The sequence below is a fragment of the Actinomadura sp. 9N215 genome (assembly GCF_044326345.1).
Classification (GTDB): domain Bacteria; phylum Actinomycetota; class Actinomycetes; order Streptosporangiales; family Streptosporangiaceae; genus Spirillospora.
Genome location: NZ_JBIRBA010000030.1, coordinates 1 through 57,192, shown reverse-complemented (window position 1 = coordinate 57,192; position 57,192 = coordinate 1). Strand labels below are relative to the sequence as shown.

At 73.1% G+C, this 57,192-nt stretch carries 51 protein-coding genes (1 of these 51 only partly in view); 27 read left to right on the top strand and 24 right to left on the bottom strand.

The window, feature by feature from the left end; all coding sequences use genetic code 11:
- A protein-coding gene (locus ACH34T_RS36305; RefSeq protein WP_396025508.1) for an AAA family ATPase crosses the window boundary here: on the bottom strand, positions 1-3,515 show its 5' portion. 190 nt of this gene lie to the left of the window's left edge; only the first 3,515 of its 3,705 coding nucleotides appear in the window; it begins with the start codon at positions 3,513-3,515; its stop codon lies off the left edge, out of view.
- A gap of 197 nt (positions 3,516-3,712) precedes the next feature.
- On the opposite strand from ACH34T_RS36305, the gene ACH34T_RS36300 reads away from it, so the two are divergent.
- Positions 3,713-4,048 carry an STAS domain-containing protein gene (locus tag ACH34T_RS36300; protein WP_396025507.1) on the top strand — a complete coding sequence of 112 codons (336 nt, stop codon included), beginning with the start codon at positions 3,713-3,715 and terminating at the stop codon, positions 4,046-4,048.
- 28 nt (positions 4,049-4,076) lie between these two features.
- Here ACH34T_RS36300 and ACH34T_RS36295 read toward each other — a convergent pair whose 3' ends face one another.
- The 5 genes from ACH34T_RS36295 to ACH34T_RS36275 all read right to left on the bottom strand — a co-directional run bounded on the left by ACH34T_RS36295 (position 4,077) and on the right by ACH34T_RS36275 (position 9,963).
- On the bottom strand, positions 4,077-4,850 hold the full coding sequence (locus ACH34T_RS36295) for an SGNH/GDSL hydrolase family protein (protein ID WP_396025506.1): 774 nt from the start codon (positions 4,848-4,850) through the stop codon (positions 4,077-4,079).
- A gap of 165 nt (positions 4,851-5,015) precedes the next feature.
- Positions 5,016-5,645, bottom strand: a complete 630-nt coding sequence (locus tag ACH34T_RS36290) for a GTP-binding protein (RefSeq protein WP_396025555.1) — start codon at positions 5,643-5,645, stop codon at positions 5,016-5,018.
- 40 nt (positions 5,646-5,685) lie between these two features.
- Positions 5,686-6,153, bottom strand: a complete 468-nt coding sequence (locus ACH34T_RS36285; RefSeq protein ID WP_396025505.1) for a DUF742 domain-containing protein — start codon at positions 6,151-6,153, stop codon at positions 5,686-5,688.
- Between the two features lie 28 nt (positions 6,154-6,181).
- The gene (locus tag ACH34T_RS36280; RefSeq protein ID WP_396025504.1) at positions 6,182-6,634 is read right to left on the bottom strand and encodes a roadblock/LC7 domain-containing protein; all 453 of its coding nucleotides are present in this window, start codon (positions 6,632-6,634) and stop codon (positions 6,182-6,184) included.
- Entirely contained in the window at positions 6,631-9,963 is a 3,333-nt protein-coding gene (locus ACH34T_RS36275) for a nitrate- and nitrite sensing domain-containing protein (RefSeq protein ID WP_396025503.1), read from the bottom strand. The genes ACH34T_RS36280 and ACH34T_RS36275 overlap by 4 nt, the downstream gene beginning before the upstream one ends.
- A 753-nt stretch (positions 9,964-10,716) precedes the next feature.
- Here ACH34T_RS36275 and ACH34T_RS36270 point away from each other — a divergent pair.
- The 8 genes from ACH34T_RS36270 to ACH34T_RS36235 all read left to right on the top strand — a co-directional run bounded on the left by ACH34T_RS36270 (position 10,717) and on the right by ACH34T_RS36235 (position 18,299).
- Positions 10,717-11,706: an ABC transporter substrate-binding protein gene (locus ACH34T_RS36270; RefSeq protein ID WP_396025502.1), complete on the top strand. Its 990-nt coding sequence runs from the start codon at positions 10,717-10,719 to the stop codon at positions 11,704-11,706.
- Positions 11,707-11,814: 108 nt separating this feature from the next.
- Positions 11,815-12,555, top strand: a complete 741-nt coding sequence (locus tag ACH34T_RS36265) for an ABC transporter permease (protein ID WP_396025501.1) — start codon at positions 11,815-11,817, stop codon at positions 12,553-12,555.
- Positions 12,552-13,397, top strand: a complete 846-nt coding sequence (locus ACH34T_RS36260) for an ABC transporter permease (protein WP_396025500.1) — start codon at positions 12,552-12,554, stop codon at positions 13,395-13,397. The genes ACH34T_RS36265 and ACH34T_RS36260 overlap by 4 nt, the downstream gene beginning before the upstream one ends.
- Before the next feature lie 126 nt (positions 13,398-13,523).
- Positions 13,524-14,507, top strand: coding sequence for an ABC transporter substrate-binding protein (locus ACH34T_RS36255; RefSeq protein WP_396025499.1), 984 nt, complete (start codon positions 13,524-13,526; stop codon positions 14,505-14,507).
- 50 nt (positions 14,508-14,557) lie between these two features.
- Positions 14,558-15,334: an ABC transporter permease gene (locus ACH34T_RS36250; RefSeq protein ID WP_396025498.1), complete on the top strand. Its 777-nt coding sequence runs from the start codon at positions 14,558-14,560 to the stop codon at positions 15,332-15,334.
- Entirely contained in the window at positions 15,331-16,146 is an 816-nt protein-coding gene (locus tag ACH34T_RS36245) for an ABC transporter permease (protein WP_396025497.1), read from the top strand. The genes ACH34T_RS36250 and ACH34T_RS36245 overlap by 4 nt, the downstream gene beginning before the upstream one ends.
- A gap of 28 nt (positions 16,147-16,174) precedes the next feature.
- The gene (locus ACH34T_RS36240; RefSeq protein ID WP_396025496.1) at positions 16,175-17,020 is read left to right on the top strand and encodes an ABC transporter ATP-binding protein; all 846 of its coding nucleotides are present in this window, start codon (positions 16,175-16,177) and stop codon (positions 17,018-17,020) included.
- Between the two features lie 13 nt (positions 17,021-17,033).
- Positions 17,034-18,299, top strand: a complete 1,266-nt coding sequence (locus ACH34T_RS36235) for a flavin-dependent oxidoreductase (protein ID WP_396025495.1) — start codon at positions 17,034-17,036, stop codon at positions 18,297-18,299.
- 1 nt (position 18,300) lies between these two features.
- Here the strand turns inward: ACH34T_RS36235 and ACH34T_RS36230 are convergent, their stop codons facing one another.
- The gene (locus tag ACH34T_RS36230; RefSeq protein ID WP_396025494.1) at positions 18,301-18,909 is read right to left on the bottom strand and encodes a TetR/AcrR family transcriptional regulator; all 609 of its coding nucleotides are present in this window, start codon (positions 18,907-18,909) and stop codon (positions 18,301-18,303) included.
- Between the two features lie 117 nt (positions 18,910-19,026).
- Between ACH34T_RS36230 and ACH34T_RS36225 the strand changes: the two genes are divergently transcribed.
- Genes ACH34T_RS36225 through ACH34T_RS36215 form a run of 3 tightly spaced genes read left to right on the top strand, consistent with a single transcriptional unit; the run spans position 19,027 to position 21,165 of the window.
- Positions 19,027-20,412, top strand: a complete 1,386-nt coding sequence (locus ACH34T_RS36225; protein ID WP_396025493.1) for an MFS transporter — start codon at positions 19,027-19,029, stop codon at positions 20,410-20,412.
- 11 nt (positions 20,413-20,423) lie between these two features.
- Entirely contained in the window at positions 20,424-20,612 is a 189-nt protein-coding gene (locus ACH34T_RS36220; protein WP_396025492.1) for a hypothetical protein, read from the top strand.
- A gap of 10 nt (positions 20,613-20,622) precedes the next feature.
- Positions 20,623-21,165, top strand: a complete 543-nt coding sequence (locus tag ACH34T_RS36215) for an SGNH/GDSL hydrolase family protein (protein ID WP_396025491.1) — start codon at positions 20,623-20,625, stop codon at positions 21,163-21,165.
- Here ACH34T_RS36215 and ACH34T_RS36210 read toward each other — a convergent pair.
- From ACH34T_RS36210 to ACH34T_RS36190, 5 genes are all read right to left on the bottom strand, one after another.
- The gene (locus ACH34T_RS36210) at positions 21,147-22,886 is read right to left on the bottom strand and encodes a bifunctional 3'-5' exonuclease/DNA polymerase (RefSeq protein ID WP_396025490.1); all 1,740 of its coding nucleotides are present in this window, start codon (positions 22,884-22,886) and stop codon (positions 21,147-21,149) included. The genes ACH34T_RS36215 and ACH34T_RS36210 overlap by 19 nt on opposite strands.
- Positions 22,887-23,368: 482 nt before the next feature.
- Positions 23,369-23,881 carry a DUF4234 domain-containing protein gene (locus ACH34T_RS36205; protein ID WP_396025489.1) on the bottom strand — a complete coding sequence of 171 codons (513 nt, stop codon included), beginning with the start codon at positions 23,879-23,881 and terminating at the stop codon, positions 23,369-23,371.
- A gap of 162 nt (positions 23,882-24,043) precedes the next feature.
- Positions 24,044-25,564 (bottom strand): metallophosphoesterase family protein, encoded by a 1,521-nt coding sequence (locus tag ACH34T_RS36200; protein WP_396025488.1) that lies wholly within the window; start codon positions 25,562-25,564, stop codon positions 24,044-24,046.
- A 457-nt stretch (positions 25,565-26,021) separates the two neighbouring features.
- Positions 26,022-26,924, bottom strand: a complete 903-nt coding sequence (locus ACH34T_RS36195; protein WP_396025487.1) for a diacylglycerol/lipid kinase family protein — start codon at positions 26,922-26,924, stop codon at positions 26,022-26,024.
- 4 nt (positions 26,925-26,928) lie between these two features.
- Entirely contained in the window at positions 26,929-28,530 is a 1,602-nt protein-coding gene (locus ACH34T_RS36190; protein ID WP_396025554.1) for an FAD-binding oxidoreductase, read from the bottom strand.
- A gap of 59 nt (positions 28,531-28,589) precedes the next feature.
- Between ACH34T_RS36190 and ACH34T_RS36185 the strand changes: the two genes are divergently transcribed.
- From ACH34T_RS36185 to ACH34T_RS36170, 4 genes are all read left to right on the top strand, one after another.
- The gene (locus tag ACH34T_RS36185) at positions 28,590-29,198 is read left to right on the top strand and encodes a TetR/AcrR family transcriptional regulator (RefSeq protein WP_396025486.1); all 609 of its coding nucleotides are present in this window, start codon (positions 28,590-28,592) and stop codon (positions 29,196-29,198) included.
- Entirely contained in the window at positions 29,195-30,748 is a 1,554-nt protein-coding gene (locus tag ACH34T_RS36180; protein WP_396025485.1) for a glycerol-3-phosphate dehydrogenase/oxidase, read from the top strand. Before ACH34T_RS36185 ends, ACH34T_RS36180 begins: the two co-directional genes overlap by 4 nt.
- Before the next feature lie 315 nt (positions 30,749-31,063).
- Positions 31,064-31,978 carry a sucrase ferredoxin gene (locus tag ACH34T_RS36175; RefSeq protein ID WP_396025484.1) on the top strand — a complete coding sequence of 305 codons (915 nt, stop codon included), beginning with the start codon at positions 31,064-31,066 and terminating at the stop codon, positions 31,976-31,978.
- Positions 31,979-32,161: 183 nt separating this feature from the next.
- Positions 32,162-32,458 carry a WhiB family transcriptional regulator gene (locus ACH34T_RS36170; RefSeq protein ID WP_021600082.1) on the top strand — a complete coding sequence of 99 codons (297 nt, stop codon included), beginning with the start codon at positions 32,162-32,164 and terminating at the stop codon, positions 32,456-32,458.
- A 373-nt stretch (positions 32,459-32,831) separates the two neighbouring features.
- On the opposite strand, the gene ACH34T_RS36165 is transcribed toward ACH34T_RS36170, so the two are convergent.
- The 3 genes from ACH34T_RS36165 to ACH34T_RS36155 all read right to left on the bottom strand — a co-directional run bounded on the left by ACH34T_RS36165 (position 32,832) and on the right by ACH34T_RS36155 (position 35,896).
- Positions 32,832-33,542, bottom strand: coding sequence for a phosphoribosyltransferase (locus ACH34T_RS36165; protein ID WP_396025483.1), 711 nt, complete (start codon positions 33,540-33,542; stop codon positions 32,832-32,834).
- A gap of 107 nt (positions 33,543-33,649) precedes the next feature.
- On the bottom strand, positions 33,650-34,672 hold the full coding sequence (locus tag ACH34T_RS36160) for a phosphotriesterase (RefSeq protein ID WP_396025482.1): 1,023 nt from the start codon (positions 34,670-34,672) through the stop codon (positions 33,650-33,652).
- A gap of 39 nt (positions 34,673-34,711) precedes the next feature.
- Complete coding sequence (locus ACH34T_RS36155) at positions 34,712-35,896, bottom strand: YihY/virulence factor BrkB family protein (RefSeq protein ID WP_396025481.1); 1,185 nt, start codon at positions 35,894-35,896, stop codon at positions 34,712-34,714.
- 742 nt (positions 35,897-36,638) lie between these two features.
- On the opposite strand from ACH34T_RS36155, the gene ACH34T_RS36150 reads away from it, so the two are divergent.
- From ACH34T_RS36150 to ACH34T_RS36135, 4 genes are read left to right on the top strand one after another with little or no spacing between them, the layout of a single operon-like run.
- Positions 36,639-38,306, top strand: coding sequence for a nitrite/sulfite reductase (locus tag ACH34T_RS36150; protein ID WP_396025480.1), 1,668 nt, complete (start codon positions 36,639-36,641; stop codon positions 38,304-38,306).
- Positions 38,303-38,482, top strand: coding sequence for an Insertion element protein (locus tag ACH34T_RS36145; RefSeq protein ID WP_396025479.1), 180 nt, complete (start codon positions 38,303-38,305; stop codon positions 38,480-38,482). Before ACH34T_RS36150 ends, ACH34T_RS36145 begins: the two co-directional genes overlap by 4 nt.
- Positions 38,479-39,189: a phosphoadenylyl-sulfate reductase gene (locus tag ACH34T_RS36140; protein WP_396025478.1), complete on the top strand. Its 711-nt coding sequence runs from the start codon at positions 38,479-38,481 to the stop codon at positions 39,187-39,189. Before ACH34T_RS36145 ends, ACH34T_RS36140 begins: the two co-directional genes overlap by 4 nt.
- Positions 39,171-39,968 carry a sirohydrochlorin chelatase gene (locus tag ACH34T_RS36135; RefSeq protein WP_396025477.1) on the top strand — a complete coding sequence of 266 codons (798 nt, stop codon included), beginning with the start codon at positions 39,171-39,173 and terminating at the stop codon, positions 39,966-39,968. Before ACH34T_RS36140 ends, ACH34T_RS36135 begins: the two co-directional genes overlap by 19 nt.
- Before the next feature lie 18 nt (positions 39,969-39,986).
- Here ACH34T_RS36135 and ACH34T_RS36130 read toward each other — a convergent pair whose 3' ends face one another.
- The gene (locus tag ACH34T_RS36130) at positions 39,987-40,715 is read right to left on the bottom strand and encodes a DUF1707 domain-containing protein (RefSeq protein WP_396025476.1); all 729 of its coding nucleotides are present in this window, start codon (positions 40,713-40,715) and stop codon (positions 39,987-39,989) included.
- A gap of 198 nt (positions 40,716-40,913) precedes the next feature.
- Here ACH34T_RS36130 and ACH34T_RS36125 point away from each other — a divergent pair, with 198 nt between their 5' ends.
- Positions 40,914-42,539: an acyl-CoA dehydrogenase family protein gene (locus ACH34T_RS36125; protein WP_396025475.1), complete on the top strand. Its 1,626-nt coding sequence runs from the start codon at positions 40,914-40,916 to the stop codon at positions 42,537-42,539.
- Positions 42,540-42,571: 32 nt separating this feature from the next.
- On the opposite strand, the gene ACH34T_RS36120 is transcribed toward ACH34T_RS36125, so the two are convergent.
- From ACH34T_RS36120 to ACH34T_RS36095, 6 genes are all read right to left on the bottom strand, one after another.
- A complete protein-coding gene (locus ACH34T_RS36120; protein WP_396025474.1) occupies positions 42,572-44,113 on the bottom strand; it encodes a tryptophan halogenase family protein in 1,542 nt (513 codons plus the stop codon).
- 371 nt (positions 44,114-44,484) lie between these two features.
- A complete protein-coding gene (locus tag ACH34T_RS36115; protein WP_396025473.1) occupies positions 44,485-45,441 on the bottom strand; it encodes an ABC transporter permease in 957 nt (318 codons plus the stop codon).
- Between the two features lie 71 nt (positions 45,442-45,512).
- Positions 45,513-46,997 carry a sugar ABC transporter ATP-binding protein gene (locus tag ACH34T_RS36110; protein WP_396025472.1) on the bottom strand — a complete coding sequence of 495 codons (1,485 nt, stop codon included), beginning with the start codon at positions 46,995-46,997 and terminating at the stop codon, positions 45,513-45,515.
- A gap of 4 nt (positions 46,998-47,001) precedes the next feature.
- Entirely contained in the window at positions 47,002-48,003 is a 1,002-nt protein-coding gene (locus ACH34T_RS36105) for a sugar ABC transporter substrate-binding protein (protein ID WP_396025471.1), read from the bottom strand.
- Positions 48,000-48,800: an SAM-dependent methyltransferase gene (locus ACH34T_RS36100; protein ID WP_396025470.1), complete on the bottom strand. Its 801-nt coding sequence runs from the start codon at positions 48,798-48,800 to the stop codon at positions 48,000-48,002. Before ACH34T_RS36100 ends, ACH34T_RS36105 begins: the two co-directional genes overlap by 4 nt.
- A gap of 130 nt (positions 48,801-48,930) precedes the next feature.
- Complete coding sequence (locus ACH34T_RS36095) at positions 48,931-49,725, bottom strand: SAM-dependent methyltransferase (protein WP_396025469.1); 795 nt, start codon at positions 49,723-49,725, stop codon at positions 48,931-48,933.
- A 227-nt stretch (positions 49,726-49,952) separates the two neighbouring features.
- On the opposite strand from ACH34T_RS36095, the gene ACH34T_RS36090 reads away from it, so the two are divergent.
- The 4 genes from ACH34T_RS36090 (at position 49,953) to glgX (ending at position 53,850) form a co-directional block, all read left to right on the top strand.
- Positions 49,953-50,420, top strand: coding sequence for a hypothetical protein (locus tag ACH34T_RS36090; protein ID WP_396025468.1), 468 nt, complete (start codon positions 49,953-49,955; stop codon positions 50,418-50,420).
- 53 nt (positions 50,421-50,473) lie between these two features.
- Positions 50,474-51,019, top strand: a complete 546-nt coding sequence (locus ACH34T_RS36085; protein WP_396025467.1) for a DUF4262 domain-containing protein — start codon at positions 50,474-50,476, stop codon at positions 51,017-51,019.
- 43 nt (positions 51,020-51,062) lie between these two features.
- Positions 51,063-51,635 (top strand): GNAT family N-acetyltransferase, encoded by a 573-nt coding sequence (locus ACH34T_RS36080; RefSeq protein WP_396025466.1) that lies wholly within the window; start codon positions 51,063-51,065, stop codon positions 51,633-51,635.
- An 82-nt stretch (positions 51,636-51,717) separates the two neighbouring features.
- Positions 51,718-53,850 (top strand): glycogen debranching protein GlgX, encoded by a 2,133-nt coding sequence (gene glgX / locus ACH34T_RS36075; RefSeq protein WP_396025465.1) that lies wholly within the window; start codon positions 51,718-51,720, stop codon positions 53,848-53,850.
- On the opposite strand, the gene ACH34T_RS36070 is transcribed toward glgX, so the two are convergent.
- On the bottom strand, positions 53,847-54,248 hold the full coding sequence (locus ACH34T_RS36070; RefSeq protein WP_396025464.1) for a hypothetical protein: 402 nt from the start codon (positions 54,246-54,248) through the stop codon (positions 53,847-53,849). The two genes, glgX and ACH34T_RS36070, sit on opposite strands and share 4 nt — an antisense overlap.
- A gap of 146 nt (positions 54,249-54,394) precedes the next feature.
- Between ACH34T_RS36070 and ACH34T_RS36065 the strand changes: the two genes are divergently transcribed.
- Positions 54,395-55,138 (top strand): pyrimidine reductase family protein, encoded by a 744-nt coding sequence (locus tag ACH34T_RS36065; protein WP_396025463.1) that lies wholly within the window; start codon positions 54,395-54,397, stop codon positions 55,136-55,138.
- Positions 55,139-55,153: 15 nt separating this feature from the next.
- Here ACH34T_RS36065 and ACH34T_RS36060 read toward each other — a convergent pair whose 3' ends face one another.
- Positions 55,154-55,855 carry a dihydrofolate reductase family protein gene (locus ACH34T_RS36060; protein WP_396025462.1) on the bottom strand — a complete coding sequence of 234 codons (702 nt, stop codon included), beginning with the start codon at positions 55,853-55,855 and terminating at the stop codon, positions 55,154-55,156.
- Positions 55,856-55,931: 76 nt separating this feature from the next.
- Here ACH34T_RS36060 and ACH34T_RS36055 point away from each other — a divergent pair, with 76 nt between their 5' ends.
- On the top strand, positions 55,932-57,023 hold the full coding sequence (locus tag ACH34T_RS36055) for an ATP-dependent DNA ligase (protein WP_396025461.1): 1,092 nt from the start codon (positions 55,932-55,934) through the stop codon (positions 57,021-57,023).
- Positions 57,024-57,192: the final 169 nt, after the last annotated feature.

Here is a 57,192-nt window from a genome sequence, read left to right as displayed (position 1 = left end):
CGGGCGTTGCCGAATGAGGCGTCCCGTGGATGGGCGGCGACGACGTGGCGCAGGCCGTCCAGGACGCCGGGCGCGAGCGCGAACCCGGCCTCCGCCGCCATGAACTCGAAGATCGTGACGAGCTCGTCGGCGGAGTAGTCGGGGAAGCGCAGCACCTTCGGGAACCGGGACTTCAGGCCCGGGTTGGCGTCCAGGAACCGCTCCATCTCGGCGTCGTAGCCGGCGACGATGACGACCAGGTCGCCGCGGTGCTCCTCCATCAGCCGCAGCAGCTCGGCGATGGCCTCGTGGCCGAAGTCGCGGCGGTCGCCGCTCGCGGACGTCAGCGCGTACGCCTCGTCCACGAACAGCACGCCGCCGAGCGCGCGCTCGACCGCGCCGCGCACCCGCGGCGCGGTCTGCCCGATGAACTCGGCGACGAGGTCGGCGCGGGTGACCTCCACCAGGTGCCCGGACGACAGCAGCCCGAGCCGCGCGTACACGGCGGCGATCAACCGCGCGATCGTCGTCTTGGCGGTGCCGGGGTTGCCCATGAACACCATGTGCCGCGACGGCGTGGCCGGGGCGAGCTTGGCGTCGCGCCGCAGCTGCTCGGCGCGGACCTCGGCGACCAGCCCGGCCACCTCCCGCTTGATGTCGGCCAGCCCGATCAGCCGCTCGATCTCGGCGAGCGGCTCGCCCGGGACGTCGTCGCGGCCGCGGCTGAGCGTGTCCGGGACGTCTTCCAGGAGGATCTCGTCCAGCGACTCGGTCTCGTCGACGATGCCGTCGGCCAGCACGCGGCGGCCCTGCATCGCCACCGCCCGGTCCAGCAGGTTGATCATGGCGCGGGCGTTGCCGAACCCGCGCTCGCGGGGCGCGGACTCCACCAGCTCGCCGACCTTGTCCAGCACGCCGGGCGCCAGCTCGAAGCCCGCGTCGGCGGCCTTGGCCGCGAACACCTCGACCAGCTCGCCGACGGCCAGGTCGGGGAACAGGACGGTGCGCGGGAAGTACGCGGCCAGGTCGGGATGCGACTTCAGCAGCCCGTTCAGCTCCGCCTCCGGCCCGGTCAGCACGACGACGAGGTCCTCGCTGTGCGCCTGGACACCGGTGAGCAGCACGTCCAGCACCTCGCGGCCGCGGGCGGCGTCCGTCGCGGCCGACACCAGCGCGTGCGCGTCGCGGACGACCAGCACCCCGCCGTGCGCCTGCTCCACCGCCCGCCGCACCCGCAGCACGCTCTCGCTCGCGTACTCCCCCAGCAGGTCGGCCCGCTCCACCTCGACCAGATGCCCGGACGACAGCACCCCGAGGTCGGCGTAGATCCGGCCGAGGATGCCCGCGACCTTGCTCTTGCCCGTGCCGGGGTTCCCGGTGAACACCAGGTGCCTGGGCCGCGTCCGCGCCGTCATCCCCGCCTCGCGGCGCAGGCGCGCGGCCTTGGCCTCGGCGACCAGCGCGTCCACCTCCCGCTTGGCGGGCTCGATCCCGGCGCAGGCGGCCAGCTCGGCGAGCGGGTCGGCGTCGGCGGAGCGGCCGGGGATGAGGCGCTGCGGCAGGTCGGCCGCCGTGATCTCCGGCGGGCCCGCGGGCGGCGCGTCGTCGTCCGGGGCGTTCTCGTCCGGCTTCGTTTCGTCCGCCGCCTTCTCGTCCTCGTCCGCGGCGCGCCGGACGGCGGCGGCGACGGCCTGCCCGGCCATGTGCTCCACCAGCCGCGCGCCGCGCAGGTTCAGCAGCGGCGGGGTGCGGCGCAGCATGCCGCCCGCCGTCGCGGCCACGTCCGGGGCCACGCGCGATCCGCGGCGGGCGACGGCCAGGGTGAACAGGTCGGCGAAGTCCTCCTCGCCGAAGTCGCGGGTGCGGGCCACGTCGAACGCCCGGACGAGCGCCGGGTTGGCGTCGAACAGCCGCCGGTCGCCGCCGGGACGGCACAGCGCGACGACGTTGAGGGACGGCGACCGCGCCATCAGCCGCCGCAACTCCTCCACCGCCGCGGCGCCGCACCGCTCGTGCGCGGCGAGCTTCTCCAGATCGTCCAGGACGAGGAGCATCCGCGCGTCCAGGCAGTCGCGGACGCGGGTCTGCAACCACAGCACCGCGTCGCTCACCCCCAGCGACGCGAACACCTGGTCGGAGATCCACAGCGCCTCGCGGACCGCGCCCGCCTCGGCGAGCCGCCGCTCGACGGCCTCGGCGGCGGTGCCCTTCCCGGTGCCCTCGGGGCCGGCGATCAGCAGCCGGACCGGACGCTCGCCCGCGAGCCGCGCCGCGACCGCGTCCTGGAGCGCGCGGGACAGCTCCGGCTGCCCGACGAGCGCGTCCGCGACGTCCTCGCCGCGGCCGGACCGGTCGGGGCGCGGCCGCCCGCCCTCGCCGCGGCCGGACCGGTCGGGGCGCGGCCGCCCGCCCTCGCCCTCCTTCCGCTCGCCGGCGGCGCCGAGCGCCTCGCCGAGCGGGTTGAAGACCCGCCGCATCGTGAACAGCCGCCGCAGGTCGGCCTGGAACAGCCGGACGGGCACCCGGCAGCGCGGGCTGACCGGCGCGTCCGGCAGGCCCTGGACCGCGCCGGTGATGCGGACGGCCATGTCCAGCCAGGCGCGCGACGCCTCGGCCTCCCCCGCGACCAGGCCGCGGGCCAGCCACGAGCGCACGTCGTGCTGCCACCCCTCCGAGGAGAACCCGTCGCGCGCGGCGCGCAGCCGCTCCTCCACGTTCTCGTAGCGGGCCGTGCCGAGCACCACCGCCAGCTCGGCGGGCACGACCTGCGCCTCGGCCGCCAGCAGCAGCTTCGCCAGCGCGTCGTCGGGCTCGTCGCCGTCGGAGATCGTCCCGGTGAGGTGCGCGTGCGCGGCGTCGAGCCCGGCGCACGCCCATCCGAGGTACGCGACCGGCCCGGCCAGCTCGGGCAGGACGGCCAGTTCCTCGTCGGTCAGCTGCTCGGCCCACACGTCGTCCAGCCGGGCGTTGGGGACGATCATGTCCGCCTCGCGCAGCTCGGGGTCGGCGGCCCGCCGGTCGAACAGATCCGCCAGCGCCCGCCTGCGGCGCTCCACCGGCTCCAGGCCCTCGAAGACCTCCAGGCCCGCCCGCGCCAGCTCGAACATCACCGTGCGCCGCTCGCGGTCGTTCCCGGCGGGCTCGGGCAGCCACAGGCCCGGCGGACGCCACCGTCCACCCTGGGTGAACCACGCCGTCGGTTCGCGCACCGCCGACTCCGGCGTCGCCAGGAACGCCGACAGCAGCTCGTAGTCGACGTCTCCGCGCGACCCGCCGCGGACCGCCGACGCGCCGAGCAGGAACGTCAGCAGCGACCACTGCTCGGCCCCGGCGGCGCTGGTGTCCTTCCCGTAGAAGTCGCTGAGCTGCCGCGTCAGCACCACGGCCCGCGGATCCCGGTTGTACTCCAGCGCGCGTTCGCGCATCTCCTCGTACAGGCCGTCGGGCACCCGCCAGGGCCCGTACGCGTAAACGTCGAGGACGGGCTCCTCGGTGAGCAGCACTTCGAGATGGTCCGGCAACCGGGGGGAACTCACCTGGGGTCCTTCTCCTACACAGCGGGTGGGGGGTCGGACAGCACCCTACGGCCAGGCACCACCGCGCACACCCCTGTCGCGCGGCGGGTTGGCAGGCGGGCCCGTCCTCGGCAATAGTTGTCGGACGGAAAGCATCCACCGCACGGACGGGCGGATGCGCGTCGACAGGAGGGGAACCCCCCGTGCCGCCTTTGGAAGTGACCATACGGCCACACGGCGGGCGCGCCGTCGTGCGGCTCCGCGGCGAGCTCGACATCGCCTCCGCGGAGGACCTGCGCAGGCACCTGAACGACGCCCGCCGCGAGCACGGCGAGCACATCGTGCTCGACCTCGCCGACCTGGAGTTCATGGACTCCGGCGGCCTCTCGGTCATCGTCGCCTGCTTCAAGGCCACGTCGGCCGCGGGCGGGAGCCTCGTCCTCGCGGCGCCGCGGTCCATCGTCCGGCGGGCGCTGGAGATCACCGGCCTGCACCGCCGCATCCCCGTCGTGGACACGCTGGACGACGCCCTCGGCGAACCCGACCCCGCCTGAGGCGCCCAGCCGCCCAGCCCCTGAGGGCCTAGAGCGGGAGCGGGGTGGGGCGCTTCGGGCCGCGGCCGTCGCCGGACGAGCGGCCGGTCGCGCGGCGGCCGATCCAGGGCAGCAGGTAGGTGCGGGCCCAGCGGACGTCCTCGCGGCGCATCGTGAGCCAGTCGGCGCGGTCAAGCGGCGGCCAGGGCTCGCGCCAGTCGTCCTTGACGGGGACGCCGATGACGTCGGCGACGAACAGCGCCATCCGGCGGTGGCCCTCGGGCGACAGGTGCAGGCGGTCCTCGTACCAGGCGCGCGGGTCGTGGAACACGCGCAGGGGCCACAGGTCGACGACGGTGCAGCCGCGCCGGTCGGCGATGGCGCGCAGGTGCATGTTGTAGGTGGCGGCCTTGCCCCGGATGCGTCCGCCAGTGCGCAGCCCGCGGGTGTCGAACCCGGTGAAGACGACGACGCGGGCGCCGGTCGCGCGGAGCCGCCGGACGGCGTCGTCGAACACGACCGCGAGCGCGTCCGGGTCGGCCCCCGGACGGATCATGTCGTTCCCGCCGCCGCAGAACGTGACGAGGTCGGGCGCGAGCTCCACGGCGCGCGGGACCTGGTCGTCGACGATCTGCCGGACGAGCTTGCCGCGGACGGCGAGGTTGGCGTAGCGCAGGCCCGGGCTCCCGTCGGCGAGGTGCTCGGCGAGCCGGTCCGCCCAGCCGCGGAAGCGGTCCACCTCCCCGGGGTAGGGGTCGTTCAGGCCCTCGGTGAAGCTGTCGCCGATGGCCACGTACGTCTGGATCCGCTCCATTTCGCTCATCGCAACCCCCATCACCGGTTCATGGACGATCACGTAAAAATGATGCATCGTGCACATCGTCTACGCGACCGTAGGCAGCCCGGATTTGGGGAACGCGACGTCCGCGGACGCGGGCGCGGGCGCGCCGGGTCCGGGACCATGCCGGGCCCGGGCCGGGGGGACGCGTCAGGTCCAGCTGGGGGACGTGGTGCCCGGCTGCACGCCTGGCCCGGCGGCCTGCGGCGGGACGGACGGCGCCGCCGCCCCCGCGGGCGCCGTCGAGTGCACCGTCATCGCGTGCTGGACCAGCGTGATCAGCACCTGCTTGGTGGACTCGCGGCTCCGCGCGTCGCACTGCGCGATCGGCACGTGCGCGCTGATCGACAGGGCCTCGCGGATGTCCTCCACGGCGTACTGGAACTCGCCGTGGAACCCGTTGACGCCCACGACGAACGGCAGGCCGAGCTCCTCGAAGTAGTCCACGGCGGCGAAGCAGTCCTCAAGCCGGCGGGTGTCGACCAGCACGACGGCGCCGATCGCGCCGCGGACGAGGTCGTCCCACATGAACCAGAACCGGTGCTGCCCCGGTGTGCCGAAGAGGTAGAGGATCAGCTCGCTGTCGAGCGACACGCGGCCGAAGTCCATCGCGACCGTGGTGGTCGTCTTGTCGGGCACGGCCGACAGGTCGTCCACGTCGGCGCTGGCCGCGGTCATCACCGCCTCGGTGGTGAGCGGCATGATCTCCGAGACCGAGCCGACGAAGGTGGTCTTGCCGACGCCGAAGCCGCCGCCGACGACGATCTTGACCGAGGTCAGCTCGGCCTCTCCGCCGTGCGACCCCGGGGCCGGAACCTGGTCAGAGCTTCCGAAGGCCACTGAGCACCCTTTCTAGCAAGCGGAGGTCCGGCTGTCCGCCGGTGGTGGTGGCGGGCTGCGACTGGTGGAGCCGCAACAGTCCTTCGACGGCCATGTCGGCGACGAGCACCCGCGCGACCCCGAGCGGCAGGCGCAGCAGGGCCGAGACCTCGGCCACCGAGCGCGCGGACCGGCACAGGTCCATGATCGCCCGGTACTCCGGGGTCAGCGCGGCGACGTCCCTGGGCGGGTACGGCGCCGCGGTGACCAGCGCCTCGATGGCCAGGTCGTACCGCGGCTTCGTCCGTCCCCCGGTCACGGCGTAAGGACGCACCAGCGAGCTGGAGTCGCCCTCCTCTCCCTCGGGGGGCCGTCCCTGCGCCGGCGTCCGCCCCTCGGCGCGGACGGGCTCACCCGGCCAGCGCCCCGGCATTCCGGGGCCGCCTCCGTAGGGACTGCCTCGATCCATGTCGCCGACCTCCGTCAGTCAGTCACGATCAAAAACGGGCGGGCCCGGCGCCCATCTCGGTCACGGACGGCCCCGAGTGCGGCGGCTGCTGCCCCTCCTGGGCGCGCAGCGCGGGCGTCAGCACCCGGCCCACCCGCTCCACCAGCAGCGTCATCTCGTACGCGACGAGACCGAGGTCGCAGTCGGGCGCGGCGAGCACCGCGAACACCGACCCGTTCGTGATCGACATGACGAACAGCAGACCGCGGTCCATCTCGACGACGGTCTGGTTCACCCCGCCGGCGTCGAAGATCTTCGCCGCGCCCTGGGTCAGGCTCATCAGCCCGGAGGCGATCGCCGACAGCTGGTCCGCCCGCTCGGGCGGGAAGCCCGACGAGTACGCCATCGGCAATCCGTCCGAGGAGACCACGACGGCGTGCGCGACCTTCGCGACACGGTCCGCGAAGTTCGTCACCAACCAGTTGAGATCCTGCCCGCTCACCGGGTGCCTCCTGTCTCGCCGTCGCCCTCTGCGTACGGCGCCTCACCTGACGTGCCCTCGCCGCGAACCTCGTGGCGTCCCCGATGGACGCCGCGCTGGAGGCTCGCGAAGCGATTCCGTACGACGTCGGCCGCCGGGCCCTGTCCCTGCCGGCCGTGCACAGCCTGCCCGTCCGCGGGCCCTACCGGCAATGGCCCGTTCTGGGGCCCGTTCTGCGGCCCGGCCGGCGCCGGACTCGCGGGCGCCTGCTCGGCTCCGGCCGGGGCCGCCGCGCGGCCGACCGCTCCCGGCACGCGGTTCTTGCCGGGCACCCGCTTGGGCAGCCCGACGCTGGTGCGGGACGCCGCGACGGGCTCCCGGGCGGCCTCGGCGGCGCGGAAGCCGGCGTCCGCCGGGGACTCCCAGCCCCGCACGGGGTCCTCGCCGGTGTCGCCGGCGGACCTGCGCTGGAACCACTCCGACTGCATCGCGTCGAAGATCGGCGAGCGCTCCGGGAGCCGCGGCGGCGCGGCCGGCTCGGGCGGCTGGGGAGGCGGCTCGTGCCGGCCGGCGGCCGGCTCCGGGACGGCGCCCTCGGGCGAGCGCGCCGGCGTGGGGATCGTGCGGTCGGGTTCGCGCGTGGCGGGCTCCGTCCAACGGGCCTCTGGCTGCGAGGCGTCGGCGTACGGGTCGGGCTGCGCCTGGCCGGTGTCCCCGCCGACCTGGCCGAGCGGCCCGGTCTCCCACGGGATCTGCCGGGAGGCGCTGGATTCCGGCAGCATCGGCTGGGCCTCGGGAACGACGGACTGCGGGCCGGTCCGCCAGGACTCCTGGCGGTGGACGCCGTTGCCGGCCGGTCCCCGCCGGTCGTCCGCCTGCCGCTCGCTCCGCGGCTGGAACAGGCCGTTGGGACCGTCGTCGGACGGGCGTCTCGGGAGCTGCGCGCCGGGCTGGCGGACGGGCAGCTCGCCGGGGCGTCGCGGCGGCCGCTGGTCATCGGCCGGGCCCTGCTCGCCGTACGGAGACTGCTCGCCGCCGTACGGACCTTGCTCGCCGTACGGAGACGGCTCACCGTAGGGACCCTGTTCGCCGTACGGGCTCTGCTCGCCGTACGGGACCGGGGGCTGCGGGCCGGTGGGGAACGACGGGTGCTGCCCTGAGCCGCCCGCCGGGATCGGACCGGTCTCGTTCATGGCCGGCTGGGGCCCGGTGACGCCGCGGACGGGCCGCAGCGGCCCGGTGCCGCCGACCATCGGGTGCGAGCCGGTGCCGCCGGCCACCGGCGTGGCGGGCAGCTCGGCCGGGCCGTGGCCGTCCTGCCGGAACGCGCCGCCCGTGCCGAGGGCGGGCGGCTCGGGCGTGGTGGTGAGCGCGGCGAGCTGGCCGTGGGCGTCCGTCTCGCGGGGGCCGAGGCCGCGGCTGCCGACCCCGCCGGCGGCCGCGGCGGGGGTGATCACCGCGTCGGGCAGCACCACGAACGCGGTGAGCCCGCCGCCCTGCGCGGCCCGCAGCTCCACGCGGACGCCGTGCCGGACGGCGAGGCGGCCGACCACGAACAGGCCCATGCGGCGGGCCGCGGAGAAGTCGATGACGGGCGGGTTCGCGAGCCGCCAGTTGGCCTGCTCCAGGTCGTCGGGCGACATCCCGACGCCGTTGTCGGTGATCTGCAGCATGGCGCCGCCGCCGCTGAGCAGCTGCCCGGAGACGGTCACCTTGGTGTGCTCGGACGAGAACACCGTCGCGTTCTCGACCAGCTCGGCCAGCAGGTGGACGAGGTCGTTGACGACGGGCCCGGCGACCGTCATGTCGCCCTGCACCCGCAGCGCGACCCGCTCGTACTGCTCGACCTCCGACAGCGAGGCGCGGATGACGTCGATCAGCGGGACGGGCCGGTTCCACCGGCGCACCTGCTCCTGGCCGCCGAGGACGAGGAGGTTCTCGCAGTTGCGGCGCATGCGGGTGGCGAGGTGGTCCAGGCGGAAGAGGTTGCCGAGCTGCTCCTCGTCCCGCTCGCTCTGCTCCAGCGTCTCGATCAGGCGCAGCTGCCGCTCGATCAGGGACTGGCTGCGGCGGGAGAGGTTGACGAACATCGCGTTGATGTTGCCGCGCAGGACGGCCTCGTCGGCGGCCAGCCGGACCGCCTCCCGGTGGACCTCGTCGAAGGCCCGCGCGACCTGCCCGATCTCGTCGGTGGACTCGACGTCGATCGGTTCCACCTCGATGCCGCCGGCCGCGGCCTCGGGATCCCGGAGCCGGTCGACCAGACCGGGCAGCCGGGTGCTGGCCACGTCGAGAGCGCCGGACTGCAGCCGGTGCAGCGGCCGCACCAGCGACCGGGCCATCACGACCGTGATCAGCATGACGAGGGCCAGCAGCACGGCGATGATGATCGAGTCGATGATCGCCGAGGTGCGGGCGTCGGACCGCCGGGCGGCGCTGACGTCGAGGATGTCCTGGGTCAGGTACAGCTCGGAGAGCCGCATCTTGTTCACCATGTCGGACATGGCGTTCTTGATCGCGTCGGCCTTGATCGCGCTGGGCGAGCGGGGGTCGGTGAGCGCGCGCGGCAGCCGCCCGCCGGTCGCGGCGATGGCCGTGATCACCCGCTGCCGCAGTTCCAGCGCCTGGTCGACCTGGCCGCCGACCACGGTGTCCTCGAACAGCTGGGACTGCTCCAGGGTCACCGAGTTGCGGAAGGTCGCGAGCTCGCTGTCCTCCTGCGCGCGCGCGGCGTTGAGCGCGCTCGTCTCGTCGGGCTTCAGGCCCTGGTTCCGGGCGCCGAGGAGGAGCAGCGCGCGCTCGCGGGAGACCGCCTCCTTGGCGCGGGTGAGCGCGCCGAGCGCCCGGCTGGTCTGGGCGAGGCGGGAGTCGACGACGTTCGAGGAGATGTTGTCGAGGACGGCGATCAGGTCTTCGATGGTCTGGGTGTACTTCTGCAGGACGACGGTGGCCGGCACCCTGCCGCCGATGACGAGCGCGCGCAGCGCCTTGACGGCGTCCAGGCGGTTCAGGACCGCGCGCGCGCCACGCACGGCCTCGGTGCCGTAGGACGAGTCGATGACGACCGCGGTGTCGCGCACCAGCTGCATCTGGGAGTCGGTGCTGAACTGCGAGGACTGCACTCCCGGGAGGAGGACTTCGGAGCGTCCCGCCGCGCTGTACTCGACGGCGAGGTCGCGCTCGGAGGTGAACTCCTGGACGAACTGCGTGATGCCGGCGCCCAGCTCCGCCATGCGCTCCACGCGCTGGTACGTCCCGGCCTCGTCCACGGAGCTGTTGATGCGCACCCCGGCGAGCACCACGGCGGCGACCGTCGGAACCAGGATGAGGACGATGAGCCGCTGCGGCACGCGCCAGTTCCGCAGGCTCAGTCTGCTGCCCGCACGTCTCGAACGGTCCGACTGCACCTCGACGTTGCCGGGTCGAGGACGGTCGCGACCTTCGTCGCTAGGTTGCATCCGCCGTTAACACCCTCTCCACACGATGTCGCACGCTCCGTGGCCTCACCGGCGCAAAGGGTTAAAGCGACATCACCTCCACCCTCGGCGCACGACATTGCAGCACATCCACGGATAGGCCGCAAAGGACCCTAGGCCACTCGATATACACCAATGCCGCGATAGTGACTTCATGCCCGTATGTCCGATTTATCGAGCACGGACGGTCACTCACCGCACACGGACACTCCGTGGTCGTTCGGGTGCAAACGGTGATATAACGCTGTCCGCCTCATCGTCCGGCCGGCGGACCGTCGTCCGGCGAGCGCGCAACCGCCACGGCAGGGCACGATTGATCACTCTCCGATTCGGGTCGCCGATGGGCAGTCACTGTAGCCCGTCGGCCCCCGCCTCGGACATACCGGGAATACGTCCCGTTGGCCGGACGGCAACCCCGCGTCCCGCCTCCCGACATGCCAGGACACAAGAAAGTCACGCAATTCGGAGCGAAACCACTCAAGGCGCCGGTTCGCGATAATCTCCGGGCACCCGGTCGAGCCGGCGGCGGTGGCCAGCGCCGTCCCCGGCCCACACGTCGTCCCCCTGGCCCACACGTCCCGAACCCAAGCCCTGCGCCTCGAACTCCCCGCAGGTTAAGGAGAGCCCATGCGGCAACCACTGCGCCTACCGGCGCTCCTCAGCGCTCTCGCCCTGGCCGCCGCCGCGGTCGCGGGCTGCAGCGACTCGGGTGGGTCCTCCTCGGGCGGCAAAGGCCTCGAGACGGACACCATGACGGTCGCCGCGCTTCCCCTGGCCGACAACGTCGCCGTCTACCTCGCGCAGAAGGAGGGGTTCTTCAAGGCCGAGGGGCTCAACGTCAAGATCAAGCCGGTCCAGCAGAGCACCCAGGCCATCCCCGCGCTCGTCAAGGGCGACGTGAACGCGATCGCGGGCGCCAACTACGTGTCCTTCCTGCAGGCCAACGACAGGGGCACGGTCAAGCTGAGCATCCTCGCCGAGGGCGCCTCGCTGACCTCGCACATGATGGACGTGCTCGTCATGCCCGACTCCCCGATCAACACCCCCAAGGAGCTGGAGGGCAAGAAGGTCGCGGTCAACATCCTGAACAACGTCCAGACGCTGACGCTGAACGCGATCCTCAAGGCCAACAACGTCGACGCGTCCAAGGTCGACTACGTCCAGGTGCCCTTCCCGCAGATGGCGGCGGCGCTGGAGCGGAACCAGGTCGACGCGATCCATCTCGTCGAGCCGTTCGCGTCCGACACGCAGAAGAAGCTCGGGGCCCGGGTGGCCGTCGACGGCGGCGCCCAGCCGGTGACGAACCTGCCGATCGCCGGCTTCGTCAGCACGCGGGACTTCGTGCAGAAGAACCCGAAGACCGCCGCGGCGTTCCAGCGGGCCATCTTCGCCGCCCAGAAGCTGGCGAGCACCGACCGCGAGCCCGTCGAGCAGGTCCTGCCCACCTACACCAAGATCGACGCGAAGGTCGCCGCGGTGATCACGCTGCCGGGCTACCCCAGCACGCTGACCACCAACCGCATGCAGCGCGTCGTGGACCTCATGACCGTGGCCGGCATGCTCAAGAACAAGCCCGACCTGAAGACGGTCCTGTTCCAGGCGCGGCCCGCGTCCTGACGGCGGGGCGAAGGCCCCGCGTGGAGGCACGGACACCTCATGGGCGACCGGACGACGCAGCCGCGAGGCCTCTCGCGCCCTGGAAGGTGGGCGCGGGGGGCGGCCGGGGTGGCGGCCCTGTTCCTGGCGAGCGAGCTCCTGGGCAGGGCCGGCATCGTGGACCGCTCCTACCTGCCGCCGGCGTCCAGCGTCACCGCGCGCGCCTTCGAGCTGCTCGGCGACCCCGAGTTCCTGTTCAACGTGCGCGTCACGCTCACCGCGTGGGCGCTCGGCCTCGCCATCGCCGTCGCGATCTCGGTCCCGCTCGGGCTGCTGCTCGGCAGCGTCCCGGCGGTGAACACCGCGGTCCGGGCCATCGTGGAGTTCCTGCGGCCGATCCCGTCGGTCGCGCTGATCCCGCTGGCGGGGCTGCTGCTCGGCTCGGGCCTCGCGATGGAGGTGCCGCTCATCGTGTACGCCTCCAGCTGGCCCATCCTGTTCAACACCATGTACGGGCTGCACGACGTCGACCCCACCGCCAAGGACACGCTGCGCGCGTTCGGCTTCGGCCGGGCGCAGGTCCTGCTGCGGGTCTCGCTGCCGAGCGCCGCGCCCTTCATCGCGACCGGGGTGCGCCTCGCCGCGTCGATCGCCCTCATCCTGGCCGTCGGCACCGAGATCCTGTCCGGGTTCGGCGACGGGCTCGGCATGTTCATCGCCCAGGCCGGCACGGTCCCTGACGGGACGCTCGACGTCCTCGCCGGCACCGTGTGGGCGGGCTGTATCGGGCTGGTCGTCGACACCGTCCTGGTGCAGGCCGAGAACCGCGCGTTCCGGTGGCGCCGGGCGTTGAGCGGCGGCGCGTCGTGACGGCGACCGCCCTGGGCGCGCGGGCCGCCCGCTCAGGCGGCCTCGCCGGACGCCTCGTCGGCGGGCTCCTGCACCGCTGGCTCCCGCTGGCGATCCTCATCGGATGCTGGGAGGCGGCCACGCGCGTCGCCGAGAGCCCGTTCTTCCCGCCGCCGTCCGAGATCGCGACGCGGATGCGGGACCTGTGGTTCTCCGGCCCCGCGAGCCGGCTGTTCCTCAGCGGGGAGGCGGGCGACTCCATCGCGCCGAGCCTCGGCCGGATGGCGTTCGCGCTGCTGCTGTCGGTCGTGGCGGGCGTCGTCCTCGGGATCGCGCTCGGACGCTCCGAGCGGGTGCTGGCCTACCTGGAACCGCTCCTGCAGTTCGCGCGGGTGATCCCGCCGCCCACGATGGTGCCGGTCTTCATCGTGCTGTTCGAGCTCGGCACGCAGATGCAGGTCGCGTCGATCGTGTTCGGCGCGGTGTGGCCCATCCTGCTCAACACCGCGGACGGGGTGCGCGGCGTGGACGCCACCCAGCTGGACACGGCGAACGTGTTCCGGCTCTCCGCCGCCGAGCGGATCCGGTTCGTGATCGTCCCGGCCGCGCTGCCGAAGATCTTCGCGGGGCTGCGGCTCGCGCTGTCGCTGTCGCTGATCCTGATGGTGTTCTCCGAGCTGCTGCCCGGCACGTCCGACGGGCTCGGGTTCCAGCTGACCTTCGCGCAGAGCTCGTCCGACGTGCCCACGATCTGGGCGGTGATCGTGCTGCTCGGCGTCCTCGGCTACCTGTTCAACACGATGCTCCTCGCGGTGGAGCGCCGGGTCCTCGGCTGGCACCGCGGGGCGCGGAAGGGATCGTGAACGCGGCGTGGAGGCGAGGCGAGGACGGCGTGAAGGCGGCGTGAAGGCGCCCGTGCGCACGCATTGCGCTCCGCCTCCCGCTCGTCGAAAATCAGCTGACGGTCTTCCCGACTGGCTGGAGCGCTCATGACTGCTTCCCACCGCCGCAGGGCCGGCGCCGTCGCGGCCGCCGTCGCGGTCACGCTCTCCGCGGGCGCCTGCGGCGGCTCCGAGGGCGGCGCGTCGGCCGGCGGGCTGGAGAAGCCCGAGATCATTCTCGGCACGATGACGATCGCCGACAGCGCGCCCGTCCAGCTCGCGCTCTCCAAGGGCCTCTTCAAGGCCGAGGGCCTGACGGTCAGGACGCAGGTCATCCAGGGCGGGGCCGCCGGCATCCCGCTGCTGCGCAGCGGCCGGCTCGACGTCAGCTTCGGCAACTACGTCTCGCTGTTCATCGCGGGAGTCAAGGACCCGCGCTTCAAGCCGAAGATCGTCGCCGAGGGCTTCAACAGCGCGGCGAAGACCCACACCGTGATGGTGCGCGGCGACTCCCCCTACCGGACGATCAAGGACCTGGCCGGGAAGAAGATCGCCGTCAACACCAAGCACAACATCAGCACGATGCTGGTGCGGTCCGCCGCCAAGGCCCAGGGCGTCGACTTCGACGACGACAAGGGCTTCGTCGAGGTGCCGCCGCCCGCCATGGAGCAGGCCTTGAAGTCCAGGAGCGTCGAGGCCGTCATGGCCATCGAGCCGTTCGGCACCCAGATGACGCGGTCGATGGGCGCCCGCATGGTCGCCGACCTGTCCAGCGGCCAGACCGCGAGCCTCCCGATCGCCGGGTACGCCGCCACCGAGAAGTTCGCGAAGGACAACCCGAAGACGGTCGCCGCGTTCCAGCGCGCGCTGGTGAAGGCGCAGGGCATGTGCGCCGACCGCAAGGTCGTCCAGGACGTCCTGCCGACCTACGCCAAGGGGATCGACGCCAAGGTCGCCGCCGGCATGAGCTTCGGCACGTACCCGACCTCGCTGGACGCCGCCCACCTGCAACGCGTCGCGGACCTGATGCGGCAGTTCGGCTACCTGGACAAGCCCGTCGACGTCAAGAACTTCGTCGCGACGCCTTCATGAGGTACCGCCGCTTCATGAGGTACCGCCGCTTCATGAGGGACCGCCGCTCCATGAGGTACCGCCGTGCCGTCCTCGGCGCCCTCGGGATCGCCGGGGTGACGGCCGTCCTGGAGATCGTGAGCCGCGCCGGGCTCGTCGACAACACCGCCCTGCCCCCGATGTCGGACGTGCTGTGGGAGGCCGCGAAGCTGGGCGTGGACGGGGAGTTCCTCGTCGACGTCGGGGCGACGCTCAAGGCGTGGTCCGGCGGGCTCGCGCTGGCGGTGCTGGTCGCGGTCCCGCTGGGGGTGCTGCTCGGGTCCGTCCCGTTCCTCGGCACCGCCGCCCGCGCGCTGGTCGAGCTGCTCCGGCCGATCCCGTCGGTCGCGCTGATCCCGCTCGCGATCATCCTGTTCGCCGAGCCGACGCGGATGAAGATGTCGCTGATCTTCTACGCCTGCCTATGGCCGATCCTCGTCAACACCCTGTACGCGCTCCGCGACGTCGACCCGGTGGCCAAGGACAGCCTGCGCGGCTTCGGGTTCGGGACGCCGTCGGTGCTGTGGCACGTCTCGCTGCCGAGCGCCGCGCCGTTCATCGCCACCGGGGTCCGGATCGCCGCGTCCATCGCCCTCGTCGTGGTGATCAGCACCGAGCTGTACGCGGGCGGGGTCGACGGCGTCGGGATCTACCTCAGCGAGACCCAGACGGCGGGCGGCCGGACCGACCTGCTGCTGGCGGGCGCCGTCTGGAGCGGGGTCCTCGGGCTGACCGCCGCCGCCGGCCTCCGCAAGCTGGAGCGGATCGCGTTCCGCTGGCACACCGCCCGGGTGGAGGGCCTCGCATGAGCGGACCGGGCCGGGGGGCGTGGGCGGCGCGCGGGTTCGCCGAGCGCGCCTGGCTGGTCGCGGTCGTGGCCGTGCTGTGGGAACTCGTCACCCGCGCGGTCGACGACGTCTACTACCCGCCGCCGACGACCATCGCGAAGGCGCTGCACGAGATGTGGTTCTCCGGCCCGGCGTCCCAGGCCTTCCTCACGGGCGAGGCGGTCGACGACTTCTCCACCAGCCTGGCGCACCTGTTCATCGGATGGGCCGCGGCGGGCGTCGCCGGGGTGGCGGTGGGCACGGCGATCGGACGGTCCCGGATCCTGTACGAGCTGCTGAACCCGGTCCTGGAGTTCCTGCGCGCGGTGCCGCCGCCGACGCTGGTGCCGTTCTTCATCATCGTGTTCCACCTCGGCGCCACCATGCAGGTCGTGACGATCGCGTTCGGCGTGGTGTGGCCCGTGGTGCTCAACACCTGCGACGGCGTCCGCGCCGTGGACGCCCTGCAGCTGGACACGGCCCGCGTGTTCGGCATCGGCCGGGCCCGCCGCCTCGCGGTCGTCGTCCTCCCGGCGGCGGCGCCGAAGATCTTCGCGGGGCTGCGGGTGGCGCTGTCGCTGGCGCTGATACTCATGGTCATCTCCGAGCTGTTCGGCAGCACCGTCGGCATCGGGTCGCGCCTTGTGGGCGCCCAGCGCGCGTTCGAGCCGGACCCGATGTGGGCCGCGATCGTGATGCTCGGCGTCCTCGGCCTGCTGTTCAACGCCGTCTTCCTGGTCCTCGAACGCCGCCTGCTGTCCTGGCACACGGGCGCGCAGCGGCTCGCGGAGTGACGATGCCCCCCACGAGAAGGCGAAAGCGATGCTCCAGATAACCGGTCTCACGCACTCCTACGCAGGCGACCACGGGGTCCTCGGCGGGATCGACCTCGACGTCCCGGACGGCCAGCTGGTCAGCATCGTCGGGCCGTCCGGATGCGGCAAGTCCACGCTGCTGCGCTGCATCGCCGGGCTGATCCGCCCGACCGGCGGGAAGCTCACCCTGGACGGCGCGCCGATCGACGGCGTGCCGGACGACCTCGCCGTGGTGTTCCAGGACTACAGCCGGTCGCTGTTCCCGTGGCTGACCGTCCGCGACAACGTGGCGCTGCCGCTGCGCAGGCGCGGGAAGGCCCGTCCGGAGCGGCGGGCGGCTGCGCAGGAGGCGCTGGAGTCGGTGGGCCTGCCGGACGCGGGCCGCAAGTACCCGTGGCAGCTGTCGGGCGGCATGCAGCAGCGCGTGTCGATCGCGCGGGCGCTGGCGTACCGGCCGTCGCTGATGCTGATGGACGAGCCGTTCGGGTCCGTGGACGCCCAGACCCGGGAGGACCTGGAAGACCTCCTCCTGCAGGTGCACCGGACGCAGAAGATGACGATCCTGCTGGTCACGCACGACATCGACGAGAGTGTCTACGTCGGCGACCGGGTGGTCGTGCTGCACCGCTCGCCCGCCCGCGTCCACGCGGACCTGCCCGTCGAGCTGCCCGCGTCCCGCGACCAGATCGAGACGCGGGGGCTGCCGGAGTTCGTCCGGCTGCGGGCCGAGGTCGGACGGCTCGTCCGCGGCGGCACGACGGCCCCTGATCCCGCGGCCCCCGGCCCGGCCGCCTCCGAACCGGCGAACGCTGATCCGGCGGGTCCCGGTGCGGCGTCCGCGCCGGGGAAATAGCCAGGGTCGATCGATGCGCGTACTCGTCGTGGGGGCCGGGATCGGGGGGCTCACCGCCGCGTTGAGCCTGCACGAGGCCGGGATCGACACGCTCGTCGTCGACGCCGCCGCACGGCTGCGGCCGCTCGGCGTCGGGATCAACCTGCTGCCGCACGCCGTCCGCGAACTCACCGAGCTGGGGCTCGGCGGCGAGCTGGCGGAGCTCGGCGTCCCGACCGGCGAGATGGTGCACTTCGACCGGCACGGCGGCCGGATCTGGGGCGAGCCGCGGGGCCGCGCGCTCGGCTACGACTGGCCGCAGTACTCGATCCACCGCGGCGACCTGCAGATGGCGCTGGCCGACGCCGTCCTGGCGCGGCTCGGTGACGGTGCCCTCCGCACCGGCACGGTCTTCGAGGGCTTCGAGCAGGACGGGACGCGGGTGCGCGCCCGGCTGCTCGACCGGGCGTCCGGCACGGCCGGCACGGTCGCGGCCGACGTGCTGGTCGGCGCGGACGGCCTGCACTCCGCCGTCCGCGCGCAGCTGCACCCGGACGAGCCGCCGCCGCTGTGGAACGGCATCAGGATGTGGCGCGGCGTGGCCGAGGGCGACCCGTTCCTGTCCGGGCGGACGCTGGCCGTCGCGGGGAGCAACGCCGCGGCCAAGATGGTCGTCTACCCGATCTCCATCCAGGCCGAGCGGCGCGGACGGGCCCTGCTGAACTGGGTCGCGGAGGTGCGGCTCCCGGACGGCGAGCTAGACACGACCGCCGACTGGAACCGCAGGGGGCGGCTGGAGGACGTCCTCCCCCACTTCGCGGACTGGACGTTCGACTGGCTCGACGTCCCGGCGATGCTGGCGCGGTCGCCGGAGATCCTGGAGTACCCGATGGTCGACCGGGACCCGCTCGGCCGCTGGACGTCCGGCCGCGTGACGCTGCTCGGCGACGCCGCCCACCCGATGTACCCGATCGGCTCCAACGGCGGCTCGCAGGCGATCCTGGACGCGCGCGTCCTGGCGCACGAGCTGGCCCGCGCCGCCGGCCCCGCCGAGGGGTTGGCCGGCTACGAGCGGGCGCGCCGCGAGACGGTCAACGCGATCGTGCTGGCCTGCCGCGACATGCCCGCCGACCGGATCCTGCACGCCGTCAGCGAGCGCGCCCCGCACGGCTTCAAGGCCATCGAGGACGTCCTGACCGCCGAGGAGCTGGAGACCATCACGGGCGCCTACCGCCGGACGTCGTTCGACGACGTCGAAGCGCTCAACACGCGCCCGTCGTACTCGGCGTCCAGGGGCTGACTCAGGTCGTCACCGCGGCGAGGCGCGTGTCGACGGCGTGGGCGGCGCGGTCGTAGAGGGACGGGTCGTCGTGCAGGAGGGAGTAGACGGCTCCGGTGCGGCAGAGGGCGTCCAGCTCGAAGGCGAGCTGGGCGACGTCGGCGGACGCGTCGATCTCCCCGAGGTCGCGGGCCTCGCGGATGCAGCGCTCGAAGAAGGCGCGCCAGTCGCGCTGCGAGGACGCGATCGCGTCGCGGACCCGGCCGGGCCTGGCGTCGAACTCGGCCATCGTGGTGTCGAAGAAGCAGCCGCCGGGGAACACGGGTTCGCGCTGGTAGCGGCGCCACGCGTCCAGGAGCGTCCGGACGCGGCGCAGGCCCTCGGGGGCGGCGAGGGCGGGCTTGATCACGTGCTCGCGGAACACCTCGACGGCCCGGCGGACGGTCGCGAGCTGCAGCTCCTCCTTGGACCCGAAGTGCGTGAACACGCCGCTCTTGCTGATCTGGAGCTCCGTCGCGAGCCGGCCGATCGAGAGCCCCTCCAGGCCCTCCGCCGAGGCGATGTCGGCGGCCCGGTCGAGGATCGTCCGGCGTGTCTGCTCGCCCTTGAGGAGCCGTCCGTCGGTGCTCACGCGGCCTAATCTGCACGACCGTTCGTGCAAAGTCAATGCCGCCACCCCCTTGACGGGAGGGGCCCCTCCCGGCAGAAGATTGTACGACCGTTCGTTTATTTTTCGAGAGGGCATCCCATGTCCGTTGAGACCGCAGCGGCGCCGGACGCCGCGTCCCGCGCACGGCGGGACGTGCCCTGGCTCGCCGCCGGGGCCACGTTCCTGGCCATGCTCGACGCCACCGTCGCCAACCTGGCCGTCCCCGACCTGCACGCCGACTTCCCGAGCGCCTCGCTGTCCGGGCTGACCTGGGTGATCACGCTGTACGCGGTGCTGTTCGCCGCGCTGCTCGCGCCCGCCGGACGGCTCGCCGACCTGATCGGCCGCCGGACGCTCTACCTCTGGGGCGTCGGGCTGTTCACGCTGGCGTCGCTGGCCTGCGCGCTCGCGCCGAACGTGCCCGTCCTGCTGGCGACGCGCGCGTTCCAGGGCGCCGCCGCGGCCGCGATGATCCCCGCGTCGCTGGCGCTGCTGCTGCGCGACACGCCACCCGAGCGGCGCGCGGGCGCCATCGGGCTGTGGAGCGCGGCGGGCGCCTTCGCCGCCGCGATCGGCCCCAGCCTCGGCGGCGTCCTGGTCGACCAGTTCGGCTGGCGGTCGCTGTTCGTCATCAACGTGCCCGTCGGCCTGGCGCTGGTGCTCGCCGGGCTGCGCCTCCCCCGCACCGAGCACGGCAAGGGACGGCTCCCCGACCTGATCGGGACGGTCCTGCTCGGCGGCGGCGTCGGCGCGGTCGCGCTCGGCGTCACCCAGACCCAGGACTGGGCCTGGACGGACGCCCGCATCCTCGCCCTCCTGCTCGGCGGCGCCGTCCTGGTCGCCCTCGCGCTGTGGCGGTCGGCGCGGCACCCCGTTCCCGCGCTGGAGATCTCGTTGTGGCGCAGCCGCCAGTTCGCCGTCGCCAACGCCGCCTCGTTCCTGTACGGGACGGCCCTCTATACATGGCTGCTGGTCGGCGTGCTCTACCTCACCGCCCAGTGGGACTACTCGATCCTGAAGGCGGGCTTCGCGTCCACGCCCGGCGCGTTCACCGCCACCGCCGCCGCGGTCCTCATGGGCCGGCTCACGAGCCGGATCGGCGTCCGTCCCGCGGTGACCGGAGGCGCGCTGATCATGGTCGCGGCGGGGCTCTGGGCGGTCGCGTCGATGCCGTCCGACCCGCACTTCGTCACCTTCTGGCTCCCGATCGGCCTGCTCGTCGGCACCGGGATGGGGATGGTCACGACCGGCACCGCGTCCGCCGCCGCGCTGGCCGTGAATCCGCTGCGGTTCGCCGGGGCGACCGGCCTCAACACGACCGCGCGGCAGCTCGGCGGCGCGTTCGGCATCGCCGTCCTCGCCGCGCTGCTGCCCGCCGGAGCGGTCCACGACGACTACACCGACGTCTACCTGTTCTGCACGTTCGCGGCCGGGGGCGCTGCGCTCGCCGGGCTGCTGCTGACCGTCCGGCCCGCCACGGCCTGAGAGGAGAGAACATGACCGAGACGACCCTTTCCGAATGGACGGACCCGGCCGTCCTGCCGGCCGCCGACGCCGCCGCGCTGCTCTCCGGCGCGTCCTGGACGAGGATGGTCACGATCGGCGACAGCGTCGCCGAGGGCGTCCGCGAACCCGTCCCCGGCTACCGCGACCTGTCGTTGAGCCGAGCGGAGCTCGTCCATTGAATGGTGGTGGGTGGGGGCTGGAGGACGGTGGGCGGACCAGATCGAGGAGGCGCTCGGCGAGGTCACGCCCGGCTTCACCGCCCTCAACCTGGGCCGCCGCGACCTCGTCGCCGCGCAGGTCGCGGCGGAGCAGCTCGAACCCGCGCTCGCGTTCGGCCCCGACCTCGCGTTCGTCGCCGCCGGCGGCAACGACATGCTCCGCCCCCACTTCGACGAGGACGAGGTCCGCCGCGAACTGACCGCGATGGTGTCGGCCTTCCGGACCGCCGGGGCGGACGTGGTGACGATCGGCCTCCTCGACATCACGGTCGCCGGACTCGGCCCCACCCGCTACCGGGAGGTCATGTCGGCCCGGACGCGGCGCCTGAACGAGCTGGCCGCCGAGGTCGCGGCCGCCCACGGCGCCTGCCACGCCGCCAACCCCTACGACCATCCCGTCTCCGCCGACCCCGGCATCTACAGCGCCGACCGGCTGCACCTCAACGCGCGCGGGCACGCCTTCGCCGCGGCCAACACCGTCCGCGCGATGGCCGGCTACTTCGCGTCGGCGTAGCGGTCCACCACCGAGATCTCCATCGGGAACACGACCGGGGTGTCGCCGAAGAGCAGCCGCCGCGCCTCGTCCGCCGAGGCGTGGACGGCCGCGACGACGTCCCCCGCCAGCTCCGCGGGCGTGTGCACGATGACCTCGTCATGCTGAAAGAACACCAGCCGCGGGCCGCCGAGCGTGGCTCGCCGATCGGACGGTGGTGGGTGCGGGCTGGAGGACGGCCCGAGCGTGGTGAGGCGGCGGCGCAGCGACCCGAGCAGCGCCAGCGCCCAGTCGGCGGCGGTGGCCTGGACGACGAAGTTGCGCGTGAACCGGCCCCGGCTCCGCAGCGCCTGCCCCGCCGCGCCCATCCGCGCGTCCGCTGAGGCGTCGTCGTCACCGGCCGACGTCAGCTCCCGCCACCCGGCGGACGGCGGCGGGCACGTCCGGCCCAGCCGGGACCGGACGAGCCGTCCGCTCTCCCCCGCCCGCGCCGCCGCCTCCACGTACTCGAACGCGGCGGGGAACCGGCTCTTCAGGACGCCGAGGAGCTGCACCGCCTCACCCGTCCCGCCGCCGTACATGGCGGACAGCAGCGCGAGCTTCGCCTTGTCCCGCGCGCTCATCCCCTCCCCGTCCCCGTCGTGGAAGACGTCGGAGAGGGCCGCGTAGAGATCGCCGTGCGCGGCGGCGTCGGTGAACGCCCGGTCGCCCGCCAGCGCCGCGAGGACGCGCGGTTCGAGCTGGGCGGCGTCGGCGACGACCAGCGACCAGCCGGGATCCGCGACGACGGCCTTCCGCAGGACGCGCGGGATCTGCAGCGCGCCCCCGCCGCTCGTCGCCCACCGTCCGGACACCACGCCGCCGACCACGTACTCGGGACGGAACCGTCCGCCGCTCACCCAGGTGTCAAGCCACGTCCAGCCGTGCGCCGTGTGGAGACGCGACAGCTCCTTGTACTCCAGCAGCAGCGGCACGGCCGGATGGTCGAGCCGCTTGAGCACGTGCGCGCGCGTCGACGCGATCGGCAACCCCGCCGCCGCGAACGCCTTGAGGATCTGCGCCGGCGAATCAGGATTCACATGCACACGCTGGCCGAATGCCGTGCTGATTCGGTCGGCGAGGTCCTGCAGCTTGCGGGGCCTGAGCCCGCCGGACGGGCGCGGCCCCAGCAGGTCGGTGAGCAGCGCGTCGTGCTCGTCCGCCGACCAGGGCAGGCCGTCGTGCCCCATCTCGGCCGCCACGAGCGCGCCCGCCGACTCGGCCGCCGCGAGCAGCGCGAACCCGTCCAGCCCGGCGATGGCGCGCTGCTGCACCGCATGCACGGCGACCACGTGCTCGATGTCGTCGCCGGAGGCCTCCTGTTCGCGGTCGTCGTCGAACAGCGAAGCCTGCGCCGACTCCTCCTGCGGCCGCCGGTCGGGAGGCACCGGCTCACCGCGCGACCGCGCCCACGCCGCCCGGACGGACCGCGGCTCCCCGTACCGCCCCGCGTGCCCGAGCAGGAGACTCTCGACCAGCTCCAGGTCATGGCAGCGCCCCACCCGCACGCCCGCTTCGATCAGCCGCGGATAGAGCCGCGCCGTGGACGCCCACACCCACCTCGGCGCGTCCGCCCGCTCCCGCTCGGCGACGGCCGCCACCAGATCCAGCACGCGCTGGACGGGCCCCGCGATAGAGCCGTCCTCGCCAAGAACGCGCAGCGCTCCCCCGCCCCGCACGCCGACGGCCACCGCGATCCTCACGCGCCAATTCTGACCCCACCCACCGACAACGCGCCCAAACCCAACCCCAGCAGGCCGAACCGCAACCGCCGGTCACGGGCAGGCACGCGAAGCAAGCGCCACCGAGCACAGCCGACAACGGGCTCAAACCCCAACCCCGCCAGGTCGAACCACAGCCGCCAGTCACGGGCAGGCACGCGGAGCAAGCTCTGCGAGCGCAGCCGACAACGGGCTCGAACCTCAACCCCGGCAGGTTGAACCGCAGCCGCCGGTTACGGGCAGGGACGCGGAGCGAGCGCCAGCGAGCGCAGCGGGCATGCCCGGCGCGCCGCGTCCCCGCAGCGCAGGGAGCGCCAGCGACCGGAGCGAGGAGACCCGTGCCGCGCAGCCGGGGGGTATGGGGGGTCGCCCCCCCAATAAACAGCGATACCCCTCCGCGACGGGTGCGCGCGGAGGGGTTCGCGGTGGGCTTCAGGGAGCCAGGGCCGTAGCTCCTGGAGTGATCAGGCGACCAGGGAGACCTGCTGGCCCGCGGGGGTCTCGCCGTAGCGGTCGACGACCTTGTTCAGCTGGATCTGGTAGTAGAGGACGCCGAAGCCGAAGATGCCGAGCAGGAAGCCCAGGCCGCCGCTGCAGCTGGGCTGGAGGCCGGCGGCGCGCTGGGCCTGGGCGATGCGGCCGGCGAGCTTCACCCACATGACCAGCGGCCAGATGCCGAGGGTGATCGCGCCGAAGAGCATGGACAGCAGCGCGTTCGTGGCGGCGTTGTCGATGCGGCGGTCGTACTCGTGCAGCTCGTTGTGGACCTTGAAGAACCACACGAGGCCGTAGATGCCGAAGGTGATGATCGGCAGGCCGAGCCAGGCGGCGGCCGGGTTGCGGCGTTTCATGTTGACGCCGGCGCCCCGCGCGACGGGGCCCTGCTGCGGTTGCTGAGCGGGCGCGTAGCCGCCCTGGTAAGCCTGCTGCTGCGGCTGAGGCTGTTGGTGCGGCTGGCCCTGCTGGGGGTAGCTCATTTGAGTCTCGCTCCTGAAGGACGCGGTCGTTCTCTCCGGCCGACCGTCCGTTACCGTTCACCCGTTTGGTGAGCCAAGACTGTAACGGCATTCGCGCACGTCGCGCGCGAGGATCGCCGACTTTCTCCACATTACTGGCGGATTCTCTAAAGAAGGGGTGGATCAGCGCAATGCGATGGTCACCTCGTCCTCGCAGGGCGGCGCCGTCTCGTGGTCGCCGCAGCCGGTCGCGGCGTAGCAGCGGATCCGCAGGTGCGACTCGGTGACGTCCAGGCGCAGGAAGCTCTTGAAGAACGGCGGGTCGTCCCAGTCGGCCAGTTCCGAGCGGAAGCGCTGCGGCACCTTGCGCACGGGGAACCGCAGGAACCGGGAACGGCGCCGGCCGTCGCGCGGGACGCCCAGGAGCGAGGCGACGAACCGGACGCGGCGGGAAAGCGCGGGGTCCTCGTAGCCGCGGCCCGCCTTGATCCCGAGCCGGTGCTCGACGGCGGCCGTGGCCTCCTGCGGGGTGAGCTCGAAGAGCTTGGGGAGGTGCAGCCACCGGCCGTACAGCTTGCTGTAGCGGGAGAGGGAGTCGCCGCGCAGCGGGTAGCAGCGGAACTCGCCCTCGTCCACGACGCGCGTTCTCGGGATGGTGTGGGTCCCGTGCATGAACGCGCCCCCGCCGCCGGACACGATGTACTCGATCTTCCGTCCGGCCTCGGTCGTCAGCGGGTAGCGCTGGTAGTTGTGGATATCGCCGCCGATGGCCGCGACGTAGTGGTGCGCCGGGTCCTGGACGATCTCGTCGACCGTCCCGCCGCCCTCGATCCGGCCCGGACGGTGATCATCGTCCACATAGAGGGGCTTTCCGGTCACGAGCAGCTTGGGTTTCGGTCCCGCGGAGACCTCGCGGAGCCAGCGGCCCTGAGCGCGGTCGAGGACGCCCGTGATCCCGGTGTCGACGGCGATGACGCGCAGCGACGGCGTGTCGATCGCCCAGTACGGCCCCGGCTGGAGGGACTGCTGGCCCGGCGCGCCCCGGTACCGGCCGCGGGCCTCGGCGAGCGCGTCCCCGTCGACGTCCCCGGAGTGGCGCCAGAGCATGCGCGGAAGGAACGAGAGCACGCCGCGCCAGGGCGGCGGCGAGCAGTCGGTGTCCAGGCCGCAGAAGACGTGGAGGAAGCCGCGCAGCCCGTCGTACCAGTCGTGGTTGCCCGGCACGGCGTAGATGGGGCCCGGGTAGTCCTTGTAGGGACGGAAGAACTTGTCCTGGTACTGGGCCGCGTCCCCGGCCGGGTAGATGACGTCGCTGGCGATGATCATGAAGTCGGTGTCGCCGGCGGCGTGCAGCAGCGGCGGCACCACCGCGTACTGCGACCGGTCGCCCTCGCCGGTGTCGCCGAGCAGGACGAACGAGAACTCCGGCTCGGCGCGATGGACGGTGAACGCCGCCGGCGTCCCGCGCTCGCGCAGGGCGTCGACGCAGCGGCGGCGGATCGCGTTCGACGGGTCGCCGAACCAGCGCGCGAGCACGTCGTTGCGGGACCGCCAGAGCACCCTCGGACGGCGCCAGGAGAAGTCGGCGACGCGCTCGGGCAGCAGATCCTTGAACGTCCCGGGTTTCCCGCACACCCACCCGGCGCCCGCCTCGGAGCGGCGCGAGTTCTCGGGACCGGGATCGGGCGATTCCTCGGCAGACACAGAGCGCCTCCGGCAGCGTGTGAGGGGGTCCTCACAGACTGTCCGGACGCGATTCCGGCCGTCAAGCGACTTGCCGTGACCCGGCGAGGCCGTTCCTGGACGCGCGCCCCCCTCCTGGGGCGGAGGTCTTGAGCGTGGTGGACACCGGCGCCACCCCCAGAGACGCCGGCGCCACCACGTCGCGGGCGTCCGCGGTCATCATGAGTCCCCCCAGAACGGCGATCAGTCGCCTTCCCATGATGTCTCCACAGACGGCCCCAAGGTCCCTTAGCGGGACGTAAGTGACGCTACCCGAGGGGCCGTAATGCAGACGTAAATCGACCCAAACTTCGGACCAAGTCCGGGGGATCTGTGTAAGGCCGCCCGGTCAAGGCCGCTGGTCAGGACCACCGGCCTGACCGGCCGCTCCGCACGCCCTCTGGCCTGGCCCCTCCGCGCTGCCGGTCTGGGCCGCAGGTCAGGGGGCCAGGACGCGCAGAGCGCCCGGCAGCACGCGGGCCGTGACCGGGAGCACGCCGGGCAGCTCGCCGTCCGCGCCGTACGGGAGCGTCCTGCCGGGCGGGCCCGCCAGCTCGATCCGCACCTCCTCGCCCCGCATGACCTCCACCTCGGGACGCCGCACGTGCGTGCCGTCCTCCAGCTCGCGCATGACGGCGAAGAACAGCCGCTTGGGCGCCGTCCGGATGAGGATCACGTCGAGCAGGCCGTCGTCCACGCGGGCGTCCGGGGCGATGTGCTTGCCGAACCCGTAGTAGCCGGAGTTGGCGGCGACGACGGTGTAGCCCTGCCGCTCGCGCGTCTCGCCGTCCACGGTGATCAGGTAGTCGGCGGCCCGCCACGAGACGATCGCGCGCAGGGCGCCGAAGTAGTAGGCGGCCGAGCCGCGGAGCAGCCGCGTCTTGTTGGCGTTGTCGTTGGCGACCGCGTCCACGCCCGCGTAGACGCTGCCGAGGACGGCCGTGCCGTTGGCGTCGATGGCGTCCACGGCGCGCGGCTCCCCCTCCAGCAGCAGCTTCGCCAGCTCCTCCGGGTCGGACGGGACGCCGAGCTGCCGCGCGAAGTCGTTGCCCCGCCCGGCCGGGACGATGCCGAACAGCGCGTCCGTCCCGGCTCCCATCTCGGCCAGGGCGCCGCCGACGCAGCCCGCCATGCCGTCGCCGCCGACGCCGAGCACCGTCCGTCCGGTCCCCGCGGCGGCGCGGGCGAGGTCGGCGGCGTGCTCCAGGCCCCGGCTGTACTCGACGTCGAGTTCGGCGCCCGCCTCGCGGAGCAGCCGACCCAGCGGCATGAGGCAGGAGGCGGACGCGGACCCGCCCGCCGCCGGGTTGACGATGGCGGTGAACGCGCGTGCCTCGGCCATGCGGCTACTCCTCCGTGTTCGGCGGGCTTGCGAGGCCCGGGATCAGGACGCCCGGGTTCAGGATCCCGGACGGGTCGACCCGGTCCTTGACGGCGCGGAGCACCGCCGCGCCCAGCGGCCCGATCTCCCGCGCGTACCAGTCGCGATGGTCGGTGCCCACCCCGTGATGATGGCTGATCGTGCCGCCCGCGTCGACGATCGCCTCGCAGGCCGCGCGCTTGGCCCGCGCCCAGTGCCCGACCGGGTCCTCGCCCTGCGCGGACACGACGGTGAAGTACAGGGACGCGCCCGACGGGTAGACGTGCGAGATGTGGCACATCACCAGCGGCGGCGTCCCCTCGCCGGAGAGGGCGCCGGTCAGCGCGCCGCGGACGGCGTCGTACAGGGCGGGGACGTCCGTCCAGAACGCGGCGGTCTCCAGCGTCTCGGCGAACGCGCCGGCGTCCAGCAGCGAGTCGCGCAGGTAGGGGGCGTCGAAGCGGCCGCGCTCCCATTTCTCGCCGGGCCCGGCGCCGAGCGGCTCACCGCCCGCGGCGCGCAGCACGTCCGCCGCCAGGGCCCGCCGCTCCGCGACCCGCTCCGCCGCGCCCTCGAAGCCGAGCACGGCCAGGCATCCGGCAGCAGCCAGCCTTTCGATGGCGGACGGGTCGGCCAGCCCGACCATGGTCTCGGTCTCGTCGGAGAGCCGCAGCACGGCGGGCAGCGGGCCGTCCTGGGCGAGCCGCCGGACCGCGGCGGCGCCCTCCCCGAACGACGCGAACCGCCAGCCCTCGTACGCCTTCGCCTCCGGGACGGGACAGATCCGGACGGTCACCGACGTGATCACCCCGAACGCGCCCTCCGAGCCGAGGACGAGCTGCCGCAGATCGGGCCCGGCGGCGGACTTCGGCGCCCGGCCGAGCTCCAGCGTCCCCTCCGGCGTCGCGACGGTCAGCGCGACCACCATGTCGTCGAACCGCCCGTACCCGGCGGACGCCTGCCCGCTGGACCGTGCCGCCGCGAACCCGCCGATCGACGCCCACTCGTACGACTGCGGGAAGTGCCCGAGCGTGTACCCGCGCTCGGTCAGCGCCGCCTCGGCCGCGGGCGCGAGCAGGCCGGGTTGCAGGACGGCCGTCCGCGACACCTCGTCGACCGACACGACCGCGTCCATGCGGCGCAGGTCGAGCGCGACGAACGCGCCGACCCCGCTGGGCGCGAGGCCGCCTACGACGGAGGTGCCGCCGCCGAACGGGACGACCGCGATCCGCCGCCCGGCGCAGGCCCGCAGCACCGCGAGGACCTCGTCGTGCGTGCCGGGCAGGACGACCGCGTCCGGCGCGTCGGAGGTCTCGCCGGCGCGGATGCGCAGCAGGTCCGTCGTGGACTTGCCGCGCGTGTGCCGGACGCGCGACTCGGCGTCGGCGCGGACGTGGCCGTCGCCGACGATCCGGGCGAGCGCGGTCAGGTCGTCCGCCGCCAGCCGGGGCTCGGGTACCTCGACGTCGGCCAGCGCGAGCGGCGGCGCCCCGGCGGGCCGGACGCCGAGCAGGTCGCGCAGCAGCGCCACCACCGGCTCCGGCAGCGGCGCGGCCCGGCCGGGGTCGCCCCAGCCGCTCCACAGCATGTCCCGGGTCCGCACCCCGCGCCTCCCCCGTCGTCGGATCTGTGCTTACACTGTGACACATGACGTCGAATCGTCACAACAACCAGGCCGGGCGGACCGCCGACGACACGGTGCTGGACGCCGCCCGCGCGTGCGTGCTGGCCGTCGGGGTGCGCCGGACGACGCTCACCGACATCGCGCGCCGCGCCGGCGTGTCGCGGATGACGCTGTACCGACGCTGGCCGGACGTCCGCACGATCGTCGCCGACCTGATGACCCGCGAATGGGTCGGGCTGAGCGACTCGCTGCAGCCGCCCGAGGACGGTCGCGCCGTCCGGCCCAGGTTCGTGGAAGGCCTGGTCTCCGGCGTGCGCGCGTTCCGCGACCACCCGCTGCTCCGCAAGATCATCGAGGTGGACCCGGAGCTGATCCTGCCCTACGTGCTGGACCGCTGCGGCGCCAGCCAGCTCGTGTTCCTGGAGCGCTTCCAGGAGGCGCTCAGGGCGGGCCACGCCGACGGGACGATCCGCCCCGGCCATCCGGAGCGGCAGGCGCGGGCGGTGCTGCTGGTCGTCCAGTCCTACGTGCTGTCGGCGCCGACCATGATCGACGACGCCGACGCCGACCTCGATTCCGACGCCTTCGACGCCGACCTGCACCACATCCTGGAAAGGATGCTCGCGCCGTGAAATCTCCGGAACCCGACCCGCGGACGTCGCTCGACGCCGCCCGCAGGGAACGCGAACTCGCCGCGCTGCCCCGCGAGGTGGTGGACGTCCTGGTCGTCGGCCTCGGCGCGACCGGGGCGGGCGCCGCGCTGGACGCCGCGTCCCGCGGCCTGTCCGTCGCCGTGATCGACGCCCACGACCTGGCGTTCGGCACCTCCCGGTGGAGCTCCAAGCTGATCCACGGCGGGCTGCGGTACCTCGCGGCCGGGCAGCTGGACGTCGCGCACGAGAGCGCCGTCGAGCGGGGCGTGCTGATGCGGCGCACGGCGCCGCACCTCGTCCGGGCGCTCCCGTTCGTGACGCCGCTGACGCCGCTGATGCCGCGCACCCGGGCCTTCGCCACCCTGGCCGCGTACCACGCGGGGGACGCGCTGCGGCTCGCCGCCCGCACCCCGCGCTCGGTGCTGCCGGGACCGCGCCGCCTGTCGGCGGTCGAGACGCTGCGGCTCGCGCCCGCGCTGCGCCCGTACGGGCTGCGCGGCGGCCTGCTGTCGTGGGACGGCCAGCTCGCCGACGACGCGCGGCTCGTCACCGCGATCGCCCGGACCGCCGCCGGGCACGGCGCCCGCGTCCTGACCCGCTGCCGCGCCGTCGCGCTCGGCGGCGACGGGGCGCGGGTCCGGGACGAGCTGACCGGCCGCGAGTTCACCGTCCGCGCGCGCTCGGTCATCAACGCGACCGGGGTGTGGGCGGGCGGCCTCGTCGACGGGGTGCGGCTGCGCCCGTCGCGCGGGACGCACATCGTGGTGCGGGCGGAGACGCTGCGCGGGCTGACCGCGGGGATGCAGATCCCTGTCCCGGGGACCTCCAGCCGGTTCCTGCTGGTGATGCCGCAGGGCGACGGCCGCGTCTACGTCGGCCTGACCGACGAGCCCGCCGACGGGCCGGTCCCCGACGTCCCGGAGCCGACGGACGGGGAGATCGGGTTCCTGCTCGACATGCTCGGCTCGGCGCTGGACGTCCCCGTCCGGCGCGCGGACGTGATCGGCGCGTTCGCAGGGCTCCGTCCCCTGCTGGACGTGGACCACGGCAAGGCCACCGCCGACATCTCCCGCCGGCACGCCGTGCTGACCTCGCGGGACGGCGTCGTCACGATCGTCGGCGGCAAGCTCACCACCTACCGGCGGATGGCGCAGGACGCCGTCGACGCGGCCGTCCGGGCCCGCGGGCTCGGCGCGGGGCCGAGCCGTACCGCCCGCCTCCCGCTCGTCGGCGCCGCCACGCGCGAGCGGCTGGACGCGCTGGACGCGCCGTCGCGCCTCGTCCAGCGGTACGGGGTCGAGGCGCCGCTGCTGTGCGCGCTCGCCGAGGACGACCCGGCGCTGCTGGAACCGGTCGTCCCGGGGCTGCCTGTGCTCGGCGTGGAGCTGGCGTGGGCGGTGCGGCACGAGGGCGCCCTCGACGCCGGCGACCTGCTGGACCGCCGCACCCGGATCGGGCTCGTCGCGTCCGACCGGGCGGCCGCGCTCCCGGCCGCCGAGGCGCTGCTGCCCCGCACCGCCCTGCACTGACGCCCAAGCACCCCTGCACTGACCGCTCAAGCACCCCTGCACTGACCGCTCAAGCACCCCTGCACTGACCGCTCAAGCACCTTGCGCTGACCGCCCGGGCACCCTTGCACTGACCGCCCGAGCACACCCTGCGGTGAGCGTCCCGGCACCCCCTGCGGTGAGCCGCCCGGCGCTCTGGGCTGACCGCTCGGGCACGGTGTGCTGACTGCTCAGGCACCGTGTCCTGCATGTTCAACTGCGGCATCCCCACTTGGCGCCGCGCCGGGGCCTTAGGTTACCCTTACCTAATTCACCAGAGATCAACGGGGGGTCCATGTGACGCGCGGCAAGGGCTGCGGCCACTGCCCGGGGAGCCACACCGGCGAGCGGCCGTGCCTGGCGAGCGCCACCGAGAAGGCGCGCTCCTGGCTGCTCGTCGAGCACCCCGGCCCATGGCCCGAGCGCGTCGAGGACCTCGCCCGTCCCGCACCGGTCGCCGAGGCCGTCCGGGCCGCGAAGCGGGCGGGCGTCCGGCCCCAGCTGATCCGCCGCGCCGGACGACGCCGCGCCACCCCGCCCCTCCAGGTCTACGCCGCGTTCTCGCGCGGCGGCGAGGTCTGGACCGAGGGACGCGAACTCGCCGACCCCGCCGAGCTGGCGTCGCTCGACCTGGACGCGCTCGCCGCCGGACTGTCGCCGGGCCTCGGGGAGCGGACACCGGAGCCGGTGTTCCTGGTCTGCACGCACGGGCGCCGCAACGCCTGCTGCGCCCGCACCGGGGCGCCGCTGGCCCGCGCGCTCACCGCGCGTTTCGTCGACCTGGTCTGGGAGACCACGCACGTCGGCGGCGACCGTTTCGCGGCCAACCTGGTGTGCCTCCCCCACGGGCTGTGCTACGGCAACCTCGGCGAGACGGACGCCGTCGCGGCGGCGAACGCCTACCTGCGGGGCGAGGTCGTCCTCGACCGGCTGCGCGGACGCGCCGGGACCTCCGAGCCGGCGCAGGCCGTCGAGCACTTCATCCGGGCGCGCACGGGCCGGCTCGGGCTGGCCGACGTGGCCGGCGTCGCCGTCCGGCCCGTCGCGGGAACATCCGGGTACGAGGCCGTTGTTGAAGTACGGGGAAGCCGTTACCACATCATCGTGGACGCCGTCCAGCAGTCCGCCCCTTGTGGGCCCGACTGCGAGGAGAACCTGAGAACCTACGTTGTTAGGGAACTCACCCTTCTCAACGAGGCGGCCCTCGTGTAATCTCTCTGAGGCCCCATTCGTGGGTCTCCCTGTCGCACGTCCCCAGGTTTCCGGAGTAACCGGACGGGGAACAGAGCGGCAACTCCAGACGTTGGAACATTCGGCGCTTCTGACTCATGTCACCCGAAGCATGTCGAGCGTCCATGTCCCGAAATTGTTCGAACCAATCAAGGTGGGTGTTCCATGGCTCAGGTACGTCGGCAGGCAAACCTCCCTCGTCCCAGCTGGGGCTGGCAGGACGCCGCGGCGTGCCGGGGGGAAGACCTCGTCCTCTTCTTCGGTCCCGACGGTGAGCGTCAGCCCGAGCGGGAGATCCGCGAGCGCAAGGCGAAGCAGATCTGCATGGGCTGCCCCGTCCGCACGGAGTGCCTGGACTACGCGGTTTCCAGGCCCGAGAAGTACGGCACGTGGGGCGGTCTGAACGAAGACGAGCGCGCGTCCGAGCGCCGTCGCCGGATGCGCCGCGCCAACGCCGCGTAGTCACCGGCAAGGCCCGTAAGCAGGCCGCCAGAACGCTCCCATCGCGAACCCCGGCACGCCACCGAGAAAACGTCACGGCCCCGCCCCGCGGGGCCGTTTGCGTTGCCCGGGCCCCGTTCCCCCGGACGGGGCCCGGCCGCTTCGTCACATGTGCGTCACATCTGCGTCACAACGGTCCCGACTTTCCGCCGAACCGCGCTTTTACCGCAACGCCTCCCCCGGCGTGGCCATTTCACAGAAACTCGCCACACCATTTTCCGCCGCCCGCCCTCGTCCGCCCCGCTCCCGTCCGGCGGCCCTCGTCGCCCGGCCCCTGTCCGGCGCGCTCACGTCCGGCGCGTCCGCGTCCGGCGCGTCCGCGTCCGGGGCGGGCTCAGGTCGCCTTCCTGGCCTTCGCCGCCCGGTCCAGCCAGGCGATCACGTCGTCGTCGGTGAGCTGGTCGAAGTCGCGGTACCACTGGCCGACCGCGCGGAACTCCCACGGCGCGGCCGGCACCACTAGGTCGTCCACCTCGGGCTCCAGGTCGCGGACGGTCTCCGCGGCGCCCACCGGCACCGCGAGCACCAGCCGGGACGGCCCCCGCTCGCGCAGCGCCCGGACGGCGGCGCGCGCCGTCCCGCCCGTGGCGAGGCCGTCGTCCACGACGATCACCGGCCGCCCGGACGTCTCGGGCAGCGGCCGCCCGCGCCGGTAGGCCGCCACCCTGCGGTCCAGCTCGGCGCGCTCCGCGGCCACCGTCGCGGCCAGGTCCTCCGGACGGAGCCCGAGCCGTTCCAGCAGGTCGCCGTCGAACACGGGCGAGCCGCCCTCGGCGATCGCCCCGACCCCGAGCTCCGGCTGCGGCGGGTATCCGATCTTGCGGGTCACCAGGACGTCCAGCGGGGACCCGAGCCGCCGCGCGATCTCGTACCCGACGGGGACGCCGCCCCGCGGCAGCGCGAGGACGGCGGCGCCGTCCAGCCCCAGCGGGACGAGCCGCTCGGCGAGCACCCGGCCCGCCTCCGTGCGGTCGGCGTAGGGGAGCCGGACGGTCTCGGTCCGCTGGACGTCGCCGCGGTCGCGTGCGGGTCTCTTCCAGGACATCGGCGCACCCCCTTCCGGGGTCACCCCTACCCACTCCCGCCGCCGTTACAGGCGCATATGGCGTCTCATACAGAGGTAAATGCCTGTATGGGAGCGCCTGCCGGCCGTCAGGCGCCGGTGAGCCAGCGCAGCGGGTTGTCGCGCAGGACGGCGTCGAGGGTCGCGTCGTCCGCGCCGGCGACGCGCAGCGCGGGCAGGAACGCGTCGAAGAGGTACCCGAAGCCCCCGCCGCCGTACCGGGTGATCTGCGTCATCCGGGACACGCCGGTGCTCAGCAGCACCTGCGACGCGTGCCCGGCCTCCAGCAGGTCCATGACGCAGCGGACGCGGGCGCCGATCGCCGCGTCGTCGTCCCCGGCGAGGCCGAGCGTGCCGAACGACACGTACGCGCCCGTCTCGGCGATCTTGCGGTGCTGGCCGGGGTCGTCCACCCGGTCCTGCTGGCCGACGGCGACGCGGCCCGGGGACAGCCCGGCCCCCGTGAGGATCTCCAGCTGGGCGAGACCGGCGCGGCCGTACGTCGCGACCGACAGCCCCGAGTAGCGGGCGGCCCGCGCGGCGGCGCGCAGGCACAGCTCCTCCGTCTCCGTCGGCGCCTCGCCCCACGTGCCGATCTCGCCGATGACGCCGGGCAGCGAGTTGGTCCCGTCCATGCCGAAGCCGACCTCGGCGAGCAGCCGCTCCGCGAGCCGCTCGACGCCCGACCGCCCGTCCGCGCCCTCGGCCGTCCCCACCGCCTCGCTCGCCTGCAGGGCCTCCCCGCCCTGCAGGGCCTCGCGGACGAACGACGGGTGGAACGGCTCGGTGAACACGCCCGTCCCGGCGACGACCGCGACCCGCGCCCCCGCGCTGATCCGGGCCAGCGCGGCGGCGTTGCGTCCCATGCCGGAGCACGTCAGGTCGACGACGAGGCCGAGGCCGTGCTCCCGGCGCAGCGCCGCGAGCTCCCGCTGGACGGACTTCTCCTCGTCCAGCCACCGGCCCGGGTCGGACTCCACGAGCCGCGGGCGCGCGGCCCAGCGCAGGTCCATCTGCAGGTGCTCGTGGGAGAGCACCGGCCCGGTGATCTCGGACGTCGCGATCGTGCCGGTCACGGTCCGGAGCCGGCCGGTGTCCTCTCGGGGGGTCATGTCAGGCGAGGCTACGACATGTTTGACCTTTTCAAGACCCTAATCGGCGCTGTTTTTACCTTCGTCCGGGGCGGCCGCGTCGTCTCCGTCGGTAGCCTCCGCGGCCTTGTCGGCCAGCTCCGCCCGCGCCCGCGCGGTGATCTCGCTCGGCCACAGCCGGTCGATCTCGGCGTTCAGCGTCGCCCCGATCAGCACCGCGAGCGCCGCGACGTACAGCCAGGCCAGCACCGCGATCGCGGCGGCGAGCGACCCGTACACCGACACGCCGCTCAGCGAGCCGGTGAGGTAGACCCGGAGCGTGATGCTGCCGATGATCCAGATAAGCAGCGCGAGCGCCGCGCCCGGCACGGCGCGCGACCAGGCCGTCCGCACCGGGACGCTGACGTGGTACAGGGTCGCGAGGAAGACGATCGACAGGCCCACGACGACCGGCCAGTACAGCAGCTGGACCGCCTCGGCGCTCTCCGGCAACGCCTCCCGCACCAGCGTGGGCCCGGCCACCAGCAGCGGGATGACGATCACCAGGACCAGCAGGCCGATGAGGTAGAGGAGGAACGCGCGCAGCCGGGTGCGGATCACGCCGCGGATGCCGGACATCCCGTAGGCGATGGTGATCGTGTCGACGTAGACGTTCGTGGCCCGCGAGCCCGCCCACAGCGAGATCAGGAAGCTGACCGAGACGATGTCCGGACGGCCGCCCTCGATCACCTCCTTGAGCAGCGGCTCGACGGTGTCGTCGACCGCGGGCCCGGTCAGCACCTGCTGGGCGTTCTCGATCACCCAGTTGCGCATGTCGTTCACGGTGTCCGGTCCGATCACGCCGCGCAGGTGGCCCATCGTGCCGATCAGCCCGATGACCAGCGGCGGCAGCGACAGCAGCGCGAAGAACGCGGCCTCGGCGGCTAGGCCGGTCACCCGGTAGCGGAACGCGCCGACCGCGGTGCCCTTGATCAGCGTCCAGCCGACCCGCCCGGACGCCCCCACCCCGCCGCGCACACGCGCGCGCAAGGGCGCGGGGGCGCGATCACGCTCCCCGTCCCGTCCACCGGAGTCCTGGTCGGCGGGGTCGGCGGGGTCGCCGGAATCGGGGACGGTGCGATCGCCGGAGTCCTGGGCGGTGCGGTCGCCGGAGTCCGGGACGGCGGGGCCGTCGGGGCCGGTCTCGGTCTCGGAGTCGGAGTCCCCGGCCGGGGAGACGCCCGCGGCGTCGGAGACGGTGGTCACACCGCCCCACCGTAGGCCGTTACGCGTCCGGAACATGCCGCATCGCCCATCCGAGTCTCCCGTGGGGGGCCGGCCCCCCACACACCCCGGTTCGCTCCGCTCATCTCGGTGATCCGCTCCGCGCGTCGCGTCCCGACCGTCCTTCCCGGCCCATCATCTCGCAGGCGCGTCTCAGGTTCCCCGCCCGTCTCCTGGTCCATACCCGCTTTGACGGCGCGGAACGTCCACCCGACCATGATCGTCTAGGCGCGGACCGGGCACCCGCCTCCATCGGCGACAATGGGAGGCGTGATCTGCGAGTCGTGCCGAGAGCGCCGCCACGAGGAGTGCCGCGGCGGGTCCTGGTGCGACTGCCAGCACCACCCGGGCCCGGCCGCACGCGCGGGCGGGCCTCCCGAAACCGCCGGAGAGACCGGCCCCGACCCCGGCGAGGACGCCGAGCCCCCGGTGAACTGGAGGCGGCAAGGATGACGCATCTCACCCGTCCCGGTGCCGGTCGTAACTGGACAGGCCGCGAGACGGCGTGTCAGAGTTCAGGTATGACTGCCGCGGACCCGTTGCTGGCCAAGCGCCGGCACGTCGACTTCCTCCGCGTTCGCAGCGCGATCTGTCGGTGACGCTCCGACCACGCCCCTGCTCAGCCGGGCGCGTGGTGCATCGGCGTCACCGTTGACTCCACCCAGCTCAGCGTCGAGCCGGCTGCCTCAGACTGCCGGTGCGCTACGCGTCCCTCACACCACAGATGAGGACGCGCGCCGTGCCACCCGCGATCAAGCGCAAGAAGGCCGAGGGCCAGTGGGCCCTCGGCTACCGTGAACCCCTCAACAAGAACGAGGAGAACAAGAAGAACGACGACGGCCTGAACGTCCGCCGCCGCATCATCGACATCTACTCCAAGGCCGGCTTCGACTCGATCGACCCCGCCGACCTGCGCGGCCGTTTCCGCTGGATGGGCCTGTACACGCAGCGCAAGCCCGGCATCGACGGCGGCAAGACCGGCGCCCTGGAGGACGAGGACCTCGAAGACCGCTACTTCATGATGCGGGTGCGGATCGACGGGGGCCAGCTGAGCGGCCCGCAGCTCCGCGCGATCGCCGACGTCTCCACCAGGTACGCGCGCGGCACCGCCGACATCACCGACCGGCAGAACGTCCAGTTGCACTGGGTGCGGATCGAGGACGTCCCGGCGATCTGGGAGGCGCTCGAAGCGGTCGGGCTGCACACGATGGAGGCGTGCGGCGACGTCCCGCGCGTCATCATCGGCTGCCCGCTCGCCGGGATCGCGGCCGACGAGGTCATCGATGCGACGCCGCAGCTCCGCGACATCCACGACAGGTACATCGGGTCCCCGGAGTTCTCCAACCTGCCGCGCAAGTACAAGACGGCGCTGTCGGGGTGCACGGCGCACTGCACCGTCCACGAGATCAACGACATCGCGTACGTCGGCGTCGTGAACGAGGCCGGTGAGACCGGGTACCAGGTGTTCGTCGGCGGCGGGCTGTCCACGAACCCGATGTTCGCCCAGAGCCTCGGCGTGTTCGTCAAGCCGGAGCAGGCCACCGAGGTGTGGCACGGCGTCACGTCGATCTTCCGCGACTACGGGTACCGGCGGCTGCGGAGCCGCGCCCGGCTGAAGTTCCTGATGAAGGACTGGGGCGCCGCGAAGTTCCGCGAGGTGCTGGAGAAGGAGTACCTCGGCTACGCGCTGCCGGACGGCCCCGAGCCCGCCGCCCCGCTCCCCCGCCGCGACCACGTCGGGATCCACCCGCAGCAGGACGGGAACTTCTACGTCGGGTTCGCGCCGCGCGTCGGCCGGGTCAGCGGCGAGATGCTGGGCGTCATCGGCGACCTCGCCGACCGGTACGGCTCCGGCCGGGTGCGGACGACCATCGAGCAGAAGATGGTGATCCTTGACGTCCCGGAGGAGCACACCGAGGCGCTCGCCGACGCGCTGGCGAAGCACGACCTGCAGGTGCGTCCGTCCACGTTCCGGCGGCAGACGATGGCGTGCACCGGCATCGAGTACTGCAAGCTCGCGATCACCGACACCAAGCAGCGGTCGATGGACCTGATCGACGAGCTGGAGAAGCGGCTCCCCGACTTCGAGCAGCCGCTCACCATCAACGTCAACGGCTGCCCGAACGCGTGCGCCCGCATCCAGGTCGCCGACATCGGCCTGAAGGGCCAGCTCGTCGTGGACGAGAACGGCGACCAGGTCGAGGGCTTCCAGATCCATCTCGGCGGGCAGCTCGGCGCGTCGTTCGGCAAGAAGGTCCGCGGGCTGAAGACCACGTCGGCCGGGCTGACCGACTACGTCGAGCGGATCGTCCGCAGGTACGACGCGCAGCGCGCCGACGGCGAGACGTTCGCCGACTGGGCGCGGCGCGCCGACGAGGCGGACCTCAAATGACGGCCGGCGGGGGCGAGCGCATGGCGCCGTTCTACTGCCCCTACTGCGGCGAGGAGAGCCTCGAACCCCGTGCGGAGCACGGGTCGTGGTTCTGCCCCGACTGCCTTCGTTCCTTCACGTTGAAGTTCCTCGGTGTCGGAGCTCCGCGCACCGCGAGCAAGGAGATCCCCCGATGACTCTTCTGGAGACCGACAGACCGACCCTCGACCTGGAAGACATCGTCGAATCGGCGGCCACCGCGCTGGACGGCGCGCCCACGCTGGAGGTCATCCGCTGGGCCGTCGCCACGTTCGGCGACCGCATCTGCCTCACGTCGTCCATGTCGGACGCGGCGCTGATCCACCTGGTGTCGAAGGTGAAGCCCGGCATCGACGTGCTGTTCGTCGACACCGGCTACCACTTCGCCGAGACGGTCGGGACCCGGGACGCGGTCGAGGCCGTCTACCCGGTGAACGTCATCAACGTCACGCCGTCCCGGACGGTGGAGGAGCAGGAGGCCGCGCTCGGCCCGCGGCTGTTCGGCCGCAACCCCGACCTGTGCTGCCACCTGCGCAAGGTGGAGCCGCTCGGCCGCGCGCTCGAGGGCTACATGGCGTGGTTCAGCGGCATCCGCCGCGACGAGACCGCGAGCCGCCGCGAGCGGAGGGTCGTCGAGTGGGACCGCAAGCGCGGCATGGTCAAGGTCAACCCGATCCTCGACTGGACGCAGAAGGAGATGGACGACTACATCGAGGACAACGGGGTGCTCGTCAACCCGCTGCACTACGACGGCTACCCGTCGATCGGCTGCGCGCCGTGCACGCGTCCGGTCGCGCCCGGCGAGGACCCGCGCAGCGGCCGCTGGGCCGGGCTGGGCAAGGTCGAATGCGGCATCCACCTGTGAACCTCGTGAACTCTGTGAACCTCGTGAACCCCGCGGGCCGGCCGATGGTGGCCGTGGCGCACGGCAGCCGGGACCCCCGCGCCGCCGAGACCGTCGCCCGCCTGCTCGACGCCGTCCGGGCCCGCCGCCCGGACGTGCCCGTGCACGCCTCGTTCCTGGACCACTCGGCGCCCGCGCCGGGCCGCCTCCTGGACGGCCTCGCCCGCGACGGCGTCGACGCCGCGGTCGTGCTGCCGCTGCTGCTCACGGCCGCGTACCACAGCAAGTCCGACATCCCGGGCGTGCTGAACCGGGTGCGCGGGCGGCACCCGCGGCTGAGCCTCCGCACCGCCGGCACGCTCGGCCCGCACCCCCTCCTGATGGACGCGCTGGAGCGCCGCCTCGCCGAGGCGGGCGTGGAGCCCGGCGACCCGGGCACGGCGGTCGTCCTGGTATCGGCGGGGTCCAGCGACGCGTCCGCCAACGCCACGATCGCGCGGCTGGCCCGGGAGTGGCGGTCGCGCGGCTGGCGCGACGTGGTCCCCGCTTACGCGTCGGCGGTCCGGCCGACTCCGGCCGAGGCGGTGGCGGCGCTGCTCGACGCGGGCGCTCCGCGGGTGGCGGTGGCGTCGTACTTCCTGGCGCCGGGCTACTTCGCCGACAAGGTCAGGGCGGAGTCGCTCGCGGCGGGCGCCGGCGCGGTGTCGTCCGTCCTCGGCGCGGCCCCGGAAGTCGCCGACCTGATCGTGCATCGCTACGACGAGGCCCTGGAAAGCTCCAGCACGCTCGCGGCGGTCTGACCCTGGGCGGACCCCGGGTCAGGTGCGGTCGCGCCACCAGGAGGCGATGGCGCGGCGGACGGGGGCGTGGTGCGCGTCGTCCACGATCTTCACGTCGCCCATCACGGCGTGCGCGGTGACGCGGACGACGGGGACGCGGGCGCCCGGCAGCGGGTCGCGGACGAAGACCTTCCGGTCGCCGAGGATGTTGCGGCCGGTCAGCTCCACGGTGACGCCGTCCGGCACGATGATCTTGACGTCGCCCATCACGGCGGTCGCGGTGATGCTGACCTCGCCGGTGGGTACCTGCGCGCCGCGCAGGTCGAGCTCGACGTCGCCCATCACCGAGACGGCCTCCAGCGGACCGTCGATGCGGCCGACGATGCGCTCCTTGCAGTCGCCCATGACCGCGCTGAACCTGCGCTTGACCTGGACCGGCGCGGGGGCGGCGCCCGGAGCGCCCATGCCGGGCAGGTCGGCGGTGATGTCCTCAAGGTCGCCGCGGGTGACGGCCGCGTAGGCGGCCTCGGTGCGCTCGGTCAGTTCCTCGAAGGTGAGCCGTCCCTCGACGGAGGCGATCCGCAGCCGCTCGACGACGGCCTCCCGCTCGTCGTCGGAGGCGCGGACCGCCTCGGGCGCGGGCGCCGGTTCGGGGACCGCGGCGACCGCGTCGAGGGGATCGACGGGCCGGTCGGGGTGCAGGTCCTGCCGCCCGTCCCGCGGGCGGCTCGGGGACGGCCGCTCCGGCTGCGGACTGGACTGACTCATGGTTCCGACGGTATGCCCCCGGTGACCCTGGGCAATCCGCCGCGCGGACGAGATCACCCCACCACTTCAGGAGGATGGACGCCGGACCAGCGTACCGGCATGATCAACTGTCGCCCGAACGCGGTTCTGTATCCTGCGTGACAGCGGCTCGAACGCGGGCATACGGGACGCGCAGGATCGGGACACGGGAGCGGCACGGTGACGCACGAGGTGGTCAATCAGGTTCCCCCGCTCGCCGGGCACGACGTGGCCGACGACGCCGTCCTGCTGGACGGGCTGGAGCGGGAGGGCGCCGGGTGGGCCGAGGCCGAGGTGCGCGAGCTCGGCCGGCTGGCGGGGACGGCGCGGGCCCAGGAGCAGGGACGTCTCGCGAACGAGCATCCGCCCGTCCTGCGCACCCACGACCGGTACGGGAACCGGATCGACGAGGTCGAGTTCCACCCGGCGTGGCACGAGCTGATGAACGTCGCGGTGACGCACGGGCTGCACGGCTCCGCGTGGACCGATCCACGGGAGGGTGCGCACGTCGCGCGGGCCGCCAAGTTCTACACGTGGCGGGTGGACGCGGGCCACGGCTGCCCCATCTCGATGACGTACGCGGCCGTCCCGGCGCTGCGGCGGTCGCCGGAGCTGGCCGCGCGTTACGAGCCGCTTCTGGCCAAGCGCGAGTACGACTTCGGCCTGCGCGCCCCGCTCACGAAGAACGCGCTGCTCGCCGGCATGTCGATGACGGAGAAGCAGGGCGGGTCGGACGTCCGCGCCAACACCACGCGGGCCGTGCCGCAGCCGGACGGGACGTACCGGCTCACCGGCCACAAGTGGTTCACCAGCGCCCCGATGTGCGATGTGTTCCTGACGCTCGCGCAGGCGCCGGACGGCCTCACCTGCTTCCTCGTCCCGCGCGTCCTGCCGGACGGCGCGCTGAACCCGCTGCGGCTGATGCGGCTCAAGGACAAGCTCGGCAACAGGTCCAACGCGTCCGCCGAGGTGGAGTACGAGAACGCGGCCGCGTGGCGGGTCGGGGACGAGGGCCGCGGGGTGCGCACCATCATCGAGATGGTGAACATGACCCGGCTCGACTGCGTGATCGGCGCGGCTTCCGGGATGCGGCACGGCGTGACCGTCGCCGCCCACCACACCGCGCATCGCAGTGCGTTCGGCAGATATCTGATCGACCAGCCGCTGATGCGCAACGTCCTCGCCGACCTCGCGGTCGAGTCGGAGGCGGCCACGATCACGATGCTGCGGCTCGCGGCCGCCACCGACCGGTCGGCGCGCGGCGACGAGTCCGAGGCCGCGTTCAGGCGGGTCGCGCTCGCCGCCGGCAAGTACTGGATCTGCAAGCGGTGGCCCGCGCACGCCGCCGAGGCGCTCGAATGCCTGGGCGGCAACGGCTACGTGGAGGAGTCCGCCATGCCGCGCCTCTTCCGCGAGTCGCCGCTGAACTCGATCTGGGAGGGCTCGGGCAACGTCGCCGCGCTGGACCTCCTCCGGGCCGTCGTGAAGGAGCCGCAGGCGCTGCCCGCGTTCTTCGCCGAGGTGGAGCTCGCCGCCGGGGCCGACCGGCGCCTGGACGCCGCCGTCCGGCAGGTCAAGGACTCCCTGCTCGACCTCGAGAGCGTGGAGGTGCGGGCCCGCCGGATCGCCGAGGGGCTGGCGCTCGTCCTGCAGGCGTCCTTGCTGGTCAGGCACGGTCACCCGGCGGTGGCGGACGCCTTCTGCTCCGCCCGCCTCGGCGGCGAGGGGGGCCACGCCTACGGCACCCTCCCCGCCGGCCTCGACTTCGACGCGATCATCGCTCGCGCCACCCCGAAGATCGGCTGACGCCCGCGCGGGCGCGCCCGCGGGGAGGCGGCTCAGTTGATCGAGGCGAGGTACTCGTAGCAGCTCGGCAGGTTCGCGACGAACTGGTCCGCGTCGGCGCGGATCCGGGCCAGCTCCTCGGTCGCCCGGCTCGGGTCGATCATCGCCAGCGCCGGACGCGCCCTGCTCGGCCGACGGCCGAGGCCCAGCAGCATCGTGTTCCACGAGTACGTCTCGAACCCGTGGTAGTGCGGGTAGATGGTCTCCTCGTCGAGCGGGAAGCTGGCGGCCGTCGCCAGCCGCTCCTGGAGGCCGTCCGGGATCGGGCGGACCTGCGCCTCCTTCCAGTAGGGGCCGTCGTCGCGCGCCGCGGCCCGGTAGTGGAGGACGAGGAACTCCTTGACGCCGTCGATGGCGCGGTTGATCCGCTGGTTGTACGCCGCGCGCAGCTGCGGGTCCCAGCGCTGGTCGGGGAAGTGCCGCACGAGCTGCTCGATCCCGTGCTGGATGAAGAAGATGCCGGTGGACTCCAGCGGCTCGACGAACCCGCTCGACAGGCCGACGGCGACGCAGTTGTTCACCCAGGACCGCTCGTTGCGGCCGATCCGCATCCGGATGTGGTTGGCGGGGAGGTCGTCCCGTCCCGGTGCGGCGTACTGGCGCAGCGCCGCCTCGGCCTCCTCCGGGGTGCAGAACTCGTCGGAGTAGACGTATCCGGTGCCGATCCGGCCGAACAGGGGGATGGTCCAGATCCATCCGGCGGGCATCGCCGTCGCGGTGGTGTAGGGCGCGATGCCCTCGCGCTCCTGGTCGTCCTTCGGCACCTGCAGGGCGACCGCCCGGTTGTTGGGCAGCACGTCCTGGAACGACTGGAACCGCTCGCCGAGCGTCTTGTTGATCAGCATGCCGCGGAAGCCGGTGCAGTCGATGAAGAGGTCGGCCGCCAGGTCGCCGTGCTCCCGGGTGGTGACGTGGGTGATCCAGCCCCGCTCGTCCTGGGCCACGTCGAGCACGTCGTCGCGGACGTGCCGGACGCCGCGCTCCACGCCGAACTTGGTGAGGAACAGCGCGAGCCGGGCCGCGTCGAAGTGGTAGGCGTACGGGAACTGGTCGCGCTGCTCCGCCAGCGTCGAGCGTCCGAGCGCGTGGTCGGCGTCGACGACGAAGAGTTCACCGTCCAGCTTCCGGGGCGAGCGCTGCGCCTCGCACAGCGCCGGCGTGATGAAGCACTGGCGGTCGAAGCCCTGGTCCTGCTCACCGATCCGCAGCCACCAGTTCGCCATGTCGAATCCGTCGGCGACCCGGAGGCGCTCGAACGGGTGGTAGAAGTGCTTGCCCGGCGCCGCCCAGTCCTGGAAGCGGATGCCCAGTTTGTAGCTCGCGCCGCATTGCGGCATCCAGACCCGCTCGTCCAGGCCCACGTACTCGAAGAAATGGCGGACCGTGCTGAAGGTGGCCTCTCCGACGCCGATGGTCGGAATGCGGTCGGACTCGACGACGGTGACCCGGAGCCGGTCTCCGAACGCCGCCTTCAGATAGGTGGCGCTCATCCATCCCGCCGTGCCGCCGCCGACCACAACTACGGATTCAATCATCGGCCACTCCCGCGATCGTCGTCGTTGGCCGGAACCAGTTGGATAGCGTCCGGATCCTCGAAAGGATTCGTCGCCGAACCGCTTCCAGCACTGGTTCGCAGACGCCATGTCCGGACGCCCCCGGCTGCTTTCGGAATGTCATCTTGGCGGAGGGGACCCGTGTGCGCAATGCGCCGCCGGGGCCGTACGACCTCGTCCGATACCAGGGAAGGCGAGCGGGAACGGTGTACAACCGCCGTTCTCGGAGCAGTTGAACACCAATTCCCGGCCGGGAAGTATGTATTTTGGCGGTGCATTCCATCACGCCGTCCGGCGGGTTATCCCTTTCCCCCGACAAGGCCGTCTGTCCGCCTGCGCGCGGCTGGGGAGCGTCAGCGAGCGGGTGAGCCCGAGGCTCGGCGGCGCAGGAGGCGGTCGAGCGTGACGGCGGCCAGGATGAGCAGGCCCTCGATCACCTGCTTGTAGGTGGGGTCCCAGCCGAGCAGGTTGAACCCGTTGGAGATGAGCGTCAGGATCAGCACGCCGACGAGGCAGCGCCACACCGCGCCCTCGCCGCCGAGGATGCTCGTCCCGCCGATGACGACCGCGGCGATCGCGGTCAGTTCGAGGAGGGAGCCGAGGCTCGCCTGGGCGGAGCCGGCGCGGGTCGTCATGACGAGGCCCGCCGTCCCCGCGCAGGCGCCGCTGACGGCGAACACGGCGACCCGGACGGGCGCGATCCTGATGCCCGACAGCCGCGCCGCCTCGGCGTTGCCGCCGACGGCGTAGACGGCCCGGCCGAACGTCGTCGCGGCGAGCAGCGTCCAGCAGGCGGCGGCGACGCCCGCGAGGACCAGCGTCGGGACGGTGACCCCGCCGAGCACGGTCGGCAGGCTCAGCGTCTGGAACGCGTCGAGCTGATCCGCGTGCGGGTAGACGATGGCGCCTCCGGTGATGACGACCGCGAGGCCCCGGTAGACGATGCTGAGCGCCAGCGTGGCGATGAAGGAGTGCACGCGCGACAGCGCGACGACGAGCCCGGTGACCGTGCCCATCAGCGCGCCGGTCGCGACGCCCGCCGCGTACCCGGCGGGCGTCCCGGCGGACTGGGTGACCAGGACGGCGACGACCGCGCTCACGGCCAGGACGGCGCTGACCGACAGGTCGAACACGCCGCACACGATGCACAGCGTCATGCCGCACGCCAGCAGTCCGACGACGACGGCCTGGTCGAGGACGTTGACCAGATTGCCCTTGGTGAGGAACGTGCCGGTCGACAACGACAGCGCGACGACCAGCCCGGCCAGGGCCACGACGATCCCGTGATCGCGAACCGCCGTGTATCTCACGGCCCTCGCCCGCACCGCCCGACCCCGCACCGCCCGCTCCCGAGCCGTTCGGCCCTTCGTCGTCCGGAGCTTCACCGCAGGCCCGCCGACGTCAGGACGTCCGCCGCGCTCGCGCCGCTCGGGAACTCGCCCGCGACGCGGCCGTCCCGCATCACCAGGACGCGGTGCGCGATGCCGAGCACCTCCTCGACCTCCGAGGACGCCATCAGCACCGCCACGCCCCCGGCGGCCAGGCCGGTGATCAGGCGGTGGATCTCGGCCTTGGCGGCGACGTCGACGCCGCGGGTCGGCTCGTCCACCAGCAGGATGCGCGGCGAGCGGACGAGCCACTTGCCGAACACCGACCGCTGCTGGTTGCCGCCGGACAGCGTCCAGGCGGGACGGTCGAGCCCCGCGCCGCGGATGCCGAGCGCGTCCGCCGCCTCCCCGACGGCGCGCCGTTCCGCGGGGCGCCGCACGAAGCCGAACCGGCGCCGATCGGGCAGGCTGGCCAGGGCGAGGTTCTCGGCGGCGGACCGGACGAGGACGAGCCCCTGCTCGGCGCGCGACTCCGGTACCAGCCCGGCGCCGAGGGCCATGGCGCGGGACGGCGTCCCGCCGGTGACGGGGCGGCCTGCGATCGTCACCTCGCCGCCGTCGGGGCGGTCGGCGCCGAAGACGAGCCGGAGCGTCTCCGTCCGGCCGCTGCCGACGAGCCCGGCCAGGCCGACGATCTCCCCCGCCCGGACGTCCAGGCTGACGCCGCGCACCGCGTTCCCGCGTGACAGCCGCCGCACGGCGAGCACCACGGGCGCGGCGTCCGGGACGGGTTCGGGCTCGGGGTAGCGCAGCTCGACGGGACGTCCGACCATGGCGCGCAGCAGGTCCGGAGGCGTCAGGCCGGCGGCGGGCGCGGTGGTGACGTGCCGCCCGTCCCGCAGGACGGTGACCGTGTCGCAGGACGCGAGGACCTCCTCCAGCCGGTGCGAGATGAGCACGATCGCGATGCCGTCGCGTTCGGCGAGGTCGCGGACCAGGCGGAGCAGGCGTCCCGCGGCGGGCCCCGGCAGCAGGGCCGTGGGCTCGTCGAGCGCGATCAGGCGCGCGCCGCGGGCCAGCGCGCGCAGGATCTCGATCCGCTGGCGGTGCACGAGCGGCAGGTCCCCGGCGCGGGCGGACGGGTCGAGCGCGAACCCCGTCCGGTCGAGGAGGGCGGCGAGGCGGCGGCGGTCGCCCGACGGATCGCGCAGGCCGCGGCGGCGGCCGGACGCGGCGCCGAGGAAGACGTTGTCGGCCACGCTGAGCCCGGGGACGATCGCGCCCTCCTGCGTGACCAGCGCGAGCCCGTGCCGCAGCGCGTCGCGCGGTGTCCGGACGGCGACGGGCTCCCCGTCCACGGCGACGCGCCCGGAGTCCGCCGGGACGGCCCCGCACAGGACGCGCGCCAGGGTGCTCTTCCCCGCCCCGTTCTCACCGACGACGCCGTGCACCCGCCCGCCGCGCAGGGTCAGCGAGACGTCGTGCAGGACGGTGATCCCGCCGTAGCTCTTGCCGATGCCGTCGAGCGCGACGTCCACGCCGCTACTCGTCGTACTCGCCGGTGATCCCGGACGAGACGATCAGGTCCTTGGTGAGCGTTCCCCCGTTCGGCGCGAGGGACGAGATCTCGGTCGACGCCGGGACGTCCTCGCCGCCCGCCTTCGCCAGCCCCAGCTCGGCGGCCTTCGCCCCGGCGGTCCGGACCGGCAGGTACGGGATCCCGAACCAGCGGCCCTCGCGGACGGCGGTCACCGCCTGCCGCGACGCGCCGTTGCCGACGTACAGGATGTCCTTGCCCTTCGCCACGCCCTCGGCGCCGAACAGCGCCTGCGACGACCCGATGACCACGTCGACGCCGGGGTGCGCCTGCAGCAGGTCCTGCATGGCCTTGCGGCCGGAGTCGCGCGTGTAGCCGCCCTCGATCTGCGCGACGACCTTCACGTCCTTGGTGCTCTTCAGCGCGTCGACGACCGCCTTCGTGCGCGCGTTGTCGAGCGGCAGCGTCTTCAGCCCCTCCAGGTAGGCGACCTCGCAGGGCTTGGCCTTGGCGGCCTGGCAGGCGCCGACGCCGAGGACGCCGAGCTGCTTGCCGTTCTGCACCGGGACGTCCACCAGCGAGACCGCGCCCGGCACCTGCGGCGCGGCGGTGTCGTAGCGCGTCCCGACGGGTGTGAACTGGACGACGACCGCGATGCCGCCCCGGACGGCCTGCCGCACGGCGGGCAGGACGGCGGTGCCGTCGTTGGCCTGCAGCACGAACACGCCGAAGCGCTTGGACGTGATCGCGTCCTGGAGCTGGCGGAGCTGCGTCTGCGCGTCGAAATTGGAATCGAAGAACTCCGCCTTCGCGCCCGATTTCGCCGCCTGTTCTTTCACGCCCTCGAAGGTCGCCTGGGTGAACGAGTTGGCCTTCGCGAACCCGAAGAACGCGATGCTCTTGGCGTCGCCTTTTCCGGACGAGCCCGAGCCGCCGTCGTCGTCCGGATCGGTGCACGCCGCTGCCAGGACGAGACCCGCCGCGATAACGGCGCCCAGTCTTTTCACGGCTTTCGCCCCACTCCCACGTAGAACCATTCCCCGCCGGGACGTTCCCGGTCGAGATCGTCGTCCGGCCGCCATTGGTTGACCACGGTGACGCCCGGTTCCAGCACCTCGAACCCGTCGAAGAACCTGGAGATCGCGGCGTGGCCGCGGTGGATCAGCGGGGCGGTGGCGCCGTCGTAGACCTCCCGGGCCGCCGCGCCCACCTCCGGGTGGGCGTCGTCGGTCAGGTGCGACACGATCAGGTGGCTGCCCGGGGCCATCCGCTCGGCGAACGTCCGGACGACGCCCCACGGGTCCTCGTCGTCGGTCAGGCAGTGCAGGACGGCGACGAACAGCACCGCGACCGGCTCGGAGAAGTCGATCATCCCCAGCACCTCGGGGTGCGCGAGGATCTCGCGCGGATTGCGGACGTCCTCCTGGACGACGGTCGTGGTCGCGTCGATGGCCTTGAGCGCACGGGCGTGGGCCAGCACGACGGGGTCGTAGTCGACGTAGACGACGCGCGCGCCGGGCGCCTCCCGCTGGGCGACCTCGTGCACGTTCTCCTGGGTGGGCAGGCCGGTGCCGAGGTCGAGGAACTGGGTGATGCCGTCCCGGGCGGCGAGCCGGACGGCGCGGCCGAGGAACCGCCGGTTGGCGACGCAGATGTCCCGGCTCGGCCCGAGCGCCATGATCTTCTCGGCGGCCTCCCGGTCGGCCGGGTAGTTGTCCTTGCCGCCCAGGTAGTAGTCGTACATACGGGCGGCGTTGGGAGTGTCCACGTCGAAGTCGTACGGCGGGAATTCCTCGTCCGTCACCAATGCCCCTTACACGACGTTTGTCAACTGACAAGCGCCGAGTATGGGCCGCGAAGATCGCGACGAGATAACTCCGCCATAACCACCAAGCGATGCCAAATTTCCGGCCGGGCAGATTCCCGGATTTCGGTCAGGGCTTACGGCCCACCGCGCCGTAGGCGTCGACCGTCGGGGCGTCGCCGTCCGGCCGCCACTCCGTGATCGGGACGAGCCCGGGCTCGACCAGCTCAAGGCCCTCGAAGCACCGCGCGAGCTGCCCGGGAGCGCGCAGGATGTAGGGGACGCCGCCGCTCTCGACGAGCTTCTCCGCGCCCTCGACGACCTCCGAGCCGGTGTCGGTCCCGTCCCACAGCACCAGATGGCTGCCGGACGGCGTCGCGTCCATCACCCGTCCGACGATGGCGCGCACCACGGACAGGTCGGGCTCGTAGCCGAGCACGCCCATGAACATGACCGCCGTCGGCTCGCCGAAGTCCACGACCTTCTCGGCCTCGGCGACGATCCGGGCCGGGTCGTGGTAGTCGGCGTGGACGTACGTGGTCGTGCCCTCCGCGGTGGTACTGCCGAGCAGCGCCCTGGCGTGCACCAGCACCAGCGGGTCGTTGTCGACGTAGACGATCCTGGACTCGGGCGCCACGCCCTGCGCGACCTCGTGGGTGTTCTGCATGGTCGGCAGCCCGGTCCCGATGTCGATGAACTGGCGGACGCCGCACTCGCCCGCGAGGAAGCGCACGGCGCGGATGAGGAACCGCCGCGACTGCCGCGCCATCGTGACGATCTGCGGATACACCTCGGCCACCGCGTCCCCGGCGGCGCGGTCGGACGCGTAGTTGTCCTTCCCGCCCATCCAGTAGTTCCAGATCCGGGCCGCGTGCGGGACGTCGGAGTGGACGGCGGCGGGCTCCACCGTGTCGCGGTCGGTCATGGAACTCCCTTTCCTCGCGGGGTGTGCCGATGGTCCTGTGGTCCTCACCGGTCGGCTCAACGTACTGGCCCGTCCCCCGCCCAGGCGGAAAGCGGCCGGTTCGCGCCGCTTTCGTAACGCCCCGCGCTGCGGAGGAGAAGCCACCGACACCGGAACGAGACGCGGGTGCGATCTCGTCCGGGCAGGCTGGGACGGCGACCAGTCCGTCCAGCGTCGGGAGGCCCGGGGTGTCGGTTCGACGGCTCGCCGCGCTCGGCGCGGCGCTGCTCGCGGTCGCCGTGCTCGCCGGGTGCACCGGCGGCGGGCCCGCCCCGCCGCAGCGGGCATGGTTCCGCGTCACCGTGCTGCCCGACGGGGACGCCTTGCTCGACCTGCACGCGGCCGGGCGGCTGCGGTCGGACGCCGACGTCCGCGCGCTGGCCCGGCGGCTGGGCGAGGTGTTCGCGCTCCCGGCCGCGGTCGTCGCGGTCGTCGCGGTCGTCGCGCCGGCCGGGCGGCAGGGCGACAACCTCGGCGTCGCGGGCCTGCTCGGCGGGACCGCGCTGAAGGTCGCCGCCGTCGCGCCGCTCGCCGCCGTGCCGCTCGGCCTGCCCGCCGCGATGCTGCTCGCCGCCGTGCTCGTCCGCCGCCTCGCCGAGCCCGACGTCCCCGCAGCCCACGAGGCCAGGCCGCGGGACACCGGCGTGTTCTGGTGACCCGCGGGGAATCGGGGCGATACCGAGGGTCGCCAGATCGTAAACTGAAGGTCATGTCCGACGGCCACTCCCCGTGCACCTGCGTCATCTGCAATGACTACGGTGACCGCGACCGCCTGGACAACTTCCAGCTCCGCACCATCGTGCACATCACCGAGTACGGGTGGAGCGTCGTCCTCGTCCATCCCGACGACGGGCCCGGCTGGGCGTACACGATCGGCCTGTGGCACAGCCACGGCGCGCCCGAGCTGGCCATGTTCGGCGGCGACGTCTACGAGATGGAGGAGTCGCTCAACACGCTCGGCCGGCAGACCGCCGAGGGGAAGATCCCGGCGGACGGCGACCGCCGCGACGGCGTCGTCCGCGGGCAGCCCGCGGCGTTCCGCGAGGTCGAGCCGCGCTGGTACGACGCGCTGTTCGGCGGGGCCGTGGCGTTCTACCGGCGCCCGCCGCTGCCGATGCTGCAGGTCGTCTGGCCCAACCCGGAGGGCCTGTTCCCCTGGCAGCCCGGCACCGACCTGCCGTTCCGCCACTCCCAGCCGTGGCTGTGGCTCACCCCGAAGCAGCATCCGCCCGGCGCCTGGACACGCCGGCTCTGACCGGCCCCGGCCACCGGGCCCGCCCGGGCCTACGATCGGCGGAGTGTACGGGCCGCTCGCGGAGCCGATCCGGACCCAGCGCCTCGTCCTGGAGCCGCTGGCCGTCCACCACGCCGACGAGCTGGCCCCCGTCCTGGACGACCCGCGCCTGCACCGCCACATCGGCGGCGAGCCCCTCACCCTGGCCGAGCTGCGCGCCCGCTACGAGCATCTCGTCGCCGGTCCCGCGCCGTTCCACCAGGAGTACTGGCTGAACTGGATCGTCCGGCGCGTCCGCGACGGGCAGGCGATCGGATACGTCCAGGCGACCATCACGCCCGCGCCGCCCGCATATGCCGTGGCGCCCGCGTCCGCCGGATCGACGGTCACGCCCGGCCCGCCGCGCCGCGTCGCGTCCGTGGCCTGGGTCGTCGGGATGCCGTACCAGGGGTTCGGGTTCGCCACCGAGGCCGCCCGCGCGCTGCTGGACTGGCTGCTCGCGCACGGCGTCCGGGACGTCGTCGCGACCGTCCACCCGGAGAACCGCCCGTCCGAGGCCGTCGCGGCCAAGCTCGGACTCCGGCCCACCCCCGAGACCACCGACGACGGCGAAACCGTCTGGCGCCTCCCCACGTGAGGTGGGTGGGGGTGGGGGGTGGAGGACGGTGGGTAGGCCAGAGTCGACGCGCCAGGACGGACCGGTCGAGGAGTTGGAGCGCATGCGGGAGGTCTGGCCCGGGGATCCCTATCCGCTGGGCGCCACCTGGGACGGCACGGGCACGAACTTCGCGCTGTTCTCCGAGGTGGCGTCCCGCGTCGAGCTGTGCCTGTTCGACGCCGGAGGACGCGAGACGCGGCGCACGCTCCCCGAGGTGGACGGGTTCGTCTGGCACGGCTACCTGCCCGGCGTCGGCCCCGGCCAGCGGTACGGGTACCGCGTGCACGGGCCGTTCGACCCGCGCGAGGGCCACCGCTGCAACCCGGCCAAGCTGCTGCTCGACCCCTACGGCAAGGCCGTCGACGGCGGCGTCCGCTGGCACGAGTCGCTGTTCTCGTACCGGTTCGCCGACCCGGACGCCCTGAACGAGGACGACAGCGCCCCCTACATGCCGAAGAACGTGGTGATCAACCCGTTCTTCGACTGGGCGGACGACCGGCCGCCGCGCGTCCCGTACCACGAGAGCGTCATCTACGAGGCGCACGTCAAGGGCCTGACGAGGCTGCACCCCGGCATCCCGGAGGAGCAGCGCGGGACGTACGCGGGCCTCGCGCACCCGGTGCTGGTCGACCATCTGCTCGACCTCGGCGTGACGGCCGTGGAGCTGATGCCGGTGCACCAGTCGGTCCCCGAGCACGCGCTGGTGGCGCGGGGCCTCGGCAACTACTGGGGCTACAACACGATCGGGTTCTTCGCGCCGCACGACGCGTACGGGTCGTCCGGGCGGTGCGGGGAGCAGGTGCTGGAGTTCAAGGCGATGGTCCGCGCCCTGCACGAGGCGGGCATCGAGGTCATCCTGGACGTCGTCTACAACCACACCGCCGAGGGCGACCACCTGGGCCCGACGCTGTCGTTCCGCGGCATCGACAACGCGTCCTACTACCGGCTGCGCGACGACGACAAGCGCTACCACCTCGACTACACCGGCTGCGGGAACTCGCTGAACGTCCGCAACCCGCACGCGCTTCAGCTGATCATGGATTCGCTGCGCTACTGGATCCTGGAGATGCACGTCGACGGTTTCCGGTTCGACCTGGCGTCCGCGCTGGCCCGCGAGCTGCACGACGTCGACCGGCTCTCGACGTTCTTCGACCTCGTCCAGCAGGACCCGGTGGTGTCGCAGGTCAAGCTGATCGCCGAGCCGTGGGACGTCGGCGAGGGCGGCTACCAGGTCGGCAACTTCCCGCCGCTGTGGACGGAGTGGAACGGCAAGTACCGCGACACCGTCCGCGACTTCTGGCGCGGCTCGTACGCGACGATGCCGGAGTTCGCGTCCCGGCTGACCGGCTCGTCCGACCTGTACGAGCACAGCGCGCGGCGGCCGTTCGCGTCCATCAACTTCGTGACGTGCCACGACGGGTTCACGCTGACCGACCTGGTCTCCTACGACCACAAGCACAACGACGCCAACGGCGAGAACAACCGGGACGGCACCGACGACAACCGCTCGTGGAACTGCGGCGTGGAGGGCCCGGCCCGCGACGCCGCCGTCCTCGACCTGCGCGCCCGGCAGCGCCGCAACTTCCTGGCGACGCTCTTCCTGTCGCAGGGCGTGCCGATGCTCTCCCACGGCGACGAGCTGGGCCGCACGCAGAGGGGCAACAACAACGCCTACTGCCAGGACAACGAGATCTCGTGGGTCCGCTGGGAGGGCGCCGACGACACGGAGTTCGTCCGGACCCTGTCGAGGCTGCGGCACGACCACCCGGTGTTCCGCCGCCGCCGCTTCTTCACCGGGACGGGCACCGGCGCGGCGGCCGACATCGCGTGGCTGACGCCCGCCGGGGAGAGCATGACCGACGAGGACTGGAACGTCGGGTTCGCCAAGTCCCTCGGCGTGTTCCTCAACGGCGACGCCATCACCGAACCCGACCCGCGGGGCCGCCGCGTCCGCGACGACTCGTTCCTCCTGCTGATCAACGCGGGCGCCGAGCCCGTCGAGTTCACTCTCCCCGGCGGCGAGTACGGCGAGCGCTGGGAGCTCGCCCTAGACACCGCCGAGCCCGGCACGCCCGGAACCGCCGAGCCCGGCACCACCGGATCCGGCACGGCCGGCGAACGGCCCCGCGTCAAGGCGCGCGACACCGTCACCCTCGCCGACCGCTCTCTGACCGTCCTGAAAAGGGTGGGCTAGGCCCCGGTGACCCCCATGGCGGTGAGGAAGACCAGGACGAACGTCGTGACGGCCACGCCGCCGTGGACGACCACGGCCGCGGCCGGGAACGCCTGCTCGGCGCCGCGGGCGTGCCGGCCGCCGCGCCCGACGAGCCATCGTGTGAACAGCATGAACCCCTGCGCGATGACGACCAGCAGCGCGGCGAACGCCCCCCAGGCGAACTCGGCGCGCGCGGTGGCCAGGTAGACGATCCACACGGCGAGCCCCGCGACGGCGGCGAGCGGGTGACCGACCACGATCAGGATCGGGAACCGCGTCACCTTCGTCGCGTGTCCCCCGTGCGTCATCCAGATGACCAGCAGATAGCCGCCCGCCAGGGCGGCGAGGATCCACGCTGCCAAAGCGGCGTACTCCACCCCCTGCTCCTTTCATGAAATTCTCATCCCCGTCCCCCGGGCCCAGTGTCGTCCTTTCACGGGCCCGCCATGACGGATTCGTACAGATTGGTGCACGGACCGTCATCCCGGCGGTCAACCAGGGCGTGCAGTAACTTGGGGCTGCCATGCGAGCCCTCACTTCCGACTCCGACTCCGACTCCGACTCCGACTCCGGCGACGTCGACCTCGTCGAGCGGTACGCCTATCCGCCCGGCGGCACCTGGCTGCGGGCCAACATGGTCGCCAGCCTGGACGGGGCCGCGCAGCGCGACGAGCGCAGCGGCGGCCTCGGCAACCCCGCCGACCAGCACCTGTTCCTGCTGCTGCGCGGGCTCGCCGACGTCGTCGTCGTCGGCGCCAACACGGTGCGGGCCGAGGGCTACGGGCCCGTCAGGCCGAGCGAGGGCTGGGACGGGGTCCGGGACGGGCGGCCGCCGGTCCCGCCGCTGGCGATCTGCTCCCGCTCCCTCGACCTGGACTTCGAGGCGCCGGTCTTCACCGAGGCCACGGCCAGGACGATCGTGCTGGCGCCCGCGACCGCCGACCCGGCGCGGCTGAAGACCGCGCGGGAGCGCGCCGACGTGATCGTCGCGGGCACGGACTCGATCGACTTCCCCGCCGCCGTCGCCGAGCTCGCGGCGCGCGGCCACCGGCGCCTCCTGTGCGAGGGCGGTCCGGGCGTCCTCGCGCAGGTGGTGGCGGCCGGGCTGCTGGACGAGCTGTGCCTCACCCTGAGCCCGCTGCTGCTCGGCGGGAGCCCGACGCGGATCCTGAACGGGCCGCCGGTGCCCGTCCCGCCGGAGCTGACCCTCGCCCACGCGCTGCAGGACGACGACTTCCTCTTCCTCCGCTACACCCGCAGCCGGTAGCCAGTTGGTGGCCGACTACGTCCGCAGGCGGTAGCGGACGAACAGGACGCCTTCGTCCAGGTAGAGGGCCGACGGGTCGAGCGGCACCTCGGCGTCCAGGCCGCCCAGGAGGCGGGTGTGGCGGGGGCTGCCGAGGAGCGTCGGTGCGATGTTCAGGCACAGCTCGTCGACGAGCGACGCGCGGATCAGCGCGGCGGCCAACGCCGGGCCCCCTTCGCAGAGGAGATGTTCGTGGCCATGGTCTTCGCGGAGCGTCCGGACGGCGGCGGGCAGGTCGACGTCGTCCTCGCCCTGGGCGACGACCTGGATCCGGCTCGGGACGCGGCGCCGGGCGGCGCGCGACGTGACGACGACCGTCGGTGTCTCGGCCTCGGTGAACAGCGGGAGCGTCCAGTCGAGGTCGGCGGAGCGGCTGACCACGACGATGGGCGCGGGCGGGCCGCCGCGGCGCGCGCGCAGATCGCGGCGTAGGCGGGCCGGGCCCAGGCGTCCTGTGCGGACCGTCCCGGCGCCCACGAGGATCGCGTCGGCGAGGGCTCGGAGCGTCCGGAAGACGCGGAAGTCGGCGTCGCCGCCGAGCGCGTCCGTCCAGCCGTCGGCGTCGGTGGCGGAGCCGTCCGCGCTCATCACCATGCCGAGCCGCAGCCCGGGCGCGTCGCCGTAGGCGTCGTACGGGTCGATGCCGTCGGCGGGTGGTCCGGGCAGCAGACGGCGCATGACCTGCAGGTTATCGGACGGCCTTTTCCGGCCCCCGCCTTGTCCTTTTGTCGGTCCGGGGGCGCACTATAGGGGGATGGACCTGCCGATCAGTCCGCCGCTGTCGCCCATGCTGGCCAAGGCGGTCAAGACCATGCCCAAGGGCGACCTGCTGTACGAGCCGAAGTGGGACGGCTTCCGCTGCATCGTGTTCCGCGACGGCGACGAGGTGGAGCTGTCCAGCCGGGGCGAGCGGCCGCTGACCCGGTACTTCCCCGAACTGGTCGAGGCGGTGAAGCGCGAGCTGCCCGAACGGTGCGTGGTCGACGGCGAGATCGTGCTGCCGAAGGGGACGCGCCTCGACTTCGAGGCCCTCCAGCAGCGCATCCATCCGGCCGCGTCGCGGGTCAAGCTGCTGTCGGAGGAGACTCCGGCTTCGTTCGTCGCGTTCGACCTGCTGGCGGTCGGCGACGAGTCGCTGATGGAGGTCCCGCTCGGCGAACGGCGACGGCGGCTCGTCGACACGCTGGCGGGGGCGGGCGCGCCGATCCACGTGACGCCCGCGTCCGACTCCTACGAGCTGGCGCTGCGCTGGTTCGACGAGTTCGAGGGCGCCGGTCTCGACGGCGTCATCGCCAAGCCGCGCGACGTCCCGTACGAGCCCGACAAGCGGGTGCTGTTCAAGGTCAAGCACGAGCGGACCGCCGACTGCGTCGTGGCGGGCTTCCGCTGGCACAAGTCCGGACCGATCGTGGGGTCGCTGCTGCTCGGCCTCTACAACGACAAGGGGCATCTCCAGCATGTGGGCGTGGCGGCGTCGTTCACGATGAAGCGCCGCGCCGAGCTGGTCGAGGAGCTCCAGCCGTACCGCTTGGAGGACCTCGCGGAGCATCCGTGGGCGGAGTGGGCGAGCCAGTCCGAGGCGACCGCCGACCGGATGCCGGGCGCCGTCTCCCGCTGGACGGGCAAGAAGGACCTGAGCTGGGTGCCGCTGCGTCCCGACCTGGTCGTGGAGGTCGCGTACGAGGCGATGGAGGGCGACCGGTTCCGGCACACCGCCCGCTTCCGCAACTGGCGCCCCGACCGCACGCCCGAGTCGTGCACCTACGAGCAGCTCGAAGTCCCGATCGCGTACGACCTGGCCGACATCTTCTCCGGCCAGGCGACGAGCCCGCGCGTCGACCGCTGACGCCTGGCGCCCCGACCGCTGATGGCCGGACGCCCCCGCCCGCGTCCGACGAGAACGACCCCGCACGCCCGCGCGAAGACGATCCCGGACGGACGCGCGCGGACGATGCCGGGCGGACGCCGTGGGGGACGAGATGTCGGGCGGCCGGGACGCTGGCATGCGTCCCGGC

Bases quoted from the DNA above. Each gene is read 5' to 3' on its own strand.
- ACH34T_RS36295 (WP_396025506.1), bottom strand. From the start codon at position 4,850: ATGAGCGAAATGGAGCGGATCCAGACGTACGTGGCCATCGGCGACAGC.
- ACH34T_RS36285 (WP_396025505.1), bottom strand. From the start codon at position 6,153: ATGGATCGAGGCAGTCCCTACGGAGGCGGCCCCGGAATGCCGGGGCGC.
- ACH34T_RS36270 (WP_396025502.1), top strand. From the start codon at position 10,717: ATGCGGCAACCACTGCGCCTACCGGCGCTCCTCAGCGCTCTCGCCCTG.
- ACH34T_RS36255 (WP_396025499.1), top strand. From the start codon at position 13,524: ATGACTGCTTCCCACCGCCGCAGGGCCGGCGCCGTCGCGGCCGCCGTC.
- ACH34T_RS36250 (WP_396025498.1), top strand. From the start codon at position 14,558: ATGAGGTACCGCCGTGCCGTCCTCGGCGCCCTCGGGATCGCCGGGGTG.
- ACH34T_RS36245 (WP_396025497.1), top strand. From the start codon at position 15,331: ATGAGCGGACCGGGCCGGGGGGCGTGGGCGGCGCGCGGGTTCGCCGAG.
- ACH34T_RS36240 (WP_396025496.1), top strand. From the start codon at position 16,175: ATGCTCCAGATAACCGGTCTCACGCACTCCTACGCAGGCGACCACGGG.
- ACH34T_RS36235 (WP_396025495.1), top strand. From the start codon at position 17,034: ATGCGCGTACTCGTCGTGGGGGCCGGGATCGGGGGGCTCACCGCCGCG.
- ACH34T_RS36225 (WP_396025493.1), top strand. From the start codon at position 19,027: ATGTCCGTTGAGACCGCAGCGGCGCCGGACGCCGCGTCCCGCGCACGG.
- ACH34T_RS36220 (WP_396025492.1), top strand. From the start codon at position 20,424: ATGACCGAGACGACCCTTTCCGAATGGACGGACCCGGCCGTCCTGCCG.
- ACH34T_RS36205 (WP_396025489.1), bottom strand. From the start codon at position 23,881: ATGAGCTACCCCCAGCAGGGCCAGCCGCACCAACAGCCTCAGCCGCAG.
- ACH34T_RS36195 (WP_396025487.1), bottom strand. From the start codon at position 26,924: ATGGCCGAGGCACGCGCGTTCACCGCCATCGTCAACCCGGCGGCGGGC.
- ACH34T_RS36190 (WP_396025554.1), bottom strand. From the start codon at position 28,530: ATGCTGTGGAGCGGCTGGGGCGACCCCGGCCGGGCCGCGCCGCTGCCG.
- ACH34T_RS36185 (WP_396025486.1), top strand. From the start codon at position 28,590: ATGACGTCGAATCGTCACAACAACCAGGCCGGGCGGACCGCCGACGAC.
- ACH34T_RS36170 (WP_021600082.1), top strand. From the start codon at position 32,162: ATGGCTCAGGTACGTCGGCAGGCAAACCTCCCTCGTCCCAGCTGGGGC.
- ACH34T_RS36165 (WP_396025483.1), bottom strand. From the start codon at position 33,542: ATGTCCTGGAAGAGACCCGCACGCGACCGCGGCGACGTCCAGCGGACC.
- ACH34T_RS36160 (WP_396025482.1), bottom strand. From the start codon at position 34,672: ATGACCCCCCGAGAGGACACCGGCCGGCTCCGGACCGTGACCGGCACG.
- ACH34T_RS36150 (WP_396025480.1), top strand. From the start codon at position 36,639: ATGAGGACGCGCGCCGTGCCACCCGCGATCAAGCGCAAGAAGGCCGAG.
- ACH34T_RS36145 (WP_396025479.1), top strand. From the start codon at position 38,303: ATGACGGCCGGCGGGGGCGAGCGCATGGCGCCGTTCTACTGCCCCTAC.
- ACH34T_RS36140 (WP_396025478.1), top strand. From the start codon at position 38,479: ATGACTCTTCTGGAGACCGACAGACCGACCCTCGACCTGGAAGACATC.
- ACH34T_RS36135 (WP_396025477.1), top strand. From the start codon at position 39,171: ATGCGGCATCCACCTGTGAACCTCGTGAACTCTGTGAACCTCGTGAAC.
- ACH34T_RS36130 (WP_396025476.1), bottom strand. From the start codon at position 40,715: ATGAGTCAGTCCAGTCCGCAGCCGGAGCGGCCGTCCCCGAGCCGCCCG.
- ACH34T_RS36120 (WP_396025474.1), bottom strand. From the start codon at position 44,113: ATGATTGAATCCGTAGTTGTGGTCGGCGGCGGCACGGCGGGATGGATG.
- ACH34T_RS36095 (WP_396025469.1), bottom strand. From the start codon at position 49,725: ATGACCGACCGCGACACGGTGGAGCCCGCCGCCGTCCACTCCGACGTC.
- ACH34T_RS36085 (WP_396025467.1), top strand. From the start codon at position 50,474: ATGTCCGACGGCCACTCCCCGTGCACCTGCGTCATCTGCAATGACTAC.
- glgX (WP_396025465.1), top strand. From the start codon at position 51,718: ATGCGGGAGGTCTGGCCCGGGGATCCCTATCCGCTGGGCGCCACCTGG.
- ACH34T_RS36065 (WP_396025463.1), top strand. From the start codon at position 54,395: ATGCGAGCCCTCACTTCCGACTCCGACTCCGACTCCGACTCCGACTCC.
- ACH34T_RS36060 (WP_396025462.1), bottom strand. From the start codon at position 55,855: ATGCGCCGTCTGCTGCCCGGACCACCCGCCGACGGCATCGACCCGTAC.
- ACH34T_RS36055 (WP_396025461.1), top strand. From the start codon at position 55,932: ATGGACCTGCCGATCAGTCCGCCGCTGTCGCCCATGCTGGCCAAGGCG.